The sequence below is a fragment of the Lacrimispora brassicae genome (assembly GCF_054772055.1).
Genome location: NZ_BRYH01000065.1, coordinates 1 through 57671 on the forward strand (window position 1 = coordinate 1; position 57671 = coordinate 57671).

The 57671-nt window shown below is 45.2% G+C and carries 53 protein-coding genes, 3 tRNA genes and 1 pseudogene; 6 read left to right on the forward strand and 51 right to left on the reverse strand.

The window, feature by feature from the left end:
• The first annotated feature begins 134 nt into the window (after positions 1-134).
• Both ACYVD3_RS27520 and ACYVD3_RS27525 read left to right on the forward strand, forming a co-directional pair.
• A complete protein-coding gene (locus tag ACYVD3_RS27520) occupies positions 135-509 on the forward strand; it encodes a Fur family transcriptional regulator (RefSeq protein WP_460645704.1) in 375 nt (124 codons plus the stop codon).
• 49 nt (positions 510-558) lie between these two features.
• Entirely contained in the window at positions 559-1035 is a 477-nt protein-coding gene (locus tag ACYVD3_RS27525; RefSeq protein ID WP_460645705.1) for a 6-pyruvoyl trahydropterin synthase family protein, read from the forward strand.
• A gap of 302 nt (positions 1036-1337) precedes the next feature.
• Here ACYVD3_RS27525 and ACYVD3_RS27530 read toward each other — a convergent pair whose 3' ends face one another.
• From ACYVD3_RS27530 to ACYVD3_RS27540, 3 genes are all read right to left on the reverse strand, one after another.
• Positions 1338-2525: a hypothetical protein gene (locus ACYVD3_RS27530; protein ID WP_460645706.1), complete on the reverse strand. Its 1188-nt coding sequence runs from the start codon at positions 2523-2525 to the stop codon at positions 1338-1340.
• Positions 2506-5025, reverse strand: coding sequence for a DUF2339 domain-containing protein (locus ACYVD3_RS27535; RefSeq protein ID WP_460645707.1), 2520 nt, complete (start codon positions 5023-5025; stop codon positions 2506-2508). The genes ACYVD3_RS27530 and ACYVD3_RS27535 overlap by 20 nt, the downstream gene beginning before the upstream one ends.
• A 169-nt stretch (positions 5026-5194) precedes the next feature.
• On the reverse strand, positions 5195-5395 hold the full coding sequence (locus ACYVD3_RS27540; protein WP_460645708.1) for a hypothetical protein: 201 nt from the start codon (positions 5393-5395) through the stop codon (positions 5195-5197).
• A 99-nt stretch (positions 5396-5494) separates the two neighbouring features.
• Here ACYVD3_RS27540 and ACYVD3_RS27545 point away from each other — a divergent pair, with 99 nt between their 5' ends.
• Entirely contained in the window at positions 5495-6460 is a 966-nt protein-coding gene (locus tag ACYVD3_RS27545) for a DUF5688 family protein (RefSeq protein WP_460645709.1), read from the forward strand.
• On the opposite strand, the gene ACYVD3_RS27550 is transcribed toward ACYVD3_RS27545, so the two are convergent.
• The 5 genes from ACYVD3_RS27550 to uvrB form a co-directional block, all read right to left on the reverse strand.
• Positions 6423-6842 (reverse strand): threonine/serine exporter family protein, encoded by a 420-nt coding sequence (locus ACYVD3_RS27550; protein WP_460645710.1) that lies wholly within the window; start codon positions 6840-6842, stop codon positions 6423-6425. The two genes, ACYVD3_RS27545 and ACYVD3_RS27550, sit on opposite strands and share 38 nt — an antisense overlap.
• Positions 6836-7615 (reverse strand): threonine/serine exporter family protein, encoded by a 780-nt coding sequence (locus tag ACYVD3_RS27555; RefSeq protein ID WP_460645711.1) that lies wholly within the window; start codon positions 7613-7615, stop codon positions 6836-6838. The genes ACYVD3_RS27550 and ACYVD3_RS27555 overlap by 7 nt, the downstream gene beginning before the upstream one ends.
• Before the next feature lie 26 nt (positions 7616-7641).
• Positions 7642-9639, reverse strand: coding sequence for a ferrous iron transport protein B (gene feoB / locus ACYVD3_RS27560; protein ID WP_460645712.1), 1998 nt, complete (start codon positions 9637-9639; stop codon positions 7642-7644).
• On the reverse strand, positions 9632-9865 hold the full coding sequence (locus tag ACYVD3_RS27565) for a FeoA family protein (protein WP_460645760.1): 234 nt from the start codon (positions 9863-9865) through the stop codon (positions 9632-9634). The genes feoB and ACYVD3_RS27565 overlap by 8 nt, the downstream gene beginning before the upstream one ends.
• 186 nt (positions 9866-10051) lie before the next feature.
• Positions 10052-12037, reverse strand: coding sequence for an excinuclease ABC subunit UvrB (gene uvrB / locus ACYVD3_RS27570; RefSeq protein ID WP_460645713.1), 1986 nt, complete (start codon positions 12035-12037; stop codon positions 10052-10054).
• A gap of 433 nt (positions 12038-12470) precedes the next feature.
• Between uvrB and ACYVD3_RS27575 the strand changes: the two genes are divergently transcribed.
• Complete coding sequence (locus tag ACYVD3_RS27575; RefSeq protein ID WP_460645714.1) at positions 12471-13493, forward strand: threonine aldolase family protein; 1023 nt, start codon at positions 12471-12473, stop codon at positions 13491-13493.
• A gap of 158 nt (positions 13494-13651) precedes the next feature.
• Here ACYVD3_RS27575 and ACYVD3_RS27580 read toward each other — a convergent pair whose 3' ends face one another.
• The 17 genes from ACYVD3_RS27580 to ACYVD3_RS27660 all read right to left on the reverse strand — a co-directional run bounded on the left by ACYVD3_RS27580 (position 13652) and on the right by ACYVD3_RS27660 (position 32586).
• Positions 13652-14959, reverse strand: a complete 1308-nt coding sequence (locus ACYVD3_RS27580) for a S41 family peptidase (RefSeq protein WP_460645715.1) — start codon at positions 14957-14959, stop codon at positions 13652-13654.
• A gap of 39 nt (positions 14960-14998) precedes the next feature.
• Positions 14999-15364, reverse strand: a complete 366-nt coding sequence (locus tag ACYVD3_RS27585) for a M23 family metallopeptidase (protein ID WP_460645716.1) — start codon at positions 15362-15364, stop codon at positions 14999-15001.
• A gap of 227 nt (positions 15365-15591) precedes the next feature.
• Positions 15592-16500 (reverse strand): permease-like cell division protein FtsX, encoded by a 909-nt coding sequence (gene ftsX, locus ACYVD3_RS27590; protein ID WP_460645717.1) that lies wholly within the window; start codon positions 16498-16500, stop codon positions 15592-15594.
• Positions 16490-17176, reverse strand: a complete 687-nt coding sequence (ftsE, locus tag ACYVD3_RS27595; RefSeq protein ID WP_460645718.1) for a cell division ATP-binding protein FtsE — start codon at positions 17174-17176, stop codon at positions 16490-16492. Before ftsE ends, ftsX begins: the two co-directional genes overlap by 11 nt.
• A 230-nt stretch (positions 17177-17406) precedes the next feature.
• Positions 17407-18495 carry a PucR family transcriptional regulator gene (locus tag ACYVD3_RS27600; protein ID WP_460645719.1) on the reverse strand — a complete coding sequence of 363 codons (1089 nt, stop codon included), beginning with the start codon at positions 18493-18495 and terminating at the stop codon, positions 17407-17409.
• Between the two features lie 103 nt (positions 18496-18598).
• Complete coding sequence (locus tag ACYVD3_RS27605; protein WP_460645720.1) at positions 18599-19711, reverse strand: ABC transporter ATP-binding protein; 1113 nt, start codon at positions 19709-19711, stop codon at positions 18599-18601.
• 320 nt (positions 19712-20031) lie between these two features.
• Positions 20032-20616 carry a class I SAM-dependent methyltransferase gene (locus ACYVD3_RS27610; protein WP_460645721.1) on the reverse strand — a complete coding sequence of 195 codons (585 nt, stop codon included), beginning with the start codon at positions 20614-20616 and terminating at the stop codon, positions 20032-20034.
• A gap of 29 nt (positions 20617-20645) precedes the next feature.
• Positions 20646-21485 carry a CvfB family protein gene (locus tag ACYVD3_RS27615; protein WP_460645722.1) on the reverse strand — a complete coding sequence of 280 codons (840 nt, stop codon included), beginning with the start codon at positions 21483-21485 and terminating at the stop codon, positions 20646-20648.
• 1 nt (position 21486) lies between these two features.
• Positions 21487-22212, reverse strand: coding sequence for an acyl-[acyl-carrier-protein] thioesterase (locus ACYVD3_RS27620; RefSeq protein WP_460645723.1), 726 nt, complete (start codon positions 22210-22212; stop codon positions 21487-21489).
• 178 nt (positions 22213-22390) lie between these two features.
• Positions 22391-22462: transfer RNA gene (locus ACYVD3_RS27625), tRNA-Gln, on the reverse strand.
• A gap of 181 nt (positions 22463-22643) precedes the next feature.
• On the reverse strand, positions 22644-24410 hold the full coding sequence (locus ACYVD3_RS27630) for a hypothetical protein (protein ID WP_460645724.1): 1767 nt from the start codon (positions 24408-24410) through the stop codon (positions 22644-22646).
• A 101-nt stretch (positions 24411-24511) separates the two neighbouring features.
• Complete coding sequence (locus ACYVD3_RS27635) at positions 24512-25684, reverse strand: glycoside hydrolase family 88 protein (RefSeq protein WP_460645725.1); 1173 nt, start codon at positions 25682-25684, stop codon at positions 24512-24514.
• A gap of 55 nt (positions 25685-25739) precedes the next feature.
• The gene (locus tag ACYVD3_RS27640) at positions 25740-27452 is read right to left on the reverse strand and encodes a DUF2264 domain-containing protein (RefSeq protein ID WP_460645726.1); all 1713 of its coding nucleotides are present in this window, start codon (positions 27450-27452) and stop codon (positions 25740-25742) included.
• Between the two features lie 30 nt (positions 27453-27482).
• Entirely contained in the window at positions 27483-28946 is a 1464-nt protein-coding gene (locus ACYVD3_RS27645; protein WP_460645727.1) for a sulfatase family protein, read from the reverse strand.
• A gap of 61 nt (positions 28947-29007) precedes the next feature.
• On the reverse strand, positions 29008-30657 hold the full coding sequence (locus ACYVD3_RS27650; protein WP_460645728.1) for a type 2 periplasmic-binding domain-containing protein: 1650 nt from the start codon (positions 30655-30657) through the stop codon (positions 29008-29010).
• 44 nt (positions 30658-30701) lie between these two features.
• Entirely contained in the window at positions 30702-31613 is a 912-nt protein-coding gene (locus ACYVD3_RS27655) for a carbohydrate ABC transporter permease (RefSeq protein WP_460645729.1), read from the reverse strand.
• A 10-nt stretch (positions 31614-31623) separates the two neighbouring features.
• The gene (locus tag ACYVD3_RS27660; protein ID WP_460645730.1) at positions 31624-32586 is read right to left on the reverse strand and encodes an ABC transporter permease; all 963 of its coding nucleotides are present in this window, start codon (positions 32584-32586) and stop codon (positions 31624-31626) included.
• A gap of 314 nt (positions 32587-32900) precedes the next feature.
• On the opposite strand from ACYVD3_RS27660, the gene ACYVD3_RS27665 reads away from it, so the two are divergent.
• Positions 32901-35141, forward strand: coding sequence for a helix-turn-helix domain-containing protein (locus ACYVD3_RS27665; protein ID WP_460645731.1), 2241 nt, complete (start codon positions 32901-32903; stop codon positions 35139-35141).
• 28 nt (positions 35142-35169) lie between these two features.
• Positions 35170-35346: pseudogene (locus ACYVD3_RS27670) on the forward strand (GyrI-like domain-containing protein); the annotation flags it as partial.
• Positions 35347-35423: 77 nt separating this feature from the next.
• Here the strand turns inward: ACYVD3_RS27670 and ACYVD3_RS27675 are convergent.
• The 26 genes from ACYVD3_RS27675 to ACYVD3_RS27800 all read right to left on the reverse strand — a co-directional run bounded on the left by ACYVD3_RS27675 (position 35424) and on the right by ACYVD3_RS27800 (position 57660).
• A tRNA-Gln gene (locus tag ACYVD3_RS27675) sits at positions 35424-35495 on the reverse strand.
• A 190-nt stretch (positions 35496-35685) separates the two neighbouring features.
• Positions 35686-35757: transfer RNA gene (locus ACYVD3_RS27680), tRNA-Gln, on the reverse strand.
• 88 nt (positions 35758-35845) lie between these two features.
• Positions 35846-37306, reverse strand: coding sequence for an anti-sigma-I factor RsgI family protein (locus ACYVD3_RS27685; protein WP_460645732.1), 1461 nt, complete (start codon positions 37304-37306; stop codon positions 35846-35848).
• An 8-nt stretch (positions 37307-37314) separates the two neighbouring features.
• Positions 37315-37893, reverse strand: a complete 579-nt coding sequence (locus ACYVD3_RS27690) for an RNA polymerase sigma factor (RefSeq protein ID WP_460645733.1) — start codon at positions 37891-37893, stop codon at positions 37315-37317.
• Between the two features lie 76 nt (positions 37894-37969).
• Positions 37970-39148 carry a cation diffusion facilitator family transporter gene (locus ACYVD3_RS27695; RefSeq protein ID WP_460645734.1) on the reverse strand — a complete coding sequence of 393 codons (1179 nt, stop codon included), beginning with the start codon at positions 39146-39148 and terminating at the stop codon, positions 37970-37972.
• Between the two features lie 98 nt (positions 39149-39246).
• Entirely contained in the window at positions 39247-40008 is a 762-nt protein-coding gene (gene truA / locus ACYVD3_RS27700) for a tRNA pseudouridine(38-40) synthase TruA (protein ID WP_460645735.1), read from the reverse strand.
• A complete protein-coding gene (locus tag ACYVD3_RS27705) occupies positions 39974-40450 on the reverse strand; it encodes a VanZ family protein (RefSeq protein ID WP_460645736.1) in 477 nt (158 codons plus the stop codon). Before ACYVD3_RS27705 ends, truA begins: the two co-directional genes overlap by 35 nt.
• Positions 40447-41622 (reverse strand): aminotransferase class I/II-fold pyridoxal phosphate-dependent enzyme, encoded by a 1176-nt coding sequence (locus ACYVD3_RS27710; RefSeq protein WP_460645737.1) that lies wholly within the window; start codon positions 41620-41622, stop codon positions 40447-40449. The genes ACYVD3_RS27705 and ACYVD3_RS27710 overlap by 4 nt, the downstream gene beginning before the upstream one ends.
• 136 nt (positions 41623-41758) lie before the next feature.
• The gene (locus ACYVD3_RS27715) at positions 41759-42370 is read right to left on the reverse strand and encodes a L,D-transpeptidase family protein (protein ID WP_460645738.1); all 612 of its coding nucleotides are present in this window, start codon (positions 42368-42370) and stop codon (positions 41759-41761) included.
• 108 nt (positions 42371-42478) lie between these two features.
• Positions 42479-43075 (reverse strand): cytidylate kinase-like family protein, encoded by a 597-nt coding sequence (locus tag ACYVD3_RS27720; RefSeq protein ID WP_460645761.1) that lies wholly within the window; start codon positions 43073-43075, stop codon positions 42479-42481.
• Between the two features lie 251 nt (positions 43076-43326).
• Positions 43327-43803 (reverse strand): SAM-dependent methyltransferase, encoded by a 477-nt coding sequence (locus ACYVD3_RS27725; RefSeq protein WP_460645739.1) that lies wholly within the window; start codon positions 43801-43803, stop codon positions 43327-43329.
• Positions 43804-43923: 120 nt separating this feature from the next.
• A complete protein-coding gene (gene hflC, locus ACYVD3_RS27730; RefSeq protein ID WP_460645740.1) occupies positions 43924-44787 on the reverse strand; it encodes a protease modulator HflC in 864 nt (287 codons plus the stop codon).
• A gap of 2 nt (positions 44788-44789) precedes the next feature.
• The gene (gene hflK, locus ACYVD3_RS27735) at positions 44790-45785 is read right to left on the reverse strand and encodes an FtsH protease activity modulator HflK (RefSeq protein ID WP_460645741.1); all 996 of its coding nucleotides are present in this window, start codon (positions 45783-45785) and stop codon (positions 44790-44792) included.
• Positions 45701-45904 (reverse strand): hypothetical protein, encoded by a 204-nt coding sequence (locus tag ACYVD3_RS27740; RefSeq protein WP_460645762.1) that lies wholly within the window; start codon positions 45902-45904, stop codon positions 45701-45703. The genes hflK and ACYVD3_RS27740 overlap by 85 nt, the downstream gene beginning before the upstream one ends.
• Positions 45905-46034: 130 nt before the next feature.
• Positions 46035-46850, reverse strand: coding sequence for a MerR family transcriptional regulator (locus tag ACYVD3_RS27745; protein WP_460645742.1), 816 nt, complete (start codon positions 46848-46850; stop codon positions 46035-46037).
• 416 nt (positions 46851-47266) lie between these two features.
• Entirely contained in the window at positions 47267-48949 is a 1683-nt protein-coding gene (locus ACYVD3_RS27750) for a GAF domain-containing protein (protein WP_460645743.1), read from the reverse strand.
• A gap of 93 nt (positions 48950-49042) precedes the next feature.
• Positions 49043-49528 carry an L-2-amino-thiazoline-4-carboxylic acid hydrolase gene (locus ACYVD3_RS27755; RefSeq protein ID WP_460645744.1) on the reverse strand — a complete coding sequence of 162 codons (486 nt, stop codon included), beginning with the start codon at positions 49526-49528 and terminating at the stop codon, positions 49043-49045.
• 12 nt (positions 49529-49540) lie between these two features.
• Complete coding sequence (gene dhaL, locus ACYVD3_RS27760; protein WP_460645745.1) at positions 49541-50191, reverse strand: dihydroxyacetone kinase subunit DhaL; 651 nt, start codon at positions 50189-50191, stop codon at positions 49541-49543.
• An 11-nt stretch (positions 50192-50202) separates the two neighbouring features.
• On the reverse strand, positions 50203-51189 hold the full coding sequence (dhaK, locus tag ACYVD3_RS27765) for a dihydroxyacetone kinase subunit DhaK (protein WP_460645746.1): 987 nt from the start codon (positions 51187-51189) through the stop codon (positions 50203-50205).
• A gap of 10 nt (positions 51190-51199) precedes the next feature.
• Complete coding sequence (locus ACYVD3_RS27770) at positions 51200-51907, reverse strand: ABC transporter ATP-binding protein (protein ID WP_460645747.1); 708 nt, start codon at positions 51905-51907, stop codon at positions 51200-51202.
• Positions 51891-52679, reverse strand: coding sequence for an ABC transporter ATP-binding protein (locus ACYVD3_RS27775; RefSeq protein WP_460645748.1), 789 nt, complete (start codon positions 52677-52679; stop codon positions 51891-51893). Before ACYVD3_RS27775 ends, ACYVD3_RS27770 begins: the two co-directional genes overlap by 17 nt.
• Entirely contained in the window at positions 52672-53721 is a 1050-nt protein-coding gene (locus ACYVD3_RS27780; protein ID WP_460645749.1) for a branched-chain amino acid ABC transporter permease, read from the reverse strand. Before ACYVD3_RS27780 ends, ACYVD3_RS27775 begins: the two co-directional genes overlap by 8 nt.
• Before the next feature lie 3 nt (positions 53722-53724).
• Positions 53725-54600, reverse strand: coding sequence for a branched-chain amino acid ABC transporter permease (locus ACYVD3_RS27785; RefSeq protein ID WP_460645750.1), 876 nt, complete (start codon positions 54598-54600; stop codon positions 53725-53727).
• Positions 54601-54649: 49 nt separating this feature from the next.
• Positions 54650-55846 (reverse strand): ABC transporter substrate-binding protein, encoded by a 1197-nt coding sequence (locus ACYVD3_RS27790; RefSeq protein ID WP_460645751.1) that lies wholly within the window; start codon positions 55844-55846, stop codon positions 54650-54652.
• Positions 55847-55884: 38 nt separating this feature from the next.
• Entirely contained in the window at positions 55885-57153 is a 1269-nt protein-coding gene (locus ACYVD3_RS27795; RefSeq protein WP_460645752.1) for an L-cysteine desulfidase family protein, read from the reverse strand.
• 249 nt (positions 57154-57402) lie between these two features.
• Positions 57403-57660 carry a transposase gene (locus tag ACYVD3_RS27800; protein WP_460645753.1) on the reverse strand — a complete coding sequence of 86 codons (258 nt, stop codon included), beginning with the start codon at positions 57658-57660 and terminating at the stop codon, positions 57403-57405.
• Positions 57661-57671 lie beyond the last annotated feature (11 nt).

Genomic DNA, 57671 nt, shown 5'->3' on the forward strand with positions numbered 1-57671 from the left:
TTTCAACCAAGCATCCTCAATTTGTTCCTATAGCGCTATCGTGGTTTTTGCTTAATGATAATTTTTAAAGATTAGTCTTGACTAAAACGGACATATGTATTATAATTAGAATAATTCTAAAAAGGAGTGATGATATGACTACCTATTCAACACTAATTCTTAATATTATTAATTCATCAGATGATCACCTTACTGCTGAACAGATTTATCTAAAATTGAAGGAGACTTCCTCAAAAATAGTATTAGCAACTGTATACAATAATTTAAACACACTCTATGAGAATAATCTCATTCGAAAGGTTGTAATAGAAGGAAGTCCAGATAGATATGACAAAAACATCATAAGGCATGATCATCTGGTCTGTAAACAATGTGGACGATTATCTGATATTGTACTTAAGGATCTGACAGTAAATTTGGAAGAAGAAATTGGAGAAGAAATTTTTTCTTATGATTTAAAGGTTAGTTACATCTGCCCTTCTTGCAGACAGGGAACAGTGAGCAAATAAGCATAACTCTAAGGAGTATGTGCTTAAAATATAAAAGGAGGTATTATATATGAAATCCATAACTAAATTAAACATTCAGTACTCCCATCGTTTTCTCAATTACGAGGGAGAAGCCCAGTATCTTCATGGTCATACAGGATTACTTACCATTGAGGTTGATGGTGATGTTGACGGCAGAACAGGCTTTGTGTATCCCTGCAATAGTATCAAACGTATTGCCTGGGATTACTTGAAAAACTTTGATCATGCATTGATCCTGCAGAAGGAAGATCCTATCTTACCGGAAATCCTAAAAGTTTATGAAGCACAGGGAATCCGTGATGGTTCAGAAACAAATACCATGATTGGCGAACCATTTGATACTGCCTTGGCAAAGGCTTATCCGGAGTGTCGTCTGGTGGTAGTTGAAAAAGTTGCGACCTGCGAGAATCTCATTGAGGTTTTCTACAGTCTGCTAAAGGACAAATTGAACATAAAGAAAATGACATTTGCTTCAGGCGACAATTGTGCTTCTGCGGAATTTTAAATATCTTTTGACCAATTAAAGAAACAGGAGCCACAGCTCCAATAGATTCTTCGTCTATTGGAGTTATGGCTCCTTCTTCATGAACTTAAGTCTTGAAGAATTTAATATTCAACATTTGTAAATGGCAGAGATATGTTCAGCTATATTTTCAATGTTTATTTCTAATCAGAAATAGCCTGTTCATACCTTTCTGCCAAGGATATTAGAATCCTAAATAAGCAATAATCTCACCAAATTTTGATAACTGTATCTTCCAATATTCTGTAGTGGCCTGACGAAGATAAATCAGGTTGTTAAAAGAACTAGTCCGGTATACGTCTTAAGCGGAATAAGATCAAACCACCCAATAATACTGTAATTCCTATCACCACTATGTTAAAGATAACTTTATAATCCCGTTCTGCCGATTTTTCATTTTCTTTGTCGTAATTAATTGCGCTAATTGTGACTTTGTCAATTGTACCTTTTAATATTTCATCCTTGTACTTTGTGATATCATATACTGGAGATGTCTTTGTAGCATCTGCGCCAAAATCAAGCGTATAGCTTTCATTCCCATTCCCCTCAAAAACCACCTCGTCAGCGTAATAGCGTACAGTTATGCCCGTGATATTAATAGGTTTATCATCGTTGTTGGTAATTGTAATGACGTAAGTGTCTTCCTGTGAAATCTGCCAATTAAGTGGCAGTGTTGTATCTGTGTATGATGTCTCATTCAATGATAAGTTGTATATCTCTTTACCCGATGTAAGCGGTGCCTTTGCCGTTCGCTTGAACATACTGTCTGTTTCGATTGTTACATCACACAATCGCAAATTCTTTAATCCTTCAATTTTTATAAATGTCGTTTTATCCTTTTCCTCTATACTAAATGTGGGAGTAAGACTTTCAATAAAATAGTTTTTCTCACTTATTGCAATGCTGTAAACTAAATCCACAGCTTCAAACGAGATTTTTTCCAGATTGTTTGCCAGTTGAAATCGGTAGTGGGTGTATTTTTGAGGTTTATTAAACTCAATGCTAAGCTTTGATTTATCATCAATATTATACAATTTGTCATTCTGTATAAATTCCCAATGCAAGTTGTCGTAGCTGCCATAAACGTCTACAATCTTTGCAAAGTTAGTGTTATTGGTTGAAACTTCAACAGATGTTGCAACGGTGTCGCTTTCCCGTTGGGTGGTGAGCTCATAATCGAAGTAGAAACTGTTATCCTTTGTATATGAATTTATTAACTCCATTGGATAGGTTTCCCTGCCCTCATACACCTTTTGAAAGCCGGTATTAATAAAATACGGCACAGTTTCCCCTTTACTGTCTTCTATTAAAATGTCAGACAAATCGCTGTTTGAGTTGTTGTAAATTTCAGGTGTAAGTCTTATAGCCTTATATTTGTTCTCGCCGCTGATTTGAACCGCCCCTGTGTGAGCAAATGCTGTTGTGCTGAAAAAACACAGCAAACATATTGTGCTAATTATTCTCTTCAGCATCAACCGGCACCTCCTCTTTCAGTTCCAAACGCTTGCTGAAATATTGATATACAAACGATATTGCGACTAACGTCACTCCAAGCACGAAATATGACACGATTTTGTATGCTTGGGTTAGGCTGGACAAGTCTAGTAAGAATAATTTAATTACCGCTAAAATAGCCAAACCGAGGCCAAATCTCCGTATAAACGAATACCGTCTCATAAATCCGTAAACAATCCATGCAAGCGCTGTCAGGACATAGATTATACTAATCCCGGCACTTGAAAAGGACAGGTTGTATTGTGTAATTAAATTTTGGGTTAAGATTAATACAAAGTATCCGGAAATAATCAATGGGTACCACTCAATGCTCAGTTTTCGCCCTGTTACTATGAGCTTCATCAAATCACGCACCGCGAGCACAGAGATCAGCCCCACAACTACGAGAATCAGCGTTCCAACAAGCATTATACCAAGCGATGCAGATGACCAACGGTTGATTGGACTGTCCACGGCATTAATCGTAAGCAACCCAAGGATGCCTATTATATATAGAATTATTGATATTATTTTAATACCTAAGTCAAACAAAATCTTTATTCGCGGCAAGGCGTAAGCAATCAAAAATGTGATGACAATTGCGGCTGCGGCAATTAAGTAATCAATGCTGTATGCCCCACCCTCCCTATAAATAAGCATAGTTCTCAATTTTCCAATGATGTATAGCGTATAAAACCAAATATTTATAAGAGCGAAGTACTTGTAGATTTTTATAAATCCACCTGCCATCATCCTTTTGTACATGTATGTGCCCAAAATAATCAAGCTGCCAAGTGTCATTGCAAGATATTTATATGCAAACAGATAATCGATTACCCATAAGCAGTCAATCAGCAAAAATGCCGACAAACACAATCCGCTTATAATAAGACCAGTACGCTTGAAGATTTTCTCGTTGTTTAAAACTCCATAAGTTGTGAGCGCAACACCCTCTGCAAGCCACCCGAGGGATAGCCAAGCCCGCCCAAATTGAAGCGGTATAATAAGCACTACAAATGCAAGTCCCGTCAAATAAAACATCGCTTTTGTATTGCGTTCTTCATCTGTGAATTTATTCTCAATAAGTTTGCCGAGGAACAAATAAATCAAGGCAAAGGCGATAGCAAGCGCACCGTTGAAATCTTCTAACTCGAACATATAAAACACACCGTACATAATCAAGCTGCTGAAAAATGTGTTTATTGCAAGCAGCACAACATCAGATTTTCTAAACTTCGCTTTTGTGCGGTATGTGCTGACGATTGGTATAAGTGTGTAAATTAGGAAAGCAAACAGAACATATAAAATTACTATGGTTTTTTCTATGATGGTGGGGTTATATCCAAAATTGCAACAAATGTATACAGTGCCAAAAATGTTTAAAATCAGTCCTATGTAGGATGGCACATGCCATTTCCTGCTAAAGGATACCATAAGGGCAAGTAAATTCAGAGCTACAAAATATATCATAGCACCGTAAATAATTGCAACAACCGAGCCGATAGAGAACATTGGCAGATATCCGCCGATAAGCGCAAAAGACATAATTATTTGTGAATTGTAGCGGTTTGACAGGACAAACGCTACTGCTGTGATCAATATACATACTGCAATTGCAGGGTACATATCAAGAATTTTTAACCCAAAATAGCTTGTCGTCAACGCAACATACAAAACACCAACGCCTCCGGCCGTGATGCCGAGGGAGAAAATATTTGGCTTATTTTTGTTCATTAATTCGCCGGCGATCAGCATTGCCGCGCCAAATAAGAACATCATAATACCTTTTAACATAAGGGGTAATTGGACGTATGTGTACCGCGCTGCAGTGATAACGCCTATGATTATAAGGAATATTCCAATGGCGTTAAGTAAATTCAGCCCTACAAACCTTTCAAAATTATTCTTCTTTGCAACGGAACGCACTTGTTCATCTGTAACTTGTTCCCTCTTAAGTGCTTCAAGCTCCTCCTTCTCAGCGTCAGAGAATGCCCCGTGTATATGAGCGGCGTTTGCCCGCGCAATTGTCACCTTTTCGTTAAGCAGTGCAGTTAATTCCCCAAGTCTTGCATAAATTTCATCCTTTGTATGTATGTTATACCGCCGCAAAGTCGCTGTAATATCGTCTATTCTTGACTTAACACCGTTTTCAAGAACTGTGAGCCTGTTTTGTTCTCCCTCAATGTTTGACTTAAAGTATATATCAAGTTTTTGCGCGGTGGCGTTCACAATTTTAATTTTTTCATTGTAAATTTGCTCGTATAACGCATTTTTAAGTCCCGCATTCTCATCCGCAAGTGCTGATATGTTACTCCTTGCTTTTTCATAATCTGTTCGCAGCTTTTCCAGCTCTGCCTTTAATTCGGCATTTTCTCGTGCTGTATCACTATTCTCAATTGCATGATATTCAGCTTCAAGCTGCATCAAAGCTTCTTTTTGTCTGCTTATTATATCCTTCAAATTTCCGGTTGTCCCCATATTCCACCCCCTCAAATTATTTGTTTAATTAATATATATGGTGAGTATAATATAAATAACGCTGAAAGATTCGCTAACCGTAGTATAACACTGTCCGATTGAAAAATCCATCCAGACTTTTCTTTCTGATAAGGGTAATCCCTTGTTATATCCCTCTTCTTACAAATGGCTACACAAAAACTTCAGAATCAATCCTAATTTCATGCTTTCCTGATTTACTAAATCTGTCCACAGAATCTGTATCAATGTACACAGAAGCTATTATTTTATCACCTTTTACTTTTGCCTCAACCTTTACTGCTGAACGTAAAAAATTATATTGTCTTTTACCGCCATCTACATTATAATAAAAGAGCCTAAAATCCGGCAATTCTCATTTTCCAACACTCATTCATTAATTCCCCAATTCTATTCTTGTTGTAACTCTGCCTCAAGCAGTTTACATAAACAAATCTAAGGAGGTATACATATGGTATACGAAACATTTCTGGAAACTGTCAAATTTTCCCTGAAAGAACGGTTGGGACCGGAATTCACCCTGGTGCTCCAGCCCATCACAAAGAACAACGGGCTTATTCTCCATGGACTTTGCATTGGAAAAGCGGATGAGCGGGCTGCCCCCACCATCTATTTAAACCATTTCTATGAATCATACCAAAATGGCAGGCCTTTTCATGCCATCCTTGATGACATCGTGGCCCTTTACCAAAACAGCCCCCTGCCAGGTGACCTTCCCATTGAAGAATTCTTATCACCGGATCAGATCATGGAAAAAATCATCTTCCGCCTTATTAACGAACCGGCCAACCGGGAACTTCTAAAGGAAGTCCCTCACATCTCTTATCCGGAACTGGATCTTTCCATTATATTCTACCTGTCATTACAAAACGGCGAAGACAGTTTTCTTACCGCTCTCATCTACAACCGCCATCAAAAGGTATGGAACCGTTCCACGGAAGAAATATACCTGGCGGCCAAATCAAATACTCCGCGCCTTTTCCCTGCCCGGATCCGTTCTCTTCCCGAAGCCATAAAAGATATTGCAAAAAGTTCCTCTGAAAATGGAATAAACGAAGATGCCTTGGAAGAATTTTTTGATACTGCCCCTCTGTCTCCCTCCATGTACGTACTGTCCAACTCCTCCGGGATCAACGGGGCCGGGTGCCTGCTTTATGAGGACATATTAAAAGACTTCGCATCATGCAGCGGCAGCGATTTGATCATACTGCCCTCCAGCATTCACGAAGCCCTTATCATTCCATACAGCAAAGATATTTCCCTTGACGAATTGGCGGAAACCGTTTTCTCCATTAACCAGGAAGAAGTCCCGGAAGAAGACCGTCTGTCCAATCACATCTATTTCTATTCTAAGAACAGCAATAAGCTGACCATTTCATTTACCTCTTCTGCCCCAATCGGAACAAAGAATCCATAATAAAAATTGCCATTGCTATGGCGCCAGAAATCTGAAGCGTCTCCACCAGATAATGGCTGGAAAGCTCCGGGTTATTGCTGATGACATAGGACACGCTCCTATAAATGGATGTTCCCGGAACCGACGGCAGGATGCCTGCCACCAGAAACACAGTAACCGGTGATTTAAAAATCCGTGCAAAAATATGGCTAGACAAAGCCACCAGCAGACTGGATAAAAAGGCCGCGGCTATGACAGACCCAGCCGCGGCTTCTACCAAAAGGTAGACAAGCCAGCCGGCCGCGCCGATTCCTCCCGCCAGAGCCACGTACTTCTTTGGAAGCTCCAGGATCAGAGAAAAACTGATCACAGCCAGAAATGCCCCAATCGTCTGTACTACCATGAAAGCCCGCCTCCTGCCAACCACTGAAATAAGCCCATGCCGGCTCCCACCCCTGCGGCAACTGCAAGAGCAATCACTACTGCTTCCATGATCCTGGCAGTTCCTGAGGCATAATCTCCGTTTAAAGTATCCCGGATGGCCGTTGTAAATATGACACCGGGAAGCAGGGGCATGATTGCACCAATGATGATGATATCACTTTTGATTCCCGGCATAAACCACCGTTCCATAAAAAGGGTGGAAACGGCAATTAAAAATGCACAGACTCCGTTGATGCAGAAATCATTCAGCCTGATCCTTACGGAAATCTCCATTGCCACTGCTAAGAAAATTCCGGTCACAGCCGCCGCCAGACAGTCTCTCCATCTTCCGCCTAAAAGCAGAGTAAAGAATACCGCCACGCCCATGACACCAATATCCTTCAGTCTTTTTCCGTACTGAACTGCATTCCGTATCTCCTTCAGCCTTCCATAAGCCTCCTCCACCGTCATACGGTCCTCGCATAAGCTTCTGGAAACATCATTGACCAGATACACCCTGTTTAAGTTGGTAGCTCTGCCTGTAACCCTTCTGGCTACGGTTATGGCCTCAATGGAGGGATCATTAAGGGACGCAAAAATCCCTGTGGAAAAAACAATGGCTTCCGCAGTGTCCCTGCCCGCCTTTCGTAAAATGTGGTCAATGGTATTTTCCACCCGGTAAATCTCCGCACCGCTCACCAGCATGATCTCACCTGCCAGAACCGCAGTCTCCACAAGCAGCTTATCATTCATAGGCTTATTCCTCTAAAATATGAAGTTTAAAAAATCAGGCTTCCAATCTGAAATACAAGTACAGAAGCCACCCAGGCCACTGCAAGTTGAAAAAACACCATGCCAACCGTCCATCTTAATGAACCCGTTTCCCTTTTAATCGTTGCCACAGCAGCAATACAAGGGGAATACAGGAGGCAGAAAATCATCAGGGCATAAGCATTCACGCCTCCAAAGCCAAAGCTTCCAAGAATTTTGGACAGCTCTCCCATTCCCGCCGCGGAATTAATATTGTTGATTCCAAACAGGACTGAAAAGCTGGAAACCACCACTTCTTTTGCAGAAAGCCCGGAAATCAGAGCCACTGCGATCCTCCAGTCCCCAAGACCGGCAGGACGGAGCACGGGAATCAATACTCGTCCGATGGCAGCAGCAAAGCTTTGTGAGACATCCGTGACAAATCCCGAAGACCCGCTGTTTAAGACAAACCAAAGGACAATGGTTGCAAGAAAAATGGTGGTTCCTGCCTTGCCTAAATAATCCTTTACTTTGTCCCATACATAAATAGCTACCGTCCTCCCGTTTGGCGTCTTATATTCGGGAAGCTCAATAAGAAGGGTATCCTCTTCCTCCGCCTTTGCCATAAGGTGAGTCACATAAGCGATGGTGATCGCCACCATCAAGCCGATGAGATACAGGGAGTAAGCCACCATCAAGGCATGTTCCGGGAAAAACATCTGAGAAAACAGCACGTAAATAGGGAGTCTGGCAGAGCAGGACATAAAGGGCGTAATTAAAATGGTCCTTTTCCTGTCCTTTTCACTGGGAAGGGCCCTGGCAGCCATAATCGCAGGAACGGTACAGCCAAATCCCAGAAGCATGGGAAGGAAGGCCTTTCCGGAAAGTCCCACCCGGCCCATGATCTCATTCATGACATAAGCGACCCTTGCCATATATCCGCTGTCTTCCAGAAACGCCAGAGCAAGAAACAGGATAAAGATATTGGGCAGAAACGTGAGGATTCCCCCCACTCCGGCTATTATTCCGTCCACCACCAGAGAAGTGATCCAGGCAGAAGCGTGGATGCCTTCCATAAACTGCTGCATGTAGACGGAAATCAGTCCCAAAGCAATTTCAAAATACCCCTTTAGAAAATCGCCCACAGTAAAAGTCAAAAAGAACACCAATGCCATGATGCCTAAGAAAAAGGGCACTCCTAAAAAAGGATGGGTCAGATATTCATCAATTTTGTCCGTAAATGCTGCTTTCTGTTCCTTGTTCACCAGGCATTCCCGGATGATTCCTTCTATATAGTCATATTTCTGGTTGATGATTTCCCTCTCATAGTTATGGTCAACAATGTTGCTCATATCTAAGGGATATTCATCCCAGACCTCCTCATCATATTCCAAAAACTTGATAGCATGCCACCTTAAATTATCCATGTTCCCGTAATGGGCTTTTAGTATGGTCTCTATCTTGGAAATTTTATTCTCAATTTTAGGCGTATAATTTACGACCACGCCTTGAGGACCTTCTTCATAATGGTGAACCACCGCATGAAGCAGCACATCAAGCCCGGTCCGTTTTCTTGCGGAAACCGGAACCACTGGAATGGATCCCAGCATCTCAGGAAGGCGGTGTAAATCAATCTCCATTCCCCTGTCCTCAACAATGTCCATCATATTAAGAGCCAGGATGACAGGCTTTTTAAGTTCCAGAAGCTGAAGGGTCAAATACAGATTCCGTTCCAGGGATGAGGCGTCCACCACATTGATGATCACATCCACTTCCCCGCTTTCCAGGCATTTCCTTGTTACTTTTTCTTCCAGAGTATAGCAGGCCAGACTGTAAATTCCGGGTGTATCAATGACCCGGATAGGACGGCCCTTGTAGCTGGTCTCACCTTCCACTCTCTCCACAGTAACGCCGGGCCAGTTGGCCACTTTAAGCTTTGCACCTGTAAACGCATTGAATAAAGTCGTTTTTCCGCAGTTGGGATTTCCCACAAAGCCCACACGAATTATTCTGTTTTCTTCACTCATGTTCCACAGCCTCCCTGATTTCGATTCCTTCCGATATCCTTCTTCCAAGGGCAAGGCGGGTGCCTCTGACCTTGATGATCACAGTACCGCTTCCCTTTTTATTCATCAGGATAACAGGAGTCAGCTCATTAACTCCAAGAGCTTCCAGGCGCCTGGTGATGGTATCTTTAACCATCACGCTGTAAACGATGTAGGTTTTTCCGATTTCTCCTTCATGCAGCTTCATAATATTCTCCTCCAGATGCAGCCGCTTCCACCGGCGGCGTTCCAAGGCTCCTGCCTTAAATGCATCCATTGAGATTTTACTCTTATTGAGAATCATTGTCAATACCAATTATCCCTTACGGGAAACATTCTCATTAGTCCGGTCATGCCATAAAAAACCGGCAGGTCTTACGTATTTTTTGATTCCTCAATCGTCCATATCCTGAAGCATTTTCTTAATCTGAACCATCCGGTCACGTAGCTTGGCAGCCTCCTCGAAATTCAGCTCCGCTGCTGCCTGGTGCATCTTCTTTGTAAGCTCTTTTGCAAGCTTCCCCAATTCCTTTGCATCCATTGATTCCGGATCCTTCTTAAAGTCCTTCTCCCCCTCAATGGCTGCCTTTGAGATGGCAATCAGGTCGCGGACCGACTTTTTGATGGTGGTTGGTGTGATTCCATGCTCTTCATTATAGCGCTGCTGGATCTCCCTTCTCCGGTTGGTCTCTTCAATGGCCACATTCATGGACTTCGTCACACGGTCGGCATACATGATCACATGGCCCTCGGAGTTTCTGGCAGCCCTTCCTACGGTCTGGATCAGAGAGGTCTCTGAGCGGAGAAAGCCTTCCTTATCCGCATCCAAAATAGCCACCAGGGTGATCTCCGGGATATCAAGACCCTCCCGCAGCAGGTTGATCCCCACTAGCACATCAAATACATCAAGACGCATGTCCCGGATGATTTCGGAACGCTCCAGAGTATCGATATCAGAGTGAAGGTACTTTATCCGGATCCCCACCTCTCTCATATAATCGGTCAGATCCTCCGCCATCCGCTTGGTCAGGGTGGTAATCAGCACCTTGTTTTTCTTCTCCACTTCCTTATTTACCTCGGAAACCAGGTCGTCGATCTGCCCCTCCACCGGCCTTACATCGATTTCAGGGTCAAGAAGCCCGGTAGGCCGGATGATCTGCTCCACTCTTAACAGCTCATGCTCCGCCTCATAAACGGAAGGGGTGGCGGAAACAAACATCATCTGATTAATCTTGGACTCAAATTCCTCAAAATTCAAGGGACGGTTATCAAGGGCAGAGGGAAGGCGGAAGCCAAAATTCACAAGGGTGGTCTTTCTGGAACGGTCTCCTGCAAACATCCCCCGCACCTGAGGCAGGGTGATGTGGGACTCATCCACAATGATCAGGAAGTCATCGTCGAAATAATCGATCAGGGTATAAGGCGGCTCTCCTGCCTGGCTGCCGGTCAAATGCCTGGAATAGTTCTCAATTCCGGAACAAAAACCGGTTTCCTTCATCATTTCCACATCGAAATTCGTCCGCTCCGAAACCCTCTGGGCCTCCAACAGCTTGTCCTCGCTCTTAAAATATGCCACCTGCTCCTTTAATTCCTCCAGGATGGTCTGTGCGGCCAGCTCCATCTTATCCCTGGATACGACGTAATGGGAGGCCGGGAATATGGCCACATGCCCTAACTCCGCCCGTATCTCCCCGGTAAGGGTATCGATCTCCGTGACACGCTCCACTTCATCTCCGAAAAATTCGATCCGGTAAGCCTCACTTCCTGAATAAGCAGGGAATACCTCCACCACATCTCCTCTTACCCGGAAGGTTCCCCGCCTGAAATCCATATCATTCCGGTCATACTGGATATCAATCAGCTTATGGACCACCTCATCCCGGTCCTTTATCATGCCGGGCCTTAAGGAAATAACCATTTCCTTATAATCGATAGGGCTTCCCAAGCCGTAAATACAGGAAACCGATGCCACGATGATCACATCCTTCCGCTCCGAAAGAGCTGCCGTGGCCGAATGCCGGAGCTTGTCAATCTCATCGTTAATGGCCGAATCCTTTTCAATATACGTGTCCGTGGAGGGCACGTAAGCCTCAGGCTGGTAATAATCATAATAGGAAACAAAATACTCCACCGCATTTTCCGGAAAGAACTCCTTGAACTCGCTGTAAAGCTGGGCAGCAAGCGTCTTATTATGGGCGATGATGAGAGTGGGTCTCTGCAGCTTATGGATCACATTTGCCATGGTAAAGGTCTTTCCAGAGCCTGTAACTCCCAGCAACGTCTGGAATTGATTGCCCTCCTGGAATCCCTTCACAAGCTGGTCAATGGCCTGGGGCTGGTCACCGGTAGGGGCATATTCTGAATGCAATATAAAGTCCATGATTATTTACCTCCAAATCCTTTTCCGCAGGCAGCAGTCAATTAGACATGCAAGCATATCCACTTGGCTCGTCACCTTTGCGGGAATTACAAAGTCAGTTACTGTCAATTATAGCATATGGCAATAAAAAAGTATAGCAAAACAGGGAACATCTGTTCTTCTCCTGTTCTTTTAGTATTGAAATTCTCCTTCTTTTAGTATATCATACATCTTATATTATCGAAAGTAAGGAGCACTTTCCATAATCGGATGGACGGGCTGAAAAGCAGCCCTTTTATCTTCACTTGCATTGCAAGTTCAGATAAGTTATATTATTATCGAAAGTAAGGAACACTTTCCATAATCAGATGGACGGGGCAAAGAACGCCCCTTTTATCCTCACTTGCGTTGCAGGTTCGGATAATCCATACTATGAAACAGCAGGAGGATTTTTATGTACAGCTTTAATAATGACTACAGCGAAGGCGCACATCCAAGAATTTTAGAAGCCATAATCAATGCCAACTTAATTCAGAAGACTGGATACGGGCAGGATGACCATTGCACCAATGCCTGCACCCTAATCAGAAAGGAAATCGGCCGGGAGGATGCAGACGTCCATTTCATAGTGGGCGGCACCCAGACCAATCTGATCACCATCGGCACTGCCCTGCGCCCCTGGCAGGCAGTCATCTCCACGGACAAGGGTCATATAAACGTCCATGAGACGGGAGCCATTGAAGCCACCGGGCATAAGGTCCTGGCCATGCCATGCGGGGATGGAAAGCTGACTCCTGCCCACATCCAGAAAGCTCTGGACCTACATACCGATGAACACATGGTACAGCCGAAAATGGTCTATATTTCCAACTCCACGGAGATCGGCACCCAATATACCAAAAAGGAGCTGGAAGCCCTTCACCACATCTGCCGCCAGAAAGGGCTGTACCTGTTTCTGGATGGAGCCCGCCTTGGGTCTGCGCTTACAAGCTCTGTGAATGATTTAACATTAGAAGATATTGCAAGGCTCACTGATGTATTTTATATCGGCGGAACAAAGGGAGGAGCCCTGTTTGGAGAAGCTCTTGTGATCTGCCACCAGGATTTAAAGCCGGACTTCCGGTTTATGGTAAAACAGCGGGGAGCCATGCTGGCAAAGGGCTGGCTGCTGGGCATCCAGTTTGAAGAACTGTTTTCCAACAATCTCTTCTATGATCTGGCCTCTCACGCAAACGAAATGTCTGCCATTCTGAGAAAAGGGATTGAAAAATGCGGATATTCCTTTTACTCCGGTTCCATGACAAACCAGCTTTTCCCCATATTTCCGGACCAGGTGATCTCAAAGCTGGAAAAGGACTTTCTTTTCTCTGTTCAGGAACGGATGGATGACAGCCATACCGCCATCCGCCTGGTCACCTCCTGGGCTACCAGCGAAGAAGCATGCCGCCGGTTTATCAGCCTTCTGGAAACATGCTGATGGAAAAAGTGCTCCAGGTAACCAAGCGTTTTAATTGCAGAAACCTTCTAAGTAAAAAGGCATTCTGAATGAAAAAGCCCTCCAGAGCCAGCAGTTAAATATACCGGCCCTGGAAGGCTTCTTCCTTTTTGCGATCTGATTTATATTCTGATTACAACCTAACGGTTTTCATTCAATGCTTTTATAGCTTCCCCAAGCTGGTTGTCTTCACTATGCTCTATTTTGATCTTGGTTTTTAATTCCTCTTTTAAATCAACTGCAACATCCGGTTCCAGGCCCTTTCCATGAAGGTCGAAACCGCTTGGCGTATAGTAATGGGCAACCGTCATCTTAATGGCAGTACCATGATCAAGAGGAAACAGCGTCTGGACGATTCCCTTTCCAAAGGTTTTTGTTCCCACCAGTTTGGCCCTGTCATAAGCCTTAAGCGCTCCGGAAAATACTTCAGAAGCACTGGCAGACTGGCCGTTGACTAAAACAGCGATGGGTACGTCTACTTTATGGCCGTCAGAAGCGTAATACTGCTCCCCTTCTCCATTCTTATCCGCCATATAAACAAGAAGTGTTTTATTCTTCTTGGTCTTTACCAGATTAGGATCTCCTTCAATCACCAGATCGTCGGGAAGAATGTAATCCAGCATGGAAACCACCGCATCCACAACTCCGCCTGGATTATTTCTCAAATCCACGATCATCTTTTCCATGCCCTGTTTTTCCAGATCATCAATGGCACTTTTAAACTGGCCCGCCGTAACCCCATCAAACTGGCTGACCGATATATATCCGATATGGTCTGCCAGCATCTCATGTTCTACAGTAGGAACCGTAATCTGGCGCCGCTCCATGGTCACATCAATGTAGGCCCCTGTATCCGGACGAAGGACTGTGACCGTTACCGGCGTTCCTTCCGCTCCCTTGATGTGGTCCTTTACCACCAGTTCTAAATCCATGCCTGTCACTTCTTCATCGCCCACCTTGTAGATCATGTCACCGGGCAGTATTCCAGCCTCAGCCCCAGGCGTTCCTTCAAAGACCTTTGTCACCGTAATGATTCCAGTGGCAGCACTCTGGCTGACCATGACTCCGATTCCGCAATATTCTCCGGCCGTATCCTCCATCAGCTTCTCATACTCGTCTGCTGTATAGTAAACCGTATAAGGGTCCTCTAATCCATACAGCATTCCCTTATAGATCCAGTCTTCCACGTTTTTCATATTCTCATCAAAGAGATAGTACTTATCAATCACGCTCTGGATCGTCTGGATTTTATTCACGATCCGGTTCATGTCCAGGTTGCCTTCCTGGTTCTCTGCCTGGGCGGATTCTGCTGCCTGACCTTTTCCGTCAATGGCTGCTCTGCCGATCAGAAAGATCCCCAAAGACATCCCCACAATAACAAGACCTGCCAATGTGGTCAGAAGCGCCCCGACTAGGGCGCCTTTCCAAAATTTATTCTTACTTTCCACTGTTATTCTCCTATCTAGCTCTTTATGGGCTTGCGTATTTCACCGGTTTTCCTGGCTGCCGTCTTTCCTGATCTCAAAATGAAGATACGGCACTGTGGAATATACGGTATAACCCACATTTGCAATTACCTGCCCCTGCCACACTTCCAGCCTCATACCGAAAGCCGGGAGCAGTGCATATAAACGGCAAAAACACCTCCTACACGAGGAATCATGAAATATGCCGGCAGAATAACTGTATGTAGGTGTGGATGCGATTCCCGGAAAAGGGAACTGGGAGGCGTCTGAATCGTTCCTGCCTGACAGAGGACAGAACCGTATACGATTAATATTCCCCATAGCAACCGTATTATACGTTTTTCCGGCCTGCTTCACCGCTTTCCGTGCTTTTCTTCTTTCTGCCATGTTTCCCGCCGCCATAGATTTATGCCGGCGTTCCGGGCAGAAATGATTTTTCAGCTCAGAAATGCTTTCTGATCAGCCCTGATGTGTTTTTCCCTAACTGGAAAGCTTAGAATTTTTCCTGTACCGGATATTGCTCCCCGGCATTTTTCTATCATATGCAGCAATGCTGCCGGTATATTCCCCTCAGTCAAAAACAGGATATTTTAAGTCTTGACAGACTTCTTCCCTTATACTTTCAAGTGCTTCCGGATTGTAAAGAAGCTTACAAAAAATCCGATTCCCACGCCAAGAGCCAGCGCCGTTCCCGCCATATAGGGGAATATGGCTTCCACCGGAAGGAACTGAAACAGCCCTGATAAGATACTGAACTTCGTGATCACATATTCAACCGTAGACCGGTACAGAAAATAAATGGCAATAAGAGGGATGGAGGCTCCTACCAGTCCGATGATGATTCCTTCCACCACAAAGGGTGCCCGGATCATATAGTTGGTGGCTCCAATTAATTTCATGATCTGGTTTTCATTCTTCCTAAAGGCCGCCGCCACGGAAATGGTATTGCTGATCAGGAATATGGCCACAGCCAATAAAACACCGATGATCAGCATGGAAAGAACACCGATCACCTTGCTTAAGCTGTTCATTCCTTCTGCCGCTGTCTTGGAATAATTGACCTTCCTGACACCGTCAATGCTCTTTAGCCAGTCCACAACCTGATCCTGATCCACCAGATCATTTAAAAATATGGTATAAGAGGCTGAATTTGCCAGGGGATTGTCCTCCTCAAACCCTTCCGCAAGATCCTGCATGTCGCCGAAGTATTCCTGTTTCGCTTCCGCCCATGCGTCCTCCGCTGAAGTGAAGGTCGCTTCCTTTACATCATCTCTGGCTTTGATCTTATTGCCGATTTCCTTGATTTTGTTGGTATCCAGCCCTTCATTAAAAAACACCGTGATCCCCACCGTGCTTTCCGTATTCTTAATCACATACTGTACGTTGATAACAATGGAAAAAAACAGGCAGAACAAAAAAATACAGGCGGAAATCGTTGCAATGGAAGCCAGGGAAAACAAAATGTTCCTGCATATATTATTTACACCTTGCTTCAGGCAATACCAAAACGTACTAATTCTCATATGTATAACCGCCTTTTTTCTCGTCGCTTATGATGGTTCCACGATCCATCACAATCACCCGTTTTTTCATCCGGTCCACAATCTCCTGGCTGTGGGTGACAACGATCACCGTTGTTCCCAGCCTATTGACCTCATTTAAGAGCTTCATGATCTCCATGGAGTTGTACCCATCTAAGTTTCCGGTAGGCTCATCCGCCAACAGAATCTCCGGACGGTTAATCAAAGCCCTGGCAATTGCAACCCGCTGCTGCTCTCCGCCGGATAACTGCTGAGGAAAAAACTTGTATTTTGAAGAAAGTCCCACCATCTTTAGCATGGCGGGAACCGACTCTCTTATGTTCCTTGTGGATGCGCCGATCACCCGCTGTGCAAAGGCTACATTTTCGTAGACACTACGATCCTTTAACAGACGGAAATCCTGGAAAACCATTCCAAGCTTCCGCCGGTATTTGGGAATGAATGTTCTGGGCATCTTGCTTAAATTCATATCATTCACAATAATTTTACCGGAGGTAGGCTCCACTTCCTTTAACAGCATTTTTAAAAGGGTGGATTTGCCCGAACCGCTGCGGCCAATGATGAACACGAATTCCCCATCCTCAATGGTCATGCTGACATTGCGCAGCGCCTTGTTTCCGGCTTCATATGTTTTGCTTACATTCCATAGTTCAATCATTTCAGTCCTCTAAATTTTTGTGCTTTGATTACTTTTGCTTTTGGGTGGAAATGGAGAAAAGAAGGGATTTTGTTTTTGTTCCCCCGGTTCCGCAGTGAAACCCCGATTGCGCTTTGCTCCATCTCGGTTTACGGGCTTTGCCCAATGAAAACAGTCAGCAAGATGGCTGCTTTTGTGCAAGCACAACACAGCCACCTTACTGCCTCTTTTCCCACTGCTCATTGCCAGCGTTAATAGTCCTGATTCTCCATATATTTCATGTATTTTACTACCATCAGGGCGATCTTAAAGGTGATGGCGTCTTCAAATACACGCAGATCCAGGCCGGTGCTCTTCTGGAGCTTGTCCAGACGGTAAACAAGGGTGTTTCTGTGAATATAAAGCTGTCTGGAGGTCTCTGACACGTTTAAGCTGTTCTCAAAGAATTTATTAATGGTTGACAGAGTTTCATCATCAAAATCATCAGGAGACTTTCCGTCGAAGATTTCTTTGATGAACATACGGCATAAGGGCAGGGGAAGCTGATAAATCAGACGTCCGATTCCCAGTTTGCTATAGGCAACCACATTCTTATTGCTGTAGAAAATCTTGCCCACATCCATGGCCATTTTGGCTTCCTTATAAGATCTGGAAACCTCTTTGATCTCACTTACTATGGTACCAAAGGCCACATGGACCTGAGTCATAGCCTCGGTATTGAGCATGTCCAAAACAGTATTGGCAGTCTTTTCTAAATCCTCGTAAGTCTCGCCTTCCTTTACCTCTTTCACAAGAATGATATTCTTCTCATCAACGGCGGTAACGAAATCTTTAGTCTTTGCGGCAAACAAATTGCGCACTGTTTCCAATGCATTCACATCTTTTTCATGCTGGGTTTCAATGATGAATACGACTCTCTTGATGTTTGTCTCAATGTGGAGCTTCTTCGCCCGATTGTAGATATCCACCAAAAGCAGATTATCAAGCAATAAGTTCTTAATGAAATTATCCTTGTCAAATCTCTCTTTATACGCAACCAGCAGGCTCTGGATCTGGAAAGCGGCCAGTTTGCCCACCATATAAACATCATCGCTTCCTCCTCTTGCGAGAAGAATGTATTCCAGTTGGTGCTCATCTAACACTTTGAAAAACTGATATCCCTGGATCACCTGGCTGTCGGCCGGAGAATCCACGAACGCCAGGATTGAACTTTCATAATCTTCTGCATCAGGAAATGTGGTTGCCAGTACCTTTCCTTCTGTATCACAAATACACAGATCAATTCTCGTAATCCCTTTTAATCCTTCAATAGTTGTTTGAAGTATTTGATTCGAAATCATGGCATATTCTCCTTTTTCGTAAATTTACCTTATTATATATTAATGCAAAAAGAAAAAAAAAGCAAGCGGGTAGAAGGACCGCTTGCTTAAAATTTCATAAAACTTAGTTTAAAACAACGATTTCTGTGTCTTTATCGAATACATGGATCTTTGTTAAGTCAAGAGCCAGCTTAATTGTATCGCCAGGTCTTGCTGTTGTACGAGGATTTACTCTTGCGGTAAAGTTTACATCTTCCACATCAAAGTATAAGTAAACTTCAGCACCTAACAGCTCGTAAACTCTGATGGTAGCGTTAATGACACTTGAAGGAGAAGATGTGAGGAAAGCTTCCTCATCATGTAAATCTTCCGGACGAATGCCTAAAGCAACAGTCTTTCCGATATAACCGGCATCCTCTAACTTTTTCGCTTTTACTTCCGGAAGGGCGATGGTATTTCCGCCGAATGTTAAAGTAACATCGGTTCCTTTCTTCGCTACGGTAGCATCGATCAGGTTCATCTGGGGAGCTCCGATAAATCCGGCAACGAATTTGTTACCTGGCCTATCGTATAAGTTCTGAGGAGAGTCAACCTGCTGGATAACGCCATCCTTCATTACTACGATTCTGGTACCAAGGGTCATGGCCTCTGTCTGGTCATGGGTTACGTAGACGATGGTTGCCTGGAGTCTCTGATGAAGCTTGGAGATCTCAATACGCATCTGGCCTCTCAGTTTCGCATCAAGGTTGGATAACGGCTCATCCATTAAGAATACCTTTGGATCACGCACAATAGCACGTCCCATTGCAACACGCTGTCTTTGTCCACCGGATAAAGCCTTTGGCTTACGGTCTAATAAATGCTCAAGATCAAGGATTCTTGCAGCTTCATGAACCAGCTTATCAATCTCGTCCTTTGGAGTTTTTCTCAGTTTCAGGCCAAACGCCATGTTATCGAATACGGTCATATGAGGATACAAAGCGTAGTTCTGGAATACCATTGCGATATCTCTGTCCTTCGGCTCTACATCATTCATTAATTTTCCATCAATGTAAAGTTCACCGGAAGAAATGTCTTCCAGACCTGCAATCATACGAAGGGTTGTGGACTTACCACATCCGGATGGTCCTACGAAAATGACAAATTCCTTATCAGCAATATCCAGATTAAAATCTTTAACTGCTTCAAATCCGTTAGGATATCTCTTGACGATGTTTTTCAGTGATAAACTAGCCATTTACTAATCCTCCTAAAATAAAGTGTTTATTCTCTGATCTGAACCAACAGCCAGCATAGCTGCGGCCCCCTGTTTCTGAAACAATCATACATGAATTGTTTTTCTTTTACCATATTGTTATTTACCAAAATCCATTTCGGCCTTTTGGCTAATTTGTATAACGGGTCAAAAAAATGATTGAAACGTCAAAATATCAAGAGAATCGTTCTAATATTTCTGTCTATATTCGATAGACTGTGGGTATTGCCCCTTTGTTTTAGTCAGAAACCACAAGACGGCGCCAATATTTTTGGCACCGTCTTACAGTTTTATATGCTGTATTATCGCTTTTTCACAAGAACGTTCAGCCATTTCACATCAGAATGACCAGAACGCACATCCTCTGTTTCCCAAAGCTTTACAATTTCAAACCGGTCATTATCCCTTAAAAGTTCCGAAAAGGAATCCGCCGTAAAGTCGCAGAAATACCGTTTTCCTCTGAATCCCTCAAAGTCTCCCAGTTTAAAAGACATGTAAAGGATTCCCTTATCATTTAAGGCCCTTGCTATCTTTGTAAGAATGTCAGACAGTTCCTTTTTCGGAATATGAAGTAAGGATGCGCAGGCCCAGATTCCATCAAACACATTATCAAAATCCATTTGTTCAAATGTCATCTGAAGCACTTCCAGGCCGGTATGGATCTCTGCCAGCTTACACATCTCCTCCGATGCATCAAGCGGCGTCACATCATATCCTAGTTCATAGAAAGTCAGGCTGTCCCTGCCTGATCCGCATCCTAAATCCAGAATCGTATCGCCTTCTTCCAGAAGATTCAGGAATTCCTTCATGACCCCTGACATATCCTGGTTCACTGTTTCTTCAAATTCCTTTGCCGCATACTTATTATAATAGTCTATCGAGTCCAAAATAATCCTCCTGTTATCCTTTTTACCCGTTATTTGATTCTTTCGATTTTGCTTTCCGTTATCTTGATTTTTCCTTCTTTCAGAAGATGTCCCACTGCCCGCTTAAATGCATTCTTGCTCATGGAAAACTCCCGCTTGATGATCTCCGGCTCCGCCTTATCGGTAAAGGGCAGGCTGCCGTCAAACTGTGTTTCGATGATCTCAAGTACCTTGCCGGAATCCGCATCCATCTGAATATAGGCCTTCTGTCTGGGGCTTAGATCCAGTTTCCCGTCTTCCCTCACTTTGGTGACTCTGGCCGTTACTTCATCACCTTCCCGGTAATTTTCAAAAACTTCTTTCAGGGGGATCAGTCCGTAAAACTTATGGTCTACTGCCACAAAAGCTCCCAGGGTCTCATTGAGTTCATAAATAATTCCGGTCACCTGATCATCCTTCTTATAGGGTGACTGATTGCTCATATAGGAATACACCCTCATGGTAGCAGCCAGCCGCTTGCTTTTATCAATGTACAGGGCCACCAGCACTTTCTCTCCAGCCCGTACCTTATGGGTCTGTTCCTTAAAAGGCAGAAGCAGATCCTTTTCAAGTCCCATGTCAAGAAATGCGCCGATTTTACCCACTTCCTTCACCTCAAGTACAGCGGTTTCATCTACTAAAAGCTTCGGTGCCGCTGTAGTGGCAATCAGCCGGTCCTCCGAATCCTTATAGATAAAAACAGAGATCCTGTCTCCGGGCCCGGTCCCCTCCGGCACCTGTTTTTTGGGCAGGAGCACGGAAACCTGGCTTTCTGCCTCCTCGCCCACATATACGCCGAACTCTTTGACCCTCTGTACCACCAGGGTCTGCATCTTTCCTAATTCTATCATGTTACATCCTCTCTGTTGTTCCCCGCAGCCAGATGACTGCGTAAGCTGCTCCCCGCTCATCACACAAGGAAGCGGTATAGCCTTCCTCTGTCCGGCTCACACGGGGATAAATTGCATCTCCAAAGACTGCCGCCTTTTTATATTCTACTCTCAGTTCGGAAACCTCCACCTCATCCGGAAGCACCTCTCTGGCAATCTCTACATATTGAGCATTATTAACATGGTGGTTCGTGTCAATATGATGCTTTCCAACGATGACCGGCTCTGTACTTTCATATTCCTCCGGCAATTGGATCTTACGGGAAGCATAGTCCATGGAAAGCTGCTTTTCCCTGCCGTTTCCATATCCCCGGATGTCTTCCGGTTCGATTTTAACAGGACGCCCCTTTTCCGTATCAAACAGGAACCATACGGAATTAGCCCTTACAAGGTACTCTCCGGCCTGATCACATATGGTGAAATTCCGGTATCCGTAAAACCCCTTAAAGTCATAGGGCCAGGTACCCACCACGATCTCTTCCCCCAGCACGGGATAACGGTCCACCACGATCTGCCAGGAGGAAAGCCACCAGGCCTTATGACGGTCTGTTAAGTAGGAAATCCCAAGACCGATGTCCTCAGACTGAAACGTAGAGCAATCCTGTAAGTAATTCATGATGCCTGTTAATGTCAGTCTGCCGCGCTCATCTGTTTCACTGTAACGGACCCTGCTGCCAAATGTATACATTTCACACCTCTCATCAAAATTATATAACATTATAAAGCATTTTCATGCTCTTGTCCAGATAAACCCGAAAGAACCCTATGAGTGTTTCCGGAGAAATTCTATCAAAAAGGAAAGTCTTAACAATAACTTAACGGCTTGTAATGAAAAAAACGGAACCTGATAAGGTTCCGCTTTCAGACTGGGCTACAAGGATTCGAACCTTGAAATGACGGAGTCAGAGTCCGTTGCCTTACCATTTGGCGATAGCCCAAAAATCTAATAAATACAAGGATTGTGCAGTACAGCGCTTTTTCCTTCCGTCTTTTGCATAACGGTTTTGTATCGCTTTTGCCGCTAGTTCCATATTCTATCACAATCATCACCATATTTCAACACATGGAAACAAAGTTTTAATACAAACTTTGTTTCCATGGCCGGTTAAGGCAGGAAAGTCAGACGCTTATGCTTAAACCGGCCTTCCCATTGTGGGGGTATAACTGGATCCTCAGTGCCTGCAGGCCGGGCACCAGATTAAAAATACGTTCCCTTCCATAGGGCAGGTTCAGCCTATAAGACGATTCCACCGTCACGGCTGTATTTCCCTTTTGAATCCTTACGGCATTCCCATTTTCAGCCACATCCACCGGTTCATCCATGGCGCTCACCACGGGACAGATCAGTGTTCCCTCTTTAAATTCCGCCCATATGCTCAGCCGGTTCTCCTCAAACCGGTAGCAAAAACAATACTTTTGCTCTTTCCCCGGCGCCTGGTCATGATGAATATCCTTTAACGTTCCCCTGACGGTAACTGTATCCCCCTCTATGGTGATCCTGGCGCAGTCCTCATAAAGGCTGCTATAGAGGATTCCAGCTTCTTCCGCTTCGATCCTCAAAGCCTGGCATTCCTGCCTGACCCGGAAGGGGGTCTGCATGTTGTTTGGCTCTTTCATGGTATAATGGCTCATGCCGGCGCACAGCAAGGTTCCTGCCTGCTCATGGTGAAGGAGTGACAGGGTCCCGCCGCCGGCATGGCCTCCGGGAAGATATTCCCAGTCATAGGCCGTCACAGTGGCTGTCATGGAACCCTTAGTCACCAGCCAGCTTTCCACCTCCCCATAATACCTGATTTTTTCCTCCCTCTGCCGGGGCAGGCGTTCCTCTTCCCGCCCTTCTCTCCACAAACTTCTGTCCAGAATTCCCGCCAGCACTTTTGCGTGGGTAAACGTGTGATGGATGCAGGCCGCCTGACCTGCCAGCTCATAGTGGGGTCCCCCAGCCAGCAGTCCGCCATTGGTACATGCTTTCAGAAGCTTCAGATTCTTTGCTGCTGCCAGAGAGAAGTCCGGATTCCCCTCCCCCAGGAGTAAATACCCCAGTCCGCAGCCATCGGATGTGCGGCTTCCCCAGTAGCTCCATTTATAATTTCTGGTTCCAAAGCTGTTGTCCCAGGCACCGTTTTCAAGCAGAAAGGGCAGATGGGCGGCCAGCCCTCTTTCTGCAGCGGCCAGCACCTTTTTATTCCTGCTTAAATAACCATACAGCGCCAGCGACGGCAGGGTCTCCTCCACATTATATCCGATATCAACCGGCCGGCAGCCCCTGGGGCTTTTCAATTCACGAGGTACTCCCTCTCCCAACAGCAGCCCATTTTCTGTGAGAACCTCTCCGGCTATCTGTGCCAGTTCCTCTGCCTTTCTTTTATAACTTTCATCCTGCAAAACCAACCCGCATTCATATAATGCCAGCGCGTTAGAAATGGGATAATTGATGTTATTATCTTTTAATTCATCAAACTGGTACAGGAATTTTGCCGCCTGCCTCAGGCGCTGCTTCCAGGCGTCTCTCGTCTTTGCAGAAAGAAGGGCTTCATGAAACAGCAGACAGTCCGCAAGCTGAATGGCATTAAAGACCGTGGTTCCTGTCCACCCGGAGTCTATATCATTTAAAAAAGATCCATCTGCCTGACTAACCGTTTGCTCTGCCCATATAAAAAGCTTCTCTGCGGCAGCCACCCACTTTTCATCCTTTTCCCATGAAGCCATACACAAAAACGGATACATGGCTTCAAAACAGCGTCCATGGATCTTCCCGCACGCGGGACACAAGAGCGCTCCATGAAGCCTGGGATCTCCAATATCCTTTATTTGAAGGTACAGCAGAGCTTCACACCATTCCTTTAAAAGATCCCTGCATAGTTTTTCCATATCTTTTCCCGTCATTTTCATTCCACCATTCTCTGTCTGACTATTTTCCATTCCTTGATGCCCTGTTCCCCATTCTTCTGTATCCTGAAATATCCATTTCTTTCACGGTCTGGCCCTTACCAGTAGGGATTCCAGACGGCATTTAATCTCACCAGGCCTTCCAGGTAATAATAATCCCCCCAGAGATTGCATTCGTCCACGCCGTGGTCAATGCAGTCGTTATAGGGAGTCTTCCTTCCATATACCCCATGGAGAAGCAGCCCATCGGATACTGTTTCGGATCTTGCGGCACAGGTATCATAAAGAGCCTTCATCAGCCGCCGGGCAACCCCGGTATAATACAGGGCCTTTTCTTCCGGCAGATACTTGGCCATTTCCAGCATACCGCAAGCTGCAATAGCTGCCGCAGAGGAGTCCCTGGGTTCCATGCTGCCGTCTTTAAAGATGAAATCCCAGTATGGAACCAGGTTGCCCGGCAGATGCTCCAGAAAATATCCGGTTACCTTTTCAAACAGTTCCACATATTCCGGATTCTTCGTATAGCAGTAGCTTAAAGCAATTCCGTAGATCCCCCAGGCCTGGCCTCTGGACCAGGCGGAGTCCGCGGAATATCCCTGATGGGTGACCCCTTTAAGCGGGGCTCCCGTTTCCGGATCAAAATAAAATGTATGGTATGTAGAGCAATCAGGACGAATGAGCACCTTAAGGGCCGTTTGGACGTGTGCCTCCGCCTTCTTTGCATAAACTTCATTCCCTGTCACCTCACCGGCCCAGTACAGCAGCGGCAGATTTAAAAGACAGTCAATAATCAGGCGGTAATTGCCCGGTTCATAAAGCTTTCCCCATGCCTGCAAAAACTGTCCTTTTTCATGGAAACGCTCCAGGAGCTTCTGGGCCGCCATCAACGCCGTTTCCTTTGCCTTTTCGTCACCGGTCAGTTTATAAGCCGCCACACAGGATGGAGTATACAAAAAACCAAGGTCATGGGTGTCCGTTTCAATCTGGTTTTCAATACGGTGCCGGAAATCGTCTGCATGGGCCAGGGCCGTCCGTTTTATATCTTCATCCTTTGTACACTCATAGGCCAGCCACAACTGCCCCGTCCAGAAACCATTGGTCCACTGGTTATTGGGTGCTTCCGTATAAAAATTACCGGTACTGAATATATGCTTAAATGCCCCTCCAAATCTGGACATGGAAAAACGGGTCTGTAAAATCGCAGTTTTTAAGGCTTCCTCCAGTTCTGCCTGGGTCATCACCGGATAGTTGGATAATTCTTCTTTCTTCATGGTCCTCTCCATTCTTTATCAGATTCTGGTGCTTACGTTCAAATGTTACATCCGCTCACATTTCCCAAAAGGTTTCAACCCCCGTTTTAACCATTGTCTCCCCCGGTTCAATTTTCTTAAACAGAGCCGGGATCCTGGTGTTTCTGTATAACAGGTTGGTATTGGGGGCGGCTTCCACGAGAAACGGTTCCATTTCCCCTTCCAGAGAAACCAGGCGGCAGCCATGCATCGAATTTTTCACTTCAATGAATCCCTTTCCCGTCTCCACGGTCAGGCCGCCTTCCGGCAGGCATACCGCAAATCCGCAGTCATAGACGGTACATGGTCTTTCGCTTTTTATCCTATGGATTCTCATATGCCCCTGCTCCACAGGTATGATCTCCGTAACCACCGTAACCCCTGACATCGGGCTCCATTGGGAAACCACCCGGTCCTCTTCTACCTGGCAGCAAATGCTGCGGTGCCTGACCCAGACCCGCTCTTCTCCCTCCGGAACAAAAGCCAGCATGCTGTCAGGTGCTGCTTCTGACAAAAGGTCCCCGGAATGGGCCACCGAAAAGGCAAATAACGTGGAGTAGGCAAATTTCCCATATTTTTCCTTAAAATGGCCTAACAGATTTTTCCCGTAAACGGCAGGTACATAGGCCGTCACTTCTTTTCCCCGGTGCTGTAAGAGCATATCCGCTCTGGGAATCCCGTGAAGATGGTCCAGTTTTGGAAGGGCTTCTTCCTGCGCTTCCCAGTAGGGATGGGCATCAGGAAGCGCCAGCAGAAGAAAGGTCTTCATACACCAGTAGGGGCTTCCCGGAGCGTTGTACCGTTCCGCCATGGTCAGGTTGGGGTAGGCGTATCCCACGCTTAAGGTACCGTCTCCGGCGAAAATATCCTGGGCCAGCCAATATCTGATGTTCCGGTTGATTACACCCTTGATCACTCCAGGGTCAAAGGCCTGGATGCCGGAAAACAGGAGGGCAGGCCAGAACGCTGCCTGAGCAAAGCGGTACAGCAGAGAACGCCCATAGGGAAGGGCCGCACCATCTTCATCAAACCAGTAAATATAATCACCGGCAAATTCCAAAGCCCTCTGCTTTAACCGCCGGCACCTTGTCAAGTCATCCTCTTCCCCAAATACCCCATACAAGAGGCTGTAAAACTGCATGGCAAAGGCGCTGTAATAGTCCTTTTGATCCGACACCCCATCCACATACCAGCCGTTTCCCAGATAGCATTCCTCCATATAGTCCAGATCCTGCCGGAGGCGGCTTTCGCTGTACGGGCGGCCTACGGCCTTTAGGGCCAGATTGACCAGAATCCGAAAATAATACCAATTGCATTTGGGAAGTTCATGGTTGTTTATCTGATACAGCCACGCACATAAATTTCCTTTTTCCCTCTCTCCAAGAGGTTCCCAAAGCACTTTGGGCGCAAGCAGCAGCCCAAAGGCCATGGGTGCCATTTCTACAAAACGCTGGTCGCAGTCCTCACAGTCTCCCCAATACTCCAGGTTATCCGGGTCCGTACCGGCCGCAATTCCTTTCCGGTATGCCTCTTCAAACATCTCATCCCGTCCTCCCCCTGCCCAGAAGGGAACCAGTCCCCACAAGGGGCGGGCAAATGCCTCCATTTCTATCACCTTCCGGGAATAGCCCGCTCCAGCGCCTGAAAGCCTGATTCCGGCACCTGTGGTGCTGAATTTTTCCCGGAGGGGATTGAGCATTTCTATAAACAGTTTCTGATAATCCGCCTTTGTCTCCAGCCGCATTCCCATACTCCCTTCTTAAATGATTCTATTTTTTATTTACAATACAGGAAACCTTTCGTACCTGTCCCGGAATCCTTCTCCGTCAAAGGGTTCCAGTGTAATTAAATCTCCGGTGGCTTTCATATGGGCAGCCAGCCTTTCTGCCATGGCTTCTGCAATTTTGTCATATTCCCGGTCAAACATCAGATTCGTGGTCTCCTGGACATCCCCTTCCAGATCATACAGCTCATAATACGTCTCATCCTTAAATAAATCCACGATCAGTTTATAGCGCCCCTGCACCATACAGCGTTGGAAATTAGACCGGGAACCGTTCCCGTCGTACTGGATGAATGCAAAACCCCCGCTTTCATCCTCTTTTTCTCCCCGAAGCAATGGCATCAGAGACGTTCCGTCCATCTCGTTTCCGGCATCCATATGCAAATATTCACACAGGGTCGGTAACACGTCGATGTGGCTCACCACCTGGTCATAGGACTTCCGGACAGGAGTAAAACCCTTAGGAAATTTTAAGAGCAGCGGTACCCTGGCCGATTCCTCGTACATGCACATCTTCTGGAACAGGCCGTGGGACCCCAGCATCTCTCCATGATCACTGGTAAAGAGAATCAGGCTGTCTTCATAGATCCCCTGCCGTTTCAGCTCTTCCAGAATCCGACCGACGCATTGGTCCAGCAGGCCCACCAGGCCGAGATAGACTCTCCATGCTTCGTTCCAGTGTTCCCTGGTGTAGCGGGCCCCTGCGATTCCTGTGAGATTATACATCTGAAGGGGAGATTGTCTGGAATAATACGTTCCCACATTTTCCGGCAGCAGGAAATCCTCTGTACTTACCTTTCCATACCATGGATCGGGAACCTGCAGAGGCGGATGGGGGGCCAGAAACATGGCGTTTAGCAGCAGCGGCTTTGTGGCGTCCCTGTTTTTTAACCCTTCCAAAGCCTTTTCCGTAAAATAGGAATCAAAATAATACATTTCTCCCGGCTCATACCGGCCGGTTTCCGCATTGGAATAGCTGCTCACCCTGGTGACCTTTCCGTCCACCATTTCCGCCGCCTTCGTACGGAACCGGGGACCTCCTGGCATTGGTTTTCCGGCTTCTTTTAAAAACTCCTTATAGCTTTTTTCCGTTGAAAACCAGCGCGTCCCGGAATTCCCACGGTCCTCCGGCTTTCCGCCTTCCGTAAACAAATGCTGCTTGCCGCTGTGGATACTGTCCCAATCCTGTTCCATGATTGTGTATAAATGGTTTATTCCTGCCCTGACGTCTCCGTATCTGGCGTCGGCCGGCTCCCATGGATTGATCAGGGAGCCGTTTCTGTTGGGATAGGTTCCTGTAAAGAAAGCTCCCCGGGCGGGCACGCACAGGGGAGAGGCACAGTATGCGCGGCGAAAGGCAGTCCCTTCTTCTGAAATGGAATCGATATTGGGAGTAAATCCACTGCCCAGCACATCCCAACGCAACTGGTCCGCCATGATAATGATGACATGTGGTTTCATTGGCTTTGTCTTCTCCTTTTTTATAAAGAGCCGCACTTATGTACGGCTCTTTTTCTTTTCACTATTCTGCGGAATAACGGGCATAAGCATCTTTATAAATCTGGATATACCGTTCCACGTTCATATCTTTAAGCTTTTTCTGGAATCCATCCCATTCGTCTTCCACTCCGCCTTCCACGATCCATCCGGCATACTTCTGTGCCACATAGGAATCGATGTCCGTCTGCAGTACGCCGATTTCCTCGATTTCGTCCTCCGTAAAGAACACGTTGGGATACATTTCGTCGGCAGGAACGTTATACTGGGAGTAAAACCCATCCAGTTCCTTTCTCTCCGTTAAGTTGGCATTTAAGTCCAGCTTGTCAATAATGGGCTGCATAACCGCAAAGGTTCCGTCATTTCCCGGACTGTAGTCGTGGATCGCCGTATCCAGGGTGACTCCCTCCGGAAGCTTCATCTGACGATACCGGCCTTCAGCGGTCTTTTCCATCACCCGGCCCATAAGGCCCTGACAGATTTCCAGAGACACTTCCGGATCATAGGACTGGTCAATCCAGCGCATCAGCACTTCCGGATGCTCCGCTTTGCTGGTGATTGCAAAGGATCCCTTGGAAATGACTTTCGCGTCTACTGTCCTCCAGATTCTCTGGCCGTTGGTATTGACAAGGGGCGCCATGGCCACATAATCGTCTTTATTTGCTGCCGCAGTGGCATTGCCGCTCCAGCCAAGGAACATGCCCACGATCTTGCCTGGATCCTGGATCTTTGCTACGTAAACATTGAAATCATGGGTGAACGCCTCCTTGTCCACCAGCCCCTTTCCGTACAGGGAGTGGAACCAGGAAATGGCCTCTTTATATGGTTCCGTTGACGGAGTATAGACCACCTGGCCGTCTTTGATCACAAAATGGTAAATATCATCCAGTTGTCCGAAGGTTCCGAATAAGGAATGGATTCCCTGCTGGCGGTTGTATGGATCGCTGGAACTCATTCGGAAGCTAAAAGGAATTTCATCATTGGGATTTCCGTTTCCATTGGGATCCTTGTCCTTGAATGCCTGCAGAACAGTTTCTAAGTCTTCCTTTGTTTCAGGAACCTCCAGCCCCAGGTTATCAAGCCAGGTCTTATTAATGAACAGCTTGTCATGGGTCATGGGGTTCAGTTCGTTAATGGTGGGCAGAGAGTAAATATTGCCGTCCGGCGCAGTGATCTGTTTTCTGTACCTGGGATTTTCATCCAGAATTGCCTTTAGGTTTGGCGCGTACTGGTCGATCAGATCATTTAACGGAATCAGCATTCCCTGTGATGCATATTTGATGATATCCACATCTTTTAAGATGTCCTGTCCGTAAAATGCGTCCGGCAGAGTATTGCTTGCAAACAACAGGCTCTTCTTCTCATTCCAGCCGTCGTCAGAAGAGATGTTCCAGTTGATGATCACATTTGTTTCCTTCTCCAGGTTCTGAAAGAATTCCAGTTCCTTAAAGTTCTTGTTCTTCTGTGTGCTGGCTGCAATTTCATAGGTGACCGGCTCTTTGACAATAGGAAGGCCTTCCTTATTTACCTCAAATGCCGCCTGCTGCCCTCCTGTGCCCGATGGGCTGGACATTTCCGGTGCCTTGGTCTCGTTGGCTGCTTTTGGTACGCAGGCAGTTAAGGCCGATGCCATAACCGTGACTGCAAGCAGTGTGCTCATTAATTTCTTTTTCATTGCTTTCCTCCTCAAAAATATAGTTGTTGTATGTTTTTTCACCATCAACCCTTGACAGAACCAACCATAACTCCCTTTGCAAAATGCCTCTGGAGGAACGGATAAATAACCAGTACCGGCAGGGTTGATACGATAATAACACCGTACTTGATCAGTTCTGCAGCCTTCTGCTGTTCGATGATGCTGTCCACATCACCCAGGCCGGAGGCCTGATTCTGAAGCAGGATGTTTCTTAAGGTAAGCTGCAGCGGATACAGTCCTTCATCTCTTAAATAGATCAGTCCGTTCATAAATTCATTCCAGTGCGCCACACCGTAATAAAGAACAAGAACCACTACAATGGTTTTGGACAGGGGAAGTACGATGCCGAAAAAGTATCTGATATGGCTGCATCCGTCTATGGACGCTGCTTCGTACAACTCTTCCGGTATATTATTGCTGATATAATTAATGGCAATAATCAGGTTGAATACATTGATGGCCGGAAGCAGAACCATGACCCATGGCGTATTGTACAGATGCAGATCATTCATCCATAAGTAGGTGGGAATCAGCCCTCCCTGGAAGTACATGGTGAACATCACAAACAGGGTAAGCAGCTTTTTCGCAAAGAAGTTCTTTCTGCTTAAGGGATAGGCCAGCATCATGGTCATAACAACGTTGATGGTGGTTCCCACTATCGCATAAAAAATGGTGTTGCTGTAAGAACGCCAGATTTTCGTATTTTCAAAAATTTTCTGATACCCTGTGGTATTGAATCCCACGGGCCAGAGAGAAACCTGACCGTTGTTTATGGCCACCGGATCGGATACCGATGCGATCACGATAAAGTATAGTGGATACAGTACACAGACTGCAACCAGGGCAAGTATGAGATAATTAATGATATCAAACAAGCGGTCGGCCGGTGCCTGGGTCTTAAAGCTTCTGTGCAGCCTCTTTTTTTCCTGTGCCATTTCATTCTCCTTACCACAAGCTGTTATTTGTCGTTTTCTTTGCAATGCGATTGACAGTAACCAGAAGGATGATATTGACCAGGTTGTTAAATAAGTTGATGGCCGCAGAATAACTGTATTGTGCATCTATCATACCAACTTTATAGATGTAGGTCGATATAATTTCACTGGCCGCCAGATTCTGGGCGTTCTGCATCAGATACGCCTTCTGGAAACCCAGATTCATCACCTTACCCACTTCCAGGATCAGCATCATTACAACCGTGGGTAAAATGCCCGGAATGTCAATGTGCCTGATTCTCTGCCATTTATTTGCCCCATCCACCTGGGCTGCCTCATATAAATCCGGGCTGATTCCCGCCAGTGCCGCAATGTAGATGATGGCACTCCAGCCTGCGTTCTGCCAGACTCCTGATATGACGAACGTCAGCTTGAAATACTTTGCATCTCCTAAAAAGAAGATGGGGTCTCCTCCCAGCATCTGGATCACCTGGTTGATGAGGCCGTTTCTCGGCGATAAAAATATGTACAGCATACCGGTCAAAACAACGATGGATATAAAGTGAGGACAATACACAATCGACTGTACAAATTTTCGGAACTTCTGGTGACTCACCTGATTCAGCATGATTGCCAGAAAAACCGGGATAGGAAATCCCAACAGAATTTGTAAGAAGCTTAATCCCAGCGTGTTCTTAATTAACGGCCAGAATTGAGACGATGAAAAAAATCTCTGAAAATGCTTGAAGCCGCACCACTGGCTTCCCCAAATTCCGTCTACCGCTTTAAAGTCCTTAAAAGCGATCTGTACCCCATACATAGGTATATAATGAAACATAATAAAATACAAAACAGGAACCGCGCATAATAACAGAAGCTGCCAGTCACGCCGAAGCGCTCTTTTCACTCTGTAAATCTCCGGCTGCCTGAATACGGGTCCGACCGCGTTTATCGTGTCAGTTTTTCCCCTCATTCCCTGAGACCTCCTCCATGATTTTCTTGTCAGGCCCCAGTATAGGAGAAGACCAGGCACTTTTCAATTCACATTTTTTGCCTTTGGTTTTGCCTCTTACCCAAACCTTTTTTGCTGTTTCTTTATTATGGCTCAGCAAATTGCCATTTTTTGCGTCTTTGCAGAATTTGCACTATATTTTACAGGGCTTTCCGGAGTTTTTTATCCATCTTTCCATTAATCACTTTTTCTTTCCCTGTTCTTTGCTTGAAAGTATTGTGCATTTACCATATAATAAATATTGTTAAATCCCAAAAATAAGGCGGTGTGATCTTATGCAGAAAAATACGAAAAAACGAAAATTCGGGGAGCACTATGTCCGCTACCTGATTTCCTATATGACGGTTCTTTTAATCCCTCTTGTCATCCTGACCTTCTTCTACGCTTCCCGTTTCATGAAGAAATTTTATGATGAAATTTATGAAACCGTGGATTTAGAGCTGCTGCAGATCAGCACCCAACTGGATAATGAACTGGAGTCCATGGAGAATATCGTGGGGCAGCTCACCCTGACAGGCACCATACATGAGGCTTCCGAGGCAAACTCTCCCCTGGCCTTAAGCCCGATCATCACCCATCTGTCGGCCCTGACTTCCGCCAATCCTTTTATCCAGGACATTGTCCTGATCCTGGATGGAAAAGAATACGTCACCACCAGCTCCACAACCTGCCAAAAAGACTATTACTTTGACCGGATTTTCAAGGTCCCCGGCTTAAATTCCAGGGAATTTCAAAGCCTGCTGCAAAACAGTACCACCTCCTTCTGCCTTCCCCAGCAAAAGCTGCTTAATTTAGACATCAGCCCGGTGGAGGCAAAGGTGGTGCTCTTCTCTTATCCGTTATTTACTGACTACTTAAAACACGAGGGCACGGCGCTTTTTTACGTTAAAAACAGCTCCATTGAGGCGCTTCTCAGCCAGAAGCTTCAAAGCTATCAGGCACAGATCTATATCCTGGATCAGAACGGTGCCGTCGTTACCACCTGGGGAGACCATGATGTAATGCGTGACAGCCTGAGGCGTTTCCTGGGTGAATCCTTAAAGCTTTCCGCCACAGACCGGATCGACGGAGAGGAATACGTCGTCCGCACCCACCGGTCAGGCAGGAATAACTGGACGTATCTGGCCTTTATCCCGGACAGGCAGACGACATTTTCCCAGGTAAATTCCATTATGAGAGAATTTTTGCTGGCCATCGTGATAATCCTGCTTCTCGCCAGCTTTACCATTTTCTTTTTACAGAAGGTGAATTATGCGCCCGTGCGGCGCCTTCGGGACCGGGCAAAGCTGATTTCTCCTGACGCGGTCTCCTCAGATGAACTGGAGACCATTGCCGGGGCCCTGGACTATCTTTCCATACAGAACAGTTCTCTGTCCACACAACTGGAAAACAGCCTTACGGCTGTTAAAAACCAACGGTTGTACCGGCTGCTGAGCGGGGATTACGCTTCCAGGGAAGATTTCAACCTGGACTGCTCGGAGCTGGACATCTCCCTGCCAAATGAGTATTTTACAGTCAGCATCATGATGCTGCATACGCCGTCAGAGAACTTAAGCGGTCTGGCCCAGGAGATAAAAAAGCAGTTTTCTGTTCCTTATATTTATTATTACCTGCATAATTTTTATCCGGATCAGATCGTTCTTCTGGTAAATCAGCCGGAGCTCTCCCCGGTTTCCGCCAGATTCTTCGGAGAGATACAGAAATACCTGTCTAAAAAATACGGACTTCTGACCACCATCGGAATCGGCCGGCGGGTGGACAGCACAGAACGCATCGCCCAGTCTTATATGGAAGCGGTCAGCGCTCTGGACTACCGGTTTGTAAAGGGCAACGGTACTGTCATTGAGTTCAGGGAAGTGCTGGGTCCGGCCCATACAACGGTTATCTATCCCTACAAGGAATTTGAGGCCCTGCGAAACGCTCTGCTCTCTCACAACGAGCATAACATAAGGGAGGCCATTCAGAACATCATAGGTTTTATGGAGCAAAGCCAGCTTCCTCTGTACCTGGCCAGAAGTATCTGTTTTGACCTGATCCACCTGGTCAACGAGCATTGCCGGGGACAGAAAAACGCAGTTTCCAACTCGCCTCTTGAACTGTCCGGCATGGAAACCGCCCAGGAAATCATCCGGCTGCTGCGGGCCTGGAGTGAAAACCTTCATGGGCTTACAACATCCTCAGGAAAGCGGGTGGTTCTTGAAGAGATCATAAATTACCTCAATGAAAACTGCCTTCACTGCGATTTTTCCGTTTATGAAGCCGCCGGACACTTTGAAATGACGCTGCCGGCCTTCAGCAAGCTCTTTAAAGACCGCACAGGGCAGAATGTAATGGAGTATACCATTCGCCTGAGAATGGAACGGGCAAAGGAACTTCTGCGTACTACGGACCTTCCCATAAAAGAAATTTCCGAGGCAGTAGGATACTATAATATCTCCAGCTTTACAAGGCGTTTTAAAATAAACCAGGGGGTCACCACCAGCGAGTACCGGAAAATCTCAGCAGAACAAACGTAAAATCTTTTATTTAATGGGAGGTTGAAATATGGAAATAAAGAAGTGTGTCAAAGAATCATTTTCGGTCATAGGTAAAGAAGGTTCTACAAGTGACGGCAAAGGGTTTATTCAAAAATTATGGGCTGATGCTAATGCTGATTTTGCAGAAGTTGCACCATTGGCAAAGAAGGATGAGAATGGAAATCTTTTGGGAATTTGGGGTGCAGCCTGCTTTACCATGGCACCAATATAAAAAAGTCTATAAATACAAGGATTTACCTTATACTTATAGACTTTCTTTCCCTGGGCTACAAGGATTCGAACCTTGAGATGACGGAGTCAGAGTCCGTTGCCTTACCGTTTGGCGATAGCCCATCAATACAACGAGGTCTATTATATCTAATGATCGAAAAACTGTCAAGCATTTTTTTTTAGATATTTTTAATTCCTTAAGGTCTTGAGAAATCGCCCATTATCCACAAAAAAGCGCTTTAAAAACAGCCAATAAAACAAAAAAAGCTTCGATCTCCCTGCAGCAACAGGAAAACCAAAACTCATTGTGAAACTGGGCTACAAGGATTCGAACCTTGAGATGACGGAGTCAGAGTCCGTTGCCTTACCGTTTGGCGATAGCCCATCAATGCAACGAATGTATTATACTATAGCTTTTCATTCTGGTCAAGCACATTTTTACATTTAAAAAAGATATTTCCAAAAACAGCTCATCAGGAAGAGCTTCCCGTTTTAGAAGACTCTTCCTGTTTTTTTGTTGTATGGGTTTCTTCTTGAGTAGCGGACTTCCCGGTTTCCGGCACATTCTTTGCCGTCTCAGACGGCCTTTCCTTGGCAGGGTCCGTCTGCTCTGTCTGTTTCGTCTCTTCGCTCTCTTCTTCCGTTATTTCCGGATCTGCATTTCCGTCTCCGATCACAGGAGTTTCAAAAACTCCCTTTACCGTCGTCTGCTTTCCGATCTTAGGAGAAATACCGCCCAGGGTAAAGGTATATTCCAACCCTCCCTGAAGCCCTGTTACATGAATCTCACAGTAATAGGAATCCGCATCTCCCACCTTGGCGGAATAGGTATTCCCATCCTTGTCATTTACTGAAACTGTGGGATTTTTCCATTTTACCCTGGTTTTAAAATTTACTATGACAACGCCGTTGTCGTAATCCACATAGTCTATCTTAATCTTTTCCGTTGAAACCACTTCCTCCTCAGAGGTGGTTTCCTCTGCTGTGGCAGTGGCGGTCGTGGCCGGCGGCTGGGTTTGGGAAGGCTGTAACGAAGTCTGGCTTTCTGTTTCCGTGGCCTCAGTCCTGGATTCTTCCATAGCAGAACTCTCCGCCCCAGTCTCAGGAGCCAAAGTTGTGGGGACCTGGGTTGTCTGGGCCTGGCTGGTTTCATCCGCCGTATCTGTCTTACCGCCTACGGCATAAGAGCGTTCTGTGATCACCTTTGCGATCTCCTCCATGGTGAGAGGGGCCAGCTCCTTCATATCGTCCATGGTAAGGGAAGAATTCTGCAGGATCAGTTCCCTTAAAAAATAGGCTTTTCCATAAGAAATCTTATATTCTTCTGCCAGCCGTTTTACCTCATCCTCTTCCATGACCTGCTGGTCATACACCACCGCCTTTACCTGGTTTTGCTCCAGTGTATTTTGGATGTCACTTACCACCTCAAAGCGCAGGTTTGAAGCCTTGCTGATGCTGTCATTGGAAACGGTAACCAGGATCGCATTGTCCAGGTCGCTAAAAAAACCATGGGTAACCATGGAACCGATCACGGCATTGACAGCCGTATTCAAATCCACACCCTTTAAATCCATATCCTGCAAGATACTTTCCGCATCCTCGTTAAGGGCCTTTGCCCCAAGGACCTTATTCCTTTTATTTACGGATAATTCCACGCTTGGATTTACATCAATTCCAATGACCGAATCCACTTTTCCATTCTGATAAGTATAAGTTCCTCCGGCCAGGGCAATTATGCAAAAGCATGCAGCCACAAGGGTCCCAATGACCCTCTGCCTTAAGAAGAAAACAGAACGGGTTTCCTTCTCTGCCTTTGTCTGAGGCGTACTCAAGTCAATCCGTTCCAGAACATTAGGAGTTAAGTTCCTGGCCGCAGATTTTAAGCAGGCTTCAATCTGTTGTCTATTCAATTGTCTGCGATCTAATTCAGCCATGTCAAAGCCTACTCCTCTCTCAAATAATTTTCCAATTTCTTCATAGCACGGTTATATCTGGAAAGGGCTGTAGCCAAAGGAATCTTAAGGCTGGCGGCAATTTCTCTGTGTTTCATGCCTCCTGAGGTATGAAGGAGAACGATCTCCCTTTCCTCTTCCTTAAGAATCTGTAAAGCAGCAAGAAGAACCATCTTATCTGCCGCAATTTCAATTTCCGGGCAGACTTCTCCTGTTTCTGCCCCTGTTAAATCCTCCAGCGTAACATCCGAATCATGTTTTTGTTCCCGGAATTTCATATAGCACAGATTCCGCGCAATGGTAAACATCCATGCCAAAGGCTTCCCCTGGGATTTATAGCTTGACGCAGAAGTCCATATCTTAAGATATACTTCCTGCATGATCTCCTCCGCATCCTGGGGGTGCCTTACAATTGACAGGATAAAACTGTATATTGTCCGGTCCGTATTTTGATATAGCTGCCGAAAGGCCTCCTGATCTCCAACCGCAACCTTTCTAAGAAGCTCTTCATCGCTCATACGGCCGTAATCTTCAGGCCCGCCAAGGCTCATCAATCCCATAAACAACATGGATCCGATTTCCTTTCTACTAAGTTAATGCGGAATACTGTCATCTTATTGCATAAACTGGAAAATTTTTATTACCTTATTTTTCCACTCCAAAACCGCTTTCAGCCGTTATGATCAGACAGCACCGTTTGTCTATTTCAGTTACCTTTTTTGTGATTTCTTCCTTTAGCCAATCCTTCTTTTTCTTATCATATTCCCTGGGTACCACCAGATCAAAAACCAGGTTGATCTTGTTCTTTCCTTCCACCATACGGAGGTCGTGGAAAGAAATCCTGGAGTCTATTTTCTGCAGCACATTTTCCAGCATGCTTCCAAATTCCATGATTCTGGAATCCTTTGTCTCCACCGGATCCATATGGATTACCAGAAATATCCCAAACTTTCTTACTGCTTCCCTTTCAATGGCATCAATAATCTCATGGGACACTTCTATATTGACATCATTAGGCACCTCCGCATGGATGGATGCCATGCTTCTGGAAGGGCCGTAGTTGTGCACGATTAAATCATGGCTCCCCATAATTCCATCGTAGCTTTCCACAAATTCCGTGATCTCATTATAGATCTTTGGGTCAATGGGTTCTCCGATGAGGGGAGTTAAGGTGTCCTTTGCTATTCTCACTCCTGCCCACATAACAATGACAGAGACCGCAATCCCTATGATCCCGTCAATGTTAAGCCCCCATATGCCGTAAACCAGAATCGACAGGATGGTGGCGGAAGTCGTGATCACGTCTCCAATGGAATCCGCTGCCGTGGCCTTTAAGACCGTGGACTGGATTCTTTTTCCCAGGTTATTGTTAAACAAGGCCATCCATAGCTTTACACAAACAGACAACAGTAAGATGGCCACAGATACTGCCTGGAACGTCATCTCCTCCGGATGAATAATTTTCTCAATAGAGGTTTTAAAAAAGGAAAAACCTACCTGAATAACCAAAAAGGCTACTATAAAGGCGGCAATGTACTCCACCCTTCCATGGCCGAAGGGATGGTCTTCATCCGCCGGTTTTCCGGCCATCTTCATCCCTACAAAACCTACAATGGAAGAAGCAGCATCAGAAAGATTGTTAAAGGCATCTGCCATGACAGAGACACTGTTGACCAGCATTCCGGTAAAAAGCTTGGCACCAAACAGTATGACATTGCAGCAGATCCCTACAATACTTGCCATAAGTCCGTACCTTGTCCGCACCTGGGCATCCCCTGTTTTTTTGTAATCCTTCACAAATGTCCTAATCAAAAAATCTGTCATAATGCTCCTTTACCGGATTTTGTTCTCGTGAAAGCAACGAGCCAAGATCAAGACCCCTTGACTTTGGCGACTGCTCCCAAGGGATAACACCACGCAGCTTATTCCGGGGTATTTGGCCCTTTGTAACGCACCTGCTCAAGAAAAAGTCCTTCCGGAGGTGCCGTAAACCCTGCCGCACTCCGGTCCTTTGCCTCCAGGATTTCTTTCATCTCTTCTGCCTTACGCTGTCCTAACCCCACCTCAATTAAGGTGCCCGTTAAGATCCTGACCATATTATATAAAAAGCCGTTTCCAGTATACCGTATCAGAAGACGGCTGCCCTGCTGTTCAAATTCAATCCTGTTTAAAACTCTGACCGTGGATTTTTTCAGCCTCCGGTTAGAGCAAAAGCTTTTAAAATCATGTTCTCCTGTGAGAAAGGAGGCGGCCTGTTCCATGGCCTTTACATTGAGTGCCTTAAATAAGCCATAGACGTATTTTCTCTCAAACACCTGCCTTTTTTCACCCATCTCGATTTGGTACAGATAGGTTTTTTCCTGGGCGTGAAGGCGGCTGTGAAAGCGTTCCTCTGCAAGCTCCACGGTTTTCACCCGGATATCCTCAGGAAGGTACTGGTTTAAATATTCCCTTATTTCCTCCGGCCTCATCTTCCCAGCCACGTAAAAATTAGCCACCTGAGCCAGTGCATGAACGCCTGCGTCCGTCCGTCCCGAGCCATGGACCTCCACTGCCTGTCCTGTCATCCGTTCTAAAACATGTTCTATCTTTCCCTGTATGGTCTGTTCCGTATTTCCCTGTTTCTGCCAGCCGTCATAACGGCTTCCATCATATTCCAGAATCATTCGATAATTTTTTATCATACTTTTTCTCCATTCTATTATATCGAAGCAATAATGCGGCAAGCAGCAGCCCGAAAGCCACTCCCCCGCAGTCCAGCCAGACATCAGATATCTGCCCGGAACGCCCCTCTACCATTAACTGAATAGTCTCATCCACAAAAGGCACCATAAATCCTGCCGTTAAGCGGATAAAATATCTTCTTTCCGTTGGAAAGCCATAGGATTTTACCCATCCATACAGCAAAATCCCTAATAAGGTATATTCTGAAAAATGACCTGTTTTGCGGATCATGTGCTCCGTCAGCCACCTGGTGCTGATCCCCATGGATCCAAATGATTCCTGAGCCATGCGAAGCACCCATCCGCTGTCTGCCGATGAGATCTTAGCCGGCTTCATGGAATTGGAAAATATGAACATGATATAAAGCAGGGTCACTGCCGTCCATATCCATCTCTTTTTCATAGCCGTTTCCTCAAAATTCCGCTGTCTTCCACCATTTCAGCGGCTTTCCTAAGCACTTCTTCATCCTGGACAAGGGCCAGCCTTGCATACCCCTCTCCCGAAGGCCCAAAAGCGCTGCCGGGAGTTACCAGGACCCCTGACTTTTCCGCCAGCTCCATGGCAAATGAGAATGAGTCTTCAAACCCGTCCGGTATCCTGGTCCATACAAACATGGTTGCCTCCGGCTTTTCCATCCTCCACCCGATCCGGGTCATGCTGTCACAAAGAACATTTCTGCGCCTTTCATAAGCGTTTCTGGCTTCCTGGACGCAGTTCTGGTCACCTGTAATGGCTGCAATGGCCGCCTGCTGAATGGGAAGAAACATTCCATAGTCCATATTGGATTTAAGGGTTTTTAATCTGCTTACAATTTCTTTATTTCCTACACAGAAACCGATCCTGGCTCCTGCCAGGCCATAGGATTTGGAAAGGGAATTAAATTCCACTCCCACCTCTTTGGCACCGGGGAACCTAAGGAAGCTCCCGCAGTTCCTGCCGTCAAAAACCAGTTCACTGTACGCGTTGTCGTGAAGGACTATTATATCATTGTCCCTGGCAAAGGCTATTAATTCTTCATAAAAGGAATCCGGAGCCACAGCGGCAGTGGGATTGTTGGGATAAGAAACGATCATGAGCCTGGCCTTTTTCGCAACCTCCCCCGGAATGTCCCTAAAATCCAGGAGATACCCATTCTCCCGCTTCTGGGTCATGTAAAAGAGGTTGGCTCCTGCCAGCACAGGCCCATCTGCAAACACCGGATAACAGGGATCCGGAACAAGCACCACATCGCCTTCATCCACAACAGACAGGGCAATATGGGCCAGTCCTTCCTGGGAGCCCAGCAGAGAACAGATTTCAAAAGAAGGGTCTAAGTCTACCCCGTATCTTCTGTGATACCATAGGGCCACAGCCTCCAAAAGCTCCTTCTGGTCCCGGATGGCATATACGTAATTTTTCGGATCAGCCGCAGCCTGACACAGAGCATCTGTTATGTGCTTAGCCGGCGGAATATTCGGTGCGCCCACGCCTAAATCAATTACCGGTTCTCCCTTTTCCTCTTTCTGCCTTTTTATTTCCAGCAGCGTGGAAAAGATGCCTTCTCCAAAACGGTTCATTCTCTCTGAAAAATGCATGGGTCTTCTTTACCTCTGTCTTCTGTAATTTATCATAATTTCGTCTATTATAGTACAACGGCAGTTATAATACAAGGACAGACATTGAAAAAATCCCCAAAAACGGCTTAAAACCGCATATTTGGGGAAATTTCTCTTATGGTCCTATGGTAACCGGTACACCTAAATTGCAATAACTCCATAATACATCCATGACACTGTTGTCCACTGCCACGCAGCCCTGGGTGGTTCCGTCAGGAACCCTGCAGCCATGAATCATAATGGCACCTCCAAGGGGCGTATCCCATGGCGGCTGTTTGCCTTCTAAATTGGCTTTCACGATTTCGTCCTTCTGGGCCTGGGTAATAATGCCGTCTGCAAATCCTCTTTCCGCATCCTTAATGGCCGGGTAGGAAAGTCCCAATGCCAGATAAGCTACACTATTATCATTTCTGGTGCATACATAGAACTCTCCGCTGGGTGTTCTCATGTCGCCCTCTACCTTTTTATTTCCTTCCGATGAGGCCGCTCCCAGGGAAACCGGATATTCCGCAATCAGAACTCCATTCTCCTTTAATGAAAGCGTCTTTGTTCTCTTGCTCACATATATGGTCACATTACTCGTGGAACCGGAATTGCCGGCGGCAATCTTAGCGCCCGGACCGGATATGGGCTCTGCATACCCTGTAACATTGGAAGACGCCGCCATCGCTATGACCAGAACGGCTGCAATAAGACCCCTGTATCCTTTTCCTGCCCATTTCATCATCCATAACACTCCTTTTTTTGTTACATTATACCATCCATTTTGGAAGCAAGCATTTACAATATTCTTACATTTCCTTCCAAAATCTTTCGTTTTATGGACCTTTATATATTAAATATAGCCTTGCAAATAAGCCAGGGCAGCATTTAAGCAGCCTACCTCCCCTACCAGACTGCTTTCCAGGCAAAGGTGGTAATTCTGTGCCTTCCCCCATTCGCAACCGGTATAATACTGGTAATAGTCTTTTCTCTTTTTATCTATTTCCCGGATCCTCTCCTCCATCTGCTCAGGGCTGACACCTGTTTCAAGAGAATTTATTCGTTTAATCCGGTTTTCCATCTTGGCATATATAAACAAATTAATGCTGTTTTCAAGCACCCTGTCCGCACAGCGTCCCACAATGATACAGGGCCCCTGTTCCGCCAGCTTTCGTATTACACGAGACTGAGCCAGAAAAATCTGGTCTGACATGGAAACTTCATACACCATAGAGAAGGGAGAATAAAGCCTCTGCTCCAAGGGCTCCTGCTGGATGGAAACGTGTTCGTCGTAATGCAGAAATGCCTCCTCCGCCAAACCACTTTCTTCCGCAGACAAGGAAATCAGTTCCTTATCATAGAATGGAAGTCCCAGTCTTTCAGCCAGCTTCATGCCCAGCTCTCGTCCGCCGCTTCCAAACTCCCGGCTAATTGTAATCACCTTATCCAACATACGCTCCTCCTTATCTTCTGCTGAGTAATTTTTGCTACCCATCATAGTTTCTGTATAGCAGGATATCTACAAGGCTGTCAAATGGGCTTTAAATTTCCTGATTATCTTGGTATATCTGCATTTTACCACATTCTTAAATACCTGTATACCACATTTCCGCCTCTCTTATTCATACTTTGAGGCAAATCCTGGAAAAATTTCGACTTTTCTGCGGCAATGGGAGTTTGTTTCCTTTAATATTTTGCTGCTTAAAAATTAAATTCATCTTCCCAATTAAATTCTCCTGATTTCTCTAAGCTTTCAGGCCAATGGCCGCACCATTTTGGCACGCCTGGATTTTCAACCCTGTCAAGGCTTGGTGTGTACGGCTTTATATCAAGCACAGGGGTCCCGTCATTGGCGTCAATATAAGCAATCTGAATGATGCCTTTTGAATAGTCGATATGAATGACCTGTGCCGCAGTTAATGCAATGGGATTGGGGCGGACTGGCGACCTTGTGGCGAATATTCCCATAACAGACGGAGCCTTTTTATAAGGCTGGGGCGTTTCCAGGGTACTTCTTGCTTCCTCACTGTCAAAATCACTGAACCACCAGATCACATTGATATGGCTGAATCCTTCCAGTGCCTGCATCCCGGGAATAAACTTTGATTCCAGTTCAATAAACATTCCTTCATCGTTAACGTTGATTTTGCCGATAGGGCTTACCTTAAATTTCTGCATAGTGCATACCTCCATATTATCATTGATTTACCTGCAAATACAGTGTAGACCCTTACACCATGTGAGAGTCAATAATAAAAAGGTATCTTCGGGGCGCTTCTTTCCAGCCCATGGAGTTTTTTAATTTCCAGACAAAATTCTTGCAAGTTCACTGTCTTTATTCAAGATAATTGTCTTATCCGTACCTTTTAATGAAGTCTTTAGAGCATCAAGAGAACGGACGTAGTTGTAAAACTCTGCTTTGGACTCGTCATTATATGCGTTACTAAGAATCTGCATATACTGAGCTTCGCCTTCTGCCTTAATCATTTCAGCCTCTGCTTCCGCTTTTGCTACCGTCTCTTTTGTTGTTTTATCCGTTTCGTTATGGATCAGAGAAGACTGATAATCCCCATCTGCTGTATACTGAGCCGCAATATTATTCCTTTCAGAGATCATACGCTGGTATACAGACTCTTTATTGGAATCTGGCAGATCAAGCTTTTTTGTTTCTACAGCAAGGATACGAATTCCATAAGAATCCATTGATATTCCTATATTATTTGTAATTGCATCTGCAAGTTCTCCAGCCCTGCCTGAAATAATATCTTCCTGACTGGTTGCAGACATAACAGTTTTGATGGAATTATACACAACATTGTCAAGCCTTACCTCAGCCTTTTCAATGCTTGCATTCAAGGAAGATAAGTATTTCATCGGATCTGTGATTTCCCAGATTACGAACGAGTCAACATTCATTACTTTCTTATCTCTGGTCGTGACATCACTTGGAATGAGGTCATAGATCATTTTTTTTCTTGGAATCCTTTGTGTACTTTGAATAAAAGGAATCTTAAAAGACAGACCTGCAGTATTTTCCACACGCATAACCTTACCAAACTGCTTGACCAATGTGTATTCGTTTGCCGCTGTGACAATAAGGGAATTTAAACCTATAAACATTAAAAGCAGAATAACAACTGCATATTTTACTTTTTTAACCATTGTTATTGTTCTCCTTTCTCACTGCTTACAAAGGGTTCTAAAGGAAGCATTTTTTGTGTTCCATCTGATCCATCGATGATAACCTTCAGGGATGGCAGAATGTTTTCCATGGTCTCGTAAAACATTCTCTTTTTTGTAATCAGCGGGTACTTTATGTACTCCTCGTACATATCGTTAAATCTTGATACCTGACCTTCTGCTTCACTAATTCTTTGCTGCTTATAGGCTTGGGCATCCTTTTTTGCTTTATCTGCTCTGGCATTTGCTGCCGGGAGCTGCTCGGACTGATACTTTTTCGCTTCATTGATTTTCGTATCCATACTCTGTTTTGCATCTTCTACTGCCTTAAATGCATTGCTGACTTCTATTGTAGGCGGTTCTGAGTCCTGTATGGTTACATTATTAATACCGATGCCAATATCTTCTGTTTCCAATCGTTCAGAAAGAAGCTGCTTTACTTTTGCTTGTATTTCAGCCTTTCCTGTGGTGATCACCTCATCTACATTATAGATACCAACAGTATCTCTGATATAAGACTGGGAAAGATTTTTTAAGATATCCACAGCATCGTCACGGTAAATATATGCTCTGACCGGATCAACAACCTGATATTCTATATAGAAGTCAACATTAACAAAATTAAAATCTTTCGTGATCATTTCGGATTCACTAACGGTTGATTGATCATTTTCGTCATAGCCGATCCTCATGCCTTTGATTTCTTTTGACATCTTGTAAACTGTTTGTACAAATGGGATCTTAAAATGGGGTCCCGTCTTTGTCACACTGACAGGGTTACCAAATGTACATACTACCGCAACCTTATCCTCAGTCAACGTATAAAAGCTGTTGGAAAATAAGAAAACAGCCAGTACAATTCCTATCATAAGGTAAGTGCTCCTTAAAATCACCTTTACCTGCTTTTTTCTTGGAAGTTTTTCGAAATTTTCCGGTCTTCGATTGCTCGAATCCTCCTGGCCTCCAGATCTTTTATCCATACTTTTCTCCTTTCTTTCTGACGGCAGATTTTTAATCCTGGGGATGCTTGTAACAATGATTTTTCTTCACTATTATATTTCTGCCTGCTTTCCTGGTTTGAATTCATGAACAAAGCCATGGCGAATCTCATTCGCTCTTTTGTCATGCAATTCTTTATTTCATCTTCTATTATACACTATTTTGAGCTTTTGAGGAATTTCTTATAAAATAAAAAGGCGTCCTGCAAAATCTGCAAAACGCCGGTTATCTTATCTTTTCTCCAATGGTATCTGGATTTCAGTCAGATAGTTGTCCGGGCTGTCCTCATTCCAGGGCCCCCGATGGACAATCTGCCTGCTCTGGCCCCTCATTTTGTATTGATTATGTGCCTGCAGCCAGTCTGCAAAAGCAAGATATGCACCCTTTATATTTTCAAAAGATCCATATACCATAGTACATGCCATCATGGGCACAGGTTCTGTATTTCTATAGGTAAAACCGCACACATCCTTTCCTGTCCGCGCCACGGGAGCGCATATTTCAATGTCAACGTCCGTTTCCTTATAATCTGTATCATGATAAACAGCAAAGGTATTGGTTGAAACAGGGATATTATTTTCTTCTGCAAAGGCCGACATTTCTTTCCACATCTGGCCCTCGGCATAATAATCCGGGACGACCCGCCTTAAAGAAAATACCTGATAGCTGGGTATGGATTTAATGGAAACATTGTAATGTATGGTAATTTTTTCCTGCAAAATATCCCTCTTTGCCAGCTCAATTTTAGATAGTCTGTCCTGCTCAGCCTTCATTGCATCCTCAATTTCCAGACGCTTATTGTCAAGCTGGTTTGCTATAAATTCATCCTCCCAATGATTAAGGGCAACCGTAATTTCAGAGACAGTAAACCCTAAATCCCGTAAGAATATTATTTTATTCAAAACAGGGATTTGTTTTATGGAATATAGCCTGTAACCTGTAAATCTATCTGTTTCCGCAGGCTTTAGCAACCCTGTTTCATCGTAATACCGCAGCATTCGGACCGACACCTGTGTCAATTTGGAAAACTCACCTATTTTAAACATACGCACCACCTCTATATTGATTGATTATACCGTAAGCAGAATCAAACTGCAAATACAGCAATTCTACTTAATTGGAACATAAATATCAATCTCAGAGTTTTCTATATTTTCTCCTGTAACCCTTTCGGTATAGCATCTGCATTTTTGCTGCATCCTGCCGTAATTCCTAATGCCATTACCAAAATCATGATTAATGCTGCTACTTTTCCCATTTTTTTCATATATCTCTCCTTTATCTTTTTCCATAAGCAAAATATAACAAATATCATCAAAAAAAAATATGACCAATGTCATGAAATCACCATTTAATTTTTGTCTGGTAAAAATTTTACAACAAAAGCACAGAATCTTTTCCTGTGCTTTTGCTGTTCTTCGTATTCAGTTTACAGTTCCAATTGATTGACAAGAATAAAGGTTCACTCCACGCCATACTCTTTTATCTTCCGATACAGGGTAGAACGGGAAATCCCAAGCACTTCTGCAATATCCGTTTTGGAATACCCTCTCGCCAGCATTGCCGTTATCCGTTCCCTGGCAGTCTCTCCAAGACCGCGAAATACCTCTTCTTTCAACCGGATCAGATTCTTTTCCTTCAGTTCTTCTATAGTTACTCTTCCGGAGCATTCCGCGGCGATCCGTTCAAGAATCAGCTCCATGCTGTGCTTTCCTATTTCCCCGTAATGATTTCTGAAATAGGTTATAACTTCTCCCGACAGTTCAACCGTTCTGTTATGATAGAGATTCTTATAATAATTCAGACCTGAGGCCACATAGTACCGGAACTTTACCATATCCTTTTCCACTCCTTCAAAACTGATTTTATGCAGAACCATGAGGCGGTATAATTCCGGGGAAAACAGCTTCTGCTCCACCAGCGGCTCCAGCTCCCTGTCGGTGCAGAACAAAAATCTTACATTGGAACGGATCAGCTTATTATGCGATTTGAACTTGCCTGCTTTCATGAAATCAGCCAGATAATTCTGTATGTATATGGGCATGTTCTCCGGCTGCAGGATCACGATGGTGCAGTTATTGGCATTTTTTAAAAGTCCGTATTCATCCATCATATAAATTTCAAATAAGTCCCGGTACAGATTATCCGCATAAACCACATAAAGATCATGGAGGTTTCTTTCCGAAGTATTAAATACCGCTTTAGCCAGGAGGAGATTCAGCTCATTATCAGAGCTCTGGATCAGAACATGGTGATCTGTTTTGGCCAGGGTCCGCACCATGTCCAGTTCCTGCTTTGAAAAATATTTTTTCAGCCACTCCAAAGTCACAAGAGAACCCTGTTCAGAAATGTTGATCCTTTTAACAAAATCACTTTGGGGCCTGAAATAGAACAGAGTACTGAACTCCGTATCGCTTAAGTATATCTTCTTACTGGACACCACCCCGTGAAACAGATGCTCATTCATTTCACAGGTCAGCCTTTCATTGCTGATATCCTCATAAGAATGAAAATAATCTTCTATTAATTGAAACGGAAACAGTTCTTTCATGTTTCTGCCGGTCAATCCTCTGTCAAAATGAAGAATATCACAAAAACGCTGGTTCACATGAATGATATTTCCGTAATAGTCCGTGTAAATGACCGCCTCAAACATCTTATCCATAATTGCTTCTATTTCTTTCAGGCGGTTTTGAAGTCCAATGGTTTTTGTTTCATTTTCTATTTTTCCGGACAAAAGTTCCGCAAAATTTTCTAAAAAGGAAACCGTTGAATCCAGGCTTTCAAACAGGAATTTCGCCCTGTGCCTGGTTAAAATCAAAGCAAGGGCACCTACAACCTGGTTCTCCACTCTTATGGGCACTCCTACAAAGCTGCTCATCTTACACTCCCTGAACTGATCGCACCGGCGGCATCCAGGCAGACGGGACTTGTCTTCCACGATCACGTTTCTGTTTTCCATAAGAATGGTGGATATAATGGTACCTATTTTAATATCTGTATAAAGGTTTAAATATTTAAAGGCACTTCCAACAATCTTCATATTTGTATCGATAATCAGAATGTCTGTGTCCAATGTATCCGAAATGATCCTTGCAAAATGATTGGTATAGCTTTCGATTAATCCCAACAGGCTTTTCTCCATCCCGCACCTCACAAATATCCGTTTTTTAAACGCCAAACAGGGATGCTGTAATTTTACAACAACCCTTTTGGTCCGGAAATTAAATCCGTTTCCTTATTCCTGGTTCTTATGAAAAGCTACTTCGCAAATGGAATCTCCTTTTGCAATGGTTTTTCCAAGGTGGAAGTTAAAGTCTTTAAACTGGGAGCAGATCCCTCTGTCCCCGTCCATGGCGATCTCGCACATTTCGGCGATCAGCTCCTCATCATCCGTAAGCTTTCTCCATGCGTCCACCAGTGGACAGTAGTGGAATGTTATATCCAGCCGTTCATCGGTGCATTCCGTATCCATCTGAAAAATATTTTTTACATTGTCACTGATAAATTCCTTTTCAAATACCTTTAAATCACTGGTCTGGGTGTATTTGTTCTCTCCGTGGAAGCAGCCGCATTTTTTAATGGCCTCATGGGCAAATTCACTGTCAAGGCCTCTCTTTTTTGCCTCCATAAACATGTAGTAGAACCATGTGGCTCTGTGCTCGATCCCATCCCGCAGATCCTTGATGTGCTGACCTCTGTCTTCTGGTGTGTTGCTGTACATAACTGTACCTCCTTAAATATTAATTTTTTCTTTTATGCAATTCATTAACGTGCCGATCTGATAAGACATGGTAACGGCTCCCGGATCCAGATGTCCAAGCCCCTTATTGGCCTGATAGGTAGCCCTGCCTCTTACCGCTTCCATATTCCTCGTGCTCTCAGCTCCGTCAATTGCTGCCCGCTTCACTATTTCGCAGATTTCCAGTTCACTTTTTCCATCAGAAACTGCTTTCTTATATGCATTTACCGCCGGGGCAAGGCTGTCTATCATGGTTTTAAACCCTTCCTTTGCCTGTCCCCTGGACATGATGGCTTCCAGCATGGCCTCCAGCATGTGGCATACTCCCTGACAGTCCAGGGTTTCCCTTCCTTTTACCGCCTTGGCAGCCGCAAGATATGCGGAGCCGTAAAGCACTCCGGAGGACCCTCCGATCACCGCCATCATGATCTTGCCGATTTCCTTTAATTCATCACTGATGGGCATTTCCCCCAGCTCATCCGCTTTTTCAACCAGCTTTTCAAATCCCATGTTAATGTTTGCCCAGTGGTCGCCGTCGCCGGTGGCCAGGTCCAGTTCCGTCACATATTCTCCGTTTTCACGGATCAGCTCATATGCTTTTTTTATGTACTCTGCGTAGTCCTTACCTGTTAATTCAAATCCCATATTCCACCGCCTTATCTGATGTTTAAAGCCGGAGTATTACAAGGCGCGTCAAGAAGCTCCTTTAACTCGTCATCCAGTTTCATGAGTGTCAGGGAACAGCCGGTCATATCAAGGGCCGTCATATAATTTCCCACAAGCGTCTTATAAGCCCTGATTCCCTTTTCCTCCAACAGCTTCTGAATCTCCATATTCAGAATATAAAGCTCCATAAGAGGGGTTCCCCCCAGACCGTTTACCAGCACTGCCACTTCGCTGCCGGTATAATCATAATCCTCAAGAATCTTCCCAAGAAGGATTTCCGCTGTCTCTTTCGCTGTTTTTACCCTGGTTCTTTCTACTCCCGGCTCTCCATGGATGCCCATTCCGATCTCAATTTCTTCTTCCCCCAGCACAAATCCCGGTTTTCCCACAGCAGGAAGGGTACACGGACTCATAGCCATGCCCATGCTTCTTATGTTTGAAATGACTTTTTCAGCAGCAGCCTTTACTTCCTGTAAGCTTCCGCCCAGCTCTGCTTTCGCTCCTGCGATCTTATGTACGAATACGGTACCTGCGATCCCCCTTCTTCCGGTGGAATATGTACTGTCAGGAACAGCCACGTCATCTTTAACAACGACCCATTCCACATCTATATCCTCTGCCTCTGCAAGGTCAGAGGCAAGACCGAAGTTCATGATATCCCCGGAATAATTTTTTATGATCAGAAGGACCCCTTTTCCGCTGTTCATCTGATTGATGGCTTCCCCGATCCGGTCCGGACTGGGAGAAGAGAATACGTTTCCGGATACGGCGGCATCCAACATGCCTTTTCCCACATATCCTGCATGGGCCGGTTCATGTCCGGCTCCGCCACCTGATATGACGGCCACCTTATCTGCCCTTTCCCTGCGGGAAATCACTTCGTAGCCCGGAGTATACCGAAGCTCCGGATGGGCAAGTTCCATGCCCCGCAGCGCTTCTGCCACTACATCCATTGGTTTGTTTATTATTTTTTTCATGTTGCCTCCTTTATCCTAAGCCTAAATACGCTTTTTTAATTCTTGGATCAGCCGCGATCTCTTTGGCATTTCCCGACATGGTGACCTTCCCATTCTCCAGCACATATGCCCTGTGAGAAGCGCTCAAAGCCATGTTGGCATTCTGCTCGATGAGAAGAATTGTCACTCCCTGCTTGTTTATTTCTTTTATCAGGTCAAAAATAAGCAGAACAAAGTTGGGAGCAAGGCCCAGGGATGGCTCGTCTAACAAAAGCAGCTCCGGATTGCACATCAATGCTCTCCCAATGGCAAGCATCTGCTGTTCCCCTCCGGAAAGAGTTCCAGCCGTCTGTTTGATCCTCTCTTTTAACCTGGGGAATATCTCATAGACCCGTTTATAGCTTTCGGCTATTTTATTCTTGTCCTTTACGGTGTAGGCGCCAAGGCGGAGATTCTCTTCCACCGTAAGCGCCGGAAATACCTCTCTGCCTTCCGGAGAAATGCTGATTCCCATCTTTGTCATCAGATAGGGCGGACTGTTGGTAATCTCCTTTCCCATAAATTCAACCCTGCCCCGGGAAGATTTGGTGATCCCCACAATCGTATTTAACAGGGTGGATTTCCCGGCTCCGTTGCTTCCGATGAGAGATACGACTTCCCCTTTGCCTATCTCCATATCAACACCTTTGAGCGCATGTATGGGACCGTAATAAGTATTTAAATCAGTTATCTTCAGCATCCTTATGCACACCTCCCAAATAAGCCTCAATTACCCGTTCATTGTTGGCAATCTCCATCGGAAGTCCCTGTGCGATGGGTTTTCCGTGGTCGATCACGTAAATCCTGTCGGAAATATTCATAACCACGCTCATATCATGCTCAATCAGCAATACGGTATATCCCTTCTGTTTCAGAGAACGGATAAACAGCATCAGCTCCTCTGACTCCCGCGGATTCATGCCTGCTGCCGGCTCATCCAGTAAAAGCAGTTTGGCTCCGGTGGCAATGGCTCTTGCGATTTCCAGCTTTCTCTGGTCTCCATAGGGTAAGTTGGAAGCATAATCATCCTTTCTTTCTTCCAGGCCTATTGACCGTAAAAGTGCAATGGCCTCAAGTACCTTTTCGTCTTCCTCTTTCCGGTATCTGGCCGTACGGAACGTGGAATCAAAAAAGCTGTATGAGGTTTTTATGTGGGCCCCAACCAGTACATTTTCTATCACACGCATATCCTGAAACAGCCGGATATTCTGGAACGTCCGGGACATTCCTGCCATTACGATGTGTTTCGGCTTTTTATTCTGGATTTCTTCGCCGTTAAATACAATGGTTCCTTCATCCACCTGGTACACGCCCGTCAGCATATTGAATACCGTTGTTTTACCGGCGCCGTTAGGCCCGATGATGGAAACCACTTCCCCTTTATTAACCTCAAAACTCACCTGTTCCACCGCAACAATACCGCCAAACCGTTTCGTAATTCCCCTTACGGATAAATATGCATTTTCAGCCATTCTCTCCCGCCTCCTCTTTATCCGCTGTCTTAAGCTTTTCCGCCACCTGCCTGGATAATTTAAAGGGAAGCTGGGATTTCCATCCAAGGATTCCCTGAGGCCGGAAGCGCATCATGACAACCAGAATCACGCCGTATAAAACAAACCGGTAGACCATGAGGAATCTGGATACCTCAGGAAGGGCAATGAGAATGGCGGCTCCAAGGAACATTCCCCTGATGGTCCCCATACCCCCCAGAATTACTATGGAGAGGATCAGGGTCGACACATCAAAATTAAAAGTGTTGGGATCCACATATCCGATGAGTGTGGCATACAGCGCTCCGGCAGCAGCACAGATACATGCGGATAATACAAAAGCCAGAATCTTATAGTAAGTGGTGTTGATTCCCATCATAATGCTGGCCAGCTCATCTCCCTTGATCGCCTGAAGCGCCCTGCCGGTTTTGGATCTGACAAGAACAAGGCAGAAAACCGTACAGACAACCAGAATGATCATTACCAGATAATACAGCCCATGATTTCCTATGGTAAGCTTCATGCCAAATAAGGCAGGCTTGGGAATATTTTTCACTCCCAAAGTTCCATTGGTGACGGTCGCCCAGTTCATGGCAATCATTTTGATGATTTCTCCGAATCCCAAAGTGACAATGGAAAGGTAGGTACCGGTCAAACGAAGAGTGGGAAGCCCCAGAAGGATTCCTACAAGCCCGGCTGCCACCATACCCACTAGCATGGAAGGAAAGAAACTCCACCCCAGCTTTACCGCGCATAAAGAAGCTCCATAGGCCCCGATGGCAACAAATCCGGCATGTCCAAGAGAGACCAGGCCGGTGTAACCGGTCAGAATGTTAAGTCCAAGGCCAAACATGGCATATACCGCCATTTTTACCACCACGGTCAGGAAATACTGATTGTTCACTCCCCTTGGAAGCAGGCATAAAAATGCTGCCAGCAGGATCAGGAGTACTTTCTGGTATTTACTCACAAAGCTTTCAAACTGAAATAAAAAGCTGTGTTTTTCAATTTTTGTATTTGTCATATTTTATACCTTGGTGATCCCTTTCTTTCCGAATAAACCATTGGGTCTTACGATCAGAACAATAATCAATATGATAAATGCCATGGAATCCCGGTATGTTGATCCGAGAATGGTTGCAGCCATTGATTCCGATACTCCCACGATCAGACCTCCTATAATCGCCCCCGGAAGGCTTCCGATCCCTCCAAGTACTGCTGCCGCAAATGCCTTTAATCCGGCCATAAATCCCATATTGGGATAGACGATCTGATAATAGCTTCCAACTAGGGCGCCTGCGATGGCAGCGGATATTCCACTTAAGAAGAACGTAAATGAAATAACAAAATTCACATTGATCCCCATTAAATTAGCAGCCTTTGGATTCTGTTCCGCAGCCCTCATTGCCAGCCCTATTTTTGTATAGAATACAATGGCCACCAAAACCAGCATCAGGACCAGAGAAACCGCAAACATTCCGATCTGTGTGGAAGAAATAACAATCTTTCCAACCTGCAGGGTTCCAGAATCGAACAGGGCCGGAAAGGCTCTTTTTTCGCTTCCGAAAAATACAATGAGAAGATTAGTCACAATGTTGGAAATTCCAATGGTCGTTATCAGCGAGGCGATGGGAATGGATTTCTTCTTTCTTAAAGGTTCCAGAGCAAGCTTGTCAATTGCCACACCCAGAACCCCCGTCAGCACCATGCTGGCAATGAGCCCCGGAATGATTCCAAACCGGAGGCCAATGAAAACCATTGCCATCTGAGCGCCGAATGCATAGATGGAACCGTGGGAAAAATTGACCAGTCTGAGAATTCCGAACACCAATGAATATCCGACTGCAATGAGAGCATATCCCATTCCCAATGCCAGTCCGTTAAATATCTGTTGTGCAATCATATATTCACCTTTCTGCGGGAACAGTGAGTCACCATTCCCGCCGCTTAAACTAGTTCATCTTGACAAATTTTCCATCCTGAATCGTAACCTTATTAAACTGCTTATCAACATCTCCCTGTTCGTCGAACTTAATATTGCCAGTTACGCCCTTGTAACTGATTTCGTTAAGCTTGTCCCTTACCGCTGCAGAATCCGTGGTACCTGCCTCTTTTATAGCTGTCAGAAGTACGCCCACAGAATCATAGGCCTGGGAAGTAAGAGCGGATGGTGCGCTTCCATAAGCTTGTGTGAATTTATCAACATATGCCTTTACATCCGGATCGTCTGATTCTGAGAAGAAAATAACCGGGAAACAGACTCCATCTATCGCTTCCCCGCCTAACTGGATCAACTGCTGGCTGTAAGCATTGGAAAAGCCTACGATGGCAATATCAGGATTAATATTTTTATATTGTTTGGCAACCGGAGCCACCAGATTATACATGCCGCAGCAGATCACCACATCTGCTCCTGCTTCATTCAACTTGGTAATGGCCGGTGTATAGTCATCGGAGCCTTCCATTACTTCTTCATGTGCGACTACTTTTACATTGGGATCATTTAAGTCTGTAATCAGATCCTTGATGATGCCTGACGTATTGGTTCCCCAGTCTGTCATAATGGAAATGATGCCGATATTTTTCTTTCCAAGATCATGGACGGCAATGTCAACGGAAGCCGCACCTTCCTTGGAAATGACCGTATTATTTCTAAAAATATAGTTTCCTATTTTGGAATAATCCGGGTGAGAAGCAGACGGAGAGATCTCAATGATATTGTTTTCCTGATAAATGGGAGCCGCCGTCATACAGACTCCGGAAGAGAAATGGCCGATCACACCGCTGATATCTCCGTCAGAAACAATTTTCTGTGCAATGGTTGTTGCCTCTTCGGAAGTATTCTTATCGTCATAGGGCACAATTTCAATCTGTTTCCCCAAAACTCCTCCCTCTGCATTCCACTGGTCAACCATCAGCTTCGCCGCATTGGTAAAACCGATGCCGTACTCGGAATTATCTCCTGTCATAGGTGCTGCCACCGCAATCTTTATGACTCCCTCACCGTTCTGGGCGTTTGTTCCCCCGGCTTGTGCATTGGAGGTATTTTGGGTAACCCCCGTACTCTGTCCATTCCCCTGGGTGCAGCCTGCCAGCGCACCTGCCAACATCATCATAACCAATGAATACTTGATAAACCCCTTTTTCATAACTGAAACTACCTTCCTTTCTTTTATCTGCGTTGTTTTTATGAACCCTGGACCATAATGTTAAGGATTACCTCATCCGTTTCTTTCATCCCAACCTTTGCCAGCGTAATGACCCCATCCACTGTCTTTTGAACGTTCTCTTTTACAATTCCTTCTCCCGGAAGAAAAACATGTCCGTTCATGGATAAATAGCTGGCCATAATTGCCGCATCCACGCTGGAAGCAATCTTGGCCGCACAGGAAGCACTTGCCCCGTCACATACAATCCCTGAAGTATTTGCCAGGGTATTGATAATTGTATGTTCGATCTGTTCCTTTGTTCCTCCCATTAAATAGGTGATCCCTGCCCCGGCGCCGGCCGCCGCACTGACCGCTCCGCAATAAGCCGACAATCTGCCCATACGGTATTTCTGATAAATAGCGATCAGGTTGCTGAGAACTAATGCCCGATATAACGCTTCTTCACTGCTTCTGAGAGTCTTTGCATATTCAATGACAGGAAGAGATACCGTCATTCCCTGATTCCCGCTGCCGGAATTTATGACTACCGGTAATTCACATCCGTTCATACGTGCATCAGACCCGGCAGCCGCCACTGCTTTTGCCCTGATTTTCACATCATCCCCATACACTTCAAGAAGTGTCTTTCCAATCTGGGCCCCGTAACAATTGGAAAGCCCGTCACGTGCAATATTGGTATTGCACTCAATTTGTTCCCCTATCAGCCTCCTTATTTTTTTAATGTTGACCTGTTCTGTAAATTCAAATATGGAATCCATATTCAAATAGCAATAATCTGCCGGTTCTTCCTCAACTGCCAGCTCTTTTTCAAAAAGGAGCTGCCCGTTTTTCTCGATTCTGATAATACCAAGATGGGTCCGCAGCAGTTCCACCCTGACCTCGTCTCTTTCCTGCTTCATCACTACAACAATATGAAGCTTTTCCCGGGTATCCAGAATCTCAACCTGGCATATCTTTTCCTGAAGCATGATCTTCGCGATCTGTAAATCCTGTTCCGTTACCGTTGTCAAGACTTCCAGTCCTCTGTCCGGATCCCCTCCCACTGCTCCAACAGCAGCGGCCGCCTCAATACCCCTTAAACCGCCGGTCATGGGAACCACAACTGCTTTTGCATTTTTTATAATATTTCCGCTGCAGGATATTGTAATTTTTTCAGGGACAACTCCCAGATATTTTTTCGCTGTAGCACTTGCATATGCAATTGCTATGGGCTCGGTACAGCCCAGTGCCTTCACCAGCTCAGCTTCTAAAATGTGAATCAAATGCTTCTCTGTTACTTTCTGCATGTTCCTCCTATCTACTGTGCCGCCAGCAAGCAGTTGATATTTCATTTTTATTGGTCTGATTTTGCTTAGCTTTTATGGTTATAGTATATCATTTGCCCCCCTACATTGCAATTCGTTTTTGTGTAATTTAACCAAAAATAATTATTTTCAGCGCTTTTATTGGTTATTTTATACATTTATCTCGCTTATTTTATCAGTTTTATATAGATATCTATACTAAAATGTATCATTTTGACACACTTGTTTTTATTAAGTATGAAACAGGAAAAGAGGCCCGATCATTGAATGGGGCCCTGGGGAAAATACAGAAAAAGTATAGAAGGAGATAACCTGTTCTTCAATCCAGGAAATATCCTTCTTGTATTTAGAGGTAAACATCGGCTGGTATTCTCCATTCCTGTCTCTTGGAATATCCATAGGGAATTCGTCAAACTGGCTTTTGAGGGTTTTGGGGGAATATTCTTGAAACTGCCATAAAAAATGCTCCTTTTCGATAAGAATTTTCACACCTTAATTCT

Excerpts from the sequence above, each read along its gene's own strand:
- ACYVD3_RS27525 (WP_460645705.1), top strand. The coding sequence starts at position 559 with ATGAAATCCATAACTAAATTAAACATTCAGTACTCCCATCGTTTTCTC.
- ACYVD3_RS27725 (WP_460645739.1), bottom strand. The coding sequence starts at position 43,803 with ATGCAGAAATTTAAGGTAAGCCCTATCGGCAAAATCAACGTTAACGAT.
- ACYVD3_RS27605 (WP_460645720.1), bottom strand. The coding sequence starts at position 19,711 with ATGGCTAGTTTATCACTGAAAAACATCGTCAAGAGATATCCTAACGGA.
- ACYVD3_RS27695 (WP_460645734.1), bottom strand. The coding sequence starts at position 39,148 with ATGACAGATTTTTTGATTAGGACATTTGTGAAGGATTACAAAAAAACA.
- ACYVD3_RS27785 (WP_460645750.1), bottom strand. The coding sequence starts at position 54,600 with ATGATTGCACAACAGATATTTAACGGACTGGCATTGGGAATGGGATAT.
- hflK (WP_460645741.1), bottom strand. The coding sequence starts at position 45,785 with ATGGATAAAAGATCTGGAGGCCAGGAGGATTCGAGCAATCGAAGACCG.
- ACYVD3_RS27585 (WP_460645716.1), bottom strand. The coding sequence starts at position 15,364 with ATGGCAGAAAGAAGAAAAGCACGGAAAGCGGTGAAGCAGGCCGGAAAA.
- ACYVD3_RS27530 (WP_460645706.1), bottom strand. The coding sequence starts at position 2,525 with ATGCTGAAGAGAATAATTAGCACAATATGTTTGCTGTGTTTTTTCAGC.
- ACYVD3_RS27780 (WP_460645749.1), bottom strand. The coding sequence starts at position 53,721 with ATGACAAATACAAAAATTGAAAAACACAGCTTTTTATTTCAGTTTGAA.
- ACYVD3_RS27575 (WP_460645714.1), top strand. The coding sequence starts at position 12,471 with ATGTACAGCTTTAATAATGACTACAGCGAAGGCGCACATCCAAGAATT.
- ACYVD3_RS27655 (WP_460645729.1), bottom strand. The coding sequence starts at position 31,613 with ATGGCACAGGAAAAAAAGAGGCTGCACAGAAGCTTTAAGACCCAGGCA.
- ACYVD3_RS27550 (WP_460645710.1), bottom strand. The coding sequence starts at position 6,842 with ATGGTAGTACAGACGATTGGGGCATTTCTGGCTGTGATCAGTTTTTCT.
- ACYVD3_RS27740 (WP_460645762.1), bottom strand. The coding sequence starts at position 45,904 with ATGGCTTTGTTCATGAATTCAAACCAGGAAAGCAGGCAGAAATATAAT.
- hflC (WP_460645740.1), bottom strand. The coding sequence starts at position 44,787 with ATGGTTAAAAAAGTAAAATATGCAGTTGTTATTCTGCTTTTAATGTTT.
- dhaK (WP_460645746.1), bottom strand. The coding sequence starts at position 51,189 with ATGAAAAAAATAATAAACAAACCAATGGATGTAGTGGCAGAAGCGCTG.
- ACYVD3_RS27750 (WP_460645743.1), bottom strand. The coding sequence starts at position 48,949 with ATGGAGAAAAGCCTGTTGGGATTAATCGAAAGCTATACCAATCATTTT.
- ftsE (WP_460645718.1), bottom strand. The coding sequence starts at position 17,176 with ATGATTGAACTATGGAATGTAAGCAAAACATATGAAGCCGGAAACAAG.
- ACYVD3_RS27690 (WP_460645733.1), bottom strand. The coding sequence starts at position 37,893 with ATGTTGTTTATGGGATTGATGAGCCTTGGCGGGCCTGAAGATTACGGC.
- ACYVD3_RS27715 (WP_460645738.1), bottom strand. The coding sequence starts at position 42,370 with ATGATGAAATGGGCAGGAAAAGGATACAGGGGTCTTATTGCAGCCGTT.
- ACYVD3_RS27755 (WP_460645744.1), bottom strand. The coding sequence starts at position 49,528 with ATGTACAGCAACACACCAGAAGACAGAGGTCAGCACATCAAGGATCTG.
- ACYVD3_RS27620 (WP_460645723.1), bottom strand. The coding sequence starts at position 22,212 with ATGTATACATTTGGCAGCAGGGTCCGTTACAGTGAAACAGATGAGCGC.
- ACYVD3_RS27520 (WP_460645704.1), top strand. The coding sequence starts at position 135 with ATGACTACCTATTCAACACTAATTCTTAATATTATTAATTCATCAGAT.
- ACYVD3_RS27645 (WP_460645727.1), bottom strand. The coding sequence starts at position 28,946 with ATGAAACCACATGTCATCATTATCATGGCGGACCAGTTGCGTTGGGAT.
- feoB (WP_460645712.1), bottom strand. The coding sequence starts at position 9,639 with ATGAGTGAAGAAAACAGAATAATTCGTGTGGGCTTTGTGGGAAATCCC.
- ACYVD3_RS27770 (WP_460645747.1), bottom strand. The coding sequence starts at position 51,907 with ATGCTGAAGATAACTGATTTAAATACTTATTACGGTCCCATACATGCG.
- ACYVD3_RS27535 (WP_460645707.1), bottom strand. The coding sequence starts at position 5,025 with ATGGGGACAACCGGAAATTTGAAGGATATAATAAGCAGACAAAAAGAA.
- ACYVD3_RS27745 (WP_460645742.1), bottom strand. The coding sequence starts at position 46,850 with ATGTTTAAAATAGGTGAGTTTTCCAAATTGACACAGGTGTCGGTCCGA.
- ACYVD3_RS27790 (WP_460645751.1), bottom strand. The coding sequence starts at position 55,846 with ATGAAAAAGGGGTTTATCAAGTATTCATTGGTTATGATGATGTTGGCA.
- ACYVD3_RS27630 (WP_460645724.1), bottom strand. The coding sequence starts at position 24,410 with ATGACGGGAAAAGATATGGAAAAACTATGCAGGGATCTTTTAAAGGAA.
- ACYVD3_RS27555 (WP_460645711.1), bottom strand. The coding sequence starts at position 7,615 with ATGAATGATAAGCTGCTTGTGGAGACTGCGGTTCTGGCAGGTGAGATC.
- ACYVD3_RS27710 (WP_460645737.1), bottom strand. The coding sequence starts at position 41,622 with ATGCATTTTTCAGAGAGAATGAACCGTTTTGGAGAAGGCATCTTTTCC.
- ACYVD3_RS27650 (WP_460645728.1), bottom strand. The coding sequence starts at position 30,657 with ATGAAAAAGAAATTAATGAGCACACTGCTTGCAGTCACGGTTATGGCA.
- ACYVD3_RS27775 (WP_460645748.1), bottom strand. The coding sequence starts at position 52,679 with ATGGCTGAAAATGCATATTTATCCGTAAGGGGAATTACGAAACGGTTT.
- dhaL (WP_460645745.1), bottom strand. The coding sequence starts at position 50,191 with ATGGGATTTGAATTAACAGGTAAGGACTACGCAGAGTACATAAAAAAA.
- ACYVD3_RS27665 (WP_460645731.1), top strand. The coding sequence starts at position 32,901 with ATGCAGAAAAATACGAAAAAACGAAAATTCGGGGAGCACTATGTCCGC.
- uvrB (WP_460645713.1), bottom strand. The coding sequence starts at position 12,037 with ATGGACTTTATATTGCATTCAGAATATGCCCCTACCGGTGACCAGCCC.
- ACYVD3_RS27635 (WP_460645725.1), bottom strand. The coding sequence starts at position 25,684 with ATGAAGAAAGAAGAATTATCCAACTATCCGGTGATGACCCAGGCAGAA.
- ACYVD3_RS27795 (WP_460645752.1), bottom strand. The coding sequence starts at position 57,153 with ATGCAGAAAGTAACAGAGAAGCATTTGATTCACATTTTAGAAGCTGAG.
- ACYVD3_RS27615 (WP_460645722.1), bottom strand. The coding sequence starts at position 21,485 with ATGATAGAATTAGGAAAGATGCAGACCCTGGTGGTACAGAGGGTCAAA.
- ACYVD3_RS27600 (WP_460645719.1), bottom strand. The coding sequence starts at position 18,495 with ATGATTTCGAATCAAATACTTCAAACAACTATTGAAGGATTAAAAGGG.
- ACYVD3_RS27705 (WP_460645736.1), bottom strand. The coding sequence starts at position 40,450 with ATGAAAAAGAGATGGATATGGACGGCAGTGACCCTGCTTTATATCATG.
- ACYVD3_RS27660 (WP_460645730.1), bottom strand. The coding sequence starts at position 32,586 with ATGAGGGGAAAAACTGACACGATAAACGCGGTCGGACCCGTATTCAGG.
- truA (WP_460645735.1), bottom strand. The coding sequence starts at position 40,008 with ATGATAAAAAATTATCGAATGATTCTGGAATATGATGGAAGCCGTTAT.
- ftsX (WP_460645717.1), bottom strand. The coding sequence starts at position 16,500 with ATGAGAATTAGTACGTTTTGGTATTGCCTGAAGCAAGGTGTAAATAAT.
- ACYVD3_RS27685 (WP_460645732.1), bottom strand. The coding sequence starts at position 37,306 with ATGGCTGAATTAGATCGCAGACAATTGAATAGACAACAGATTGAAGCC.
- ACYVD3_RS27545 (WP_460645709.1), top strand. The coding sequence starts at position 5,495 with ATGGTATACGAAACATTTCTGGAAACTGTCAAATTTTCCCTGAAAGAA.
- ACYVD3_RS27565 (WP_460645760.1), bottom strand. The coding sequence starts at position 9,865 with ATGAAGCTGCATGAAGGAGAAATCGGAAAAACCTACATCGTTTACAGC.
- ACYVD3_RS27640 (WP_460645726.1), bottom strand. The coding sequence starts at position 27,452 with ATGGGAATGCGGCTGGAGACAAAGGCGGATTATCAGAAACTGTTTATA.